The organism is Phenylobacterium sp. (genome assembly GCF_004299445.1).
Taxonomy (GTDB): Bacteria; Pseudomonadota; Alphaproteobacteria; order Caulobacterales; family Caulobacteraceae; genus Phenylobacterium.
This window is the reverse complement of sequence record NZ_SCTC01000047.1, coordinates 1-49,907: the sequence shown is the minus strand read 5'-3', so window position 1 is coordinate 49,907 and position 49,907 is coordinate 1. Positions and strand designations below refer to the sequence as shown.

Genomic DNA, 49,907 nt, shown 5'->3' with positions numbered 1-49,907 from the left:
TCTACCAGAAGATCGACGTGGACGGTTTCAACCGCGTCGACATCTACAACATCCTGGGCAACCAGTTCTCGACCACGCGTCCGCGCGTGCAGCTGGGCGGGCTGAAGCAGTACACCCAGCTCAAGGAGAAGTTCGAGGACGAGTTCTTCCTGGCCGACCTGTCGCTGAACTACGACCTGGACGGCGTGCGCGTCACTTCGATCTCGTCGTTCACCGACCGCGAGGTGCTCGTGCTGCGTGACGCGACGGCCCTGACCGCGTCGATCACGGGCGGCTCCATCGGCCTGCCGCCGGCGGTCTACAACATCGACTCGCCGCTGGCCGACACGACCGACCTGCAGACCTTCACCCAGGAGCTGCGCCTCACGTCGACGGGCGAAGGCCCGCTGCAGTGGGTGGCCGGCGCGTTCTACTCGCACATCGACCGCGACTACGCTCAGGACCTGTTCGTGAACGGCTTCTCGCGCCTCTCGGGCATTCCCTCGAAGAGCGACGTGGCCCCGACCGACCACCTGTACTTCTCGACGGTGCCCTACAAGCAGAAGCAGTTCGCGGTGTTCGGCGAGGCGACCTACTCGGTCACCGATCGTCTGGACGTCACGGCCGGCCTGCGCTGGGCCGACTACAAGGAGACCCGGACCCTGACGTTCGACGGGATCTTCGCCGACAAGACCATCGCGGTCCCCGGCAAGACCAAGGCCGATGCGTGGGCGCCGCGGGTGATCGTGGCTTATGAGGCCACCGACAACATCACCCTGAACGCTCAGGTGTCGAAGGGCTTCCGTCTCGGCGGCATCAACGACCCGCTGAACCGCCCGCTCTGCACGCCGGCCGACTTCGCGACCTTCAACGCGCTGTCGCAGCCCAGCTTCAAGAACGAGACGGTCTGGAACTACGAAGCGGGCGCCAAGGCCCGGTTCGCCGGCGGCGCGGGTTCGCTGACGGTGGCCGGCTTCTACGCCGACATCAAGAATCTGCAGGCCACGATCGACGCAGGCAGCTGCTCGTCGCGGATCATCGCCAACGTGGATTCGGCCAAGTCGGCCGGCTTCGACGCCGAGCTGTCCTACCGCCTGACCGAGAACTTCGACATCTCGGCGGCCGCTTCGTACAATGACGCCAAGCTCACCTCGAGCCTGGTGGACGCCCGCGGCGTGCCGATCCAGGGGCTGCGTGACGGCAACCGCCTGCCCACCGTGCCCAAGTTCCAGGGCTCGATCAGCGTGGGTTACGAGCGTGAGATGGAAAACGGTCTGGAGGCGTTCGCCAACCTGACCGCCCAGCACGTCGGCAAGCGCTACACGCAGGTCTCCGACCAGGAGAACAACCCGCGCACCGTGGCTACCTTCCCGAACCTGGGCGGGCAGACGGCGGCGTCGCTGATCTTCCCGCTTGAGCTGCCGTCGTACGAGATCGTCAACCTGCGCCTCGGCGTCCGGGGTGACGGCTTCGAGGTTGCGGCGTTCGTCAACAACCTCGGCGACGAGCGCGCCAAGCTCGCCATCGACCGCGAGCGCGGCCTGCGCGCCCGCTACGGGTTCCTGACCAACGCGCCGCGCACCTACGGCGCGACGTTCCGGAAGGAATTCTAGAACTCGGGATAGGGCGCGGCGGCCCGCCGTCGCGCCTCGCCACGCGTTCAAAGCCGCGGTATGCCGGACCCATGGGGAACGGCGTATCGCGGCTTTCGTGTTTCGGGCTGCCGGCTCTGGTCCTGGCGTTGGCCTGGGCCGGCGCGGCGCTGGCGCACAACATCGGCGGGACCGACGCGGCCTTCGTGGCGGCGGCCCGGGGCCCCGACCCGATCCCCTTCGCCTACCTCGGCGCCAAGCACATGGTCACCGGTTACGACCACCTGCTGTTCCTGGTTGGGGTGATCTTCTTCCTGTTCCGGCTGCGCCAGATCGCGCTGTACGTCTCGCTGTTCTCGCTGGGCCACTCGATCACCCTCCTGGCCGGCGTGTTTTTCGACCTGCATGTCGATCCGCACCTGGTCGACGCGGTGATCGGCCTGTCGGTGGCCTACAAGGCCTTCGAAAACCTGGGCGGGTTCCGGACGCTGTTCGGCGTTCAGCCCGATCCGCGCATCGCGGTCCTCGGCTTCGGCCTCATCCACGGCTTCGGGCTCGCCACCAAGCTTCAGGCGCTCAACCTGAACCCGGAGGGGCTGCTGGTGAATCTGGTGTCGTTCAACGTCGGCGTCGAGATCGGGCAGGTGTTGGCGCTGAGCCTGATCCTGGCGGCCATGACGGTCTGGCGGCGGACGCCGGCCTTCGAGCGCACGGCGGCGGGGGCGAACATCCTCTTGATGCTGGCCGGCTTTGTCCTCGCGGGCGAACAGCTGGCCGGCTACCTCTTCGGCGGAGCGGTCTCATGAGCGCGAACGAGCAACCCACCCGTCCTATGGCCAGAGGGCGCCTGATCCTGGCCGCCCTGGGCGCGCTGTTGCTGGCCGTGTTGATCGTGCTGGGCGCCATCCTGCCAGCCGAGTTCAACCGTGACCCGCTGGGCGTCGGCAAGCTCTCGGGACTGTCGCGGCTGTGGGCCCCGGAGGACCAGACGGTCGACACGACCGCCGGCGCGGCGAGGGCCCGGGAATACGACACGCCGTTCCGCACCGACGTGATCGAGATCCCGCTGGGTGACTTCATGGCCGGCGCCGACAGGTCAGAGCTCGAGTACAAGGTCCGGATGAAGAAGGACGCCACCCTGATCTATGCCTGGGAGGTCATCGGGACGTCCGAGCCGCGCGACTTCCGTTTCGATCAGCACGGCCACACGACCCCGAAGCCCGGCGAAGCGATGGCCGTCTCGACCTGGAAGCAGGCGTTCGGGCTGAAGCAGCAGGGGGCGCTCACCTCGCCGTTCGACGGCATCCAGGGCTGGCAGTTCTCCAACTCCAGTGAGAAGCCGGTGGTGGTGAGGCTGCGGCTGGCGGGATTCTACGAGTTGATCCCATCAGGCCAGCCCGGCAACGAGGCCGGCATCGTCGCCAACGTGCCGGCCGCCCAGGCGCGCCCGGCGCCTTAAGCCTGCAATACGTTCGCCGCATTTGCCGCGTGTGATGGCGGGACAAGGAGTTCCGCATGCGCGTCGCTTTCGCCCCCTGCCTGATCTTGGGCGCCGCCCTGATCGCCTCGCCGGCGCTCGCTGACGAAGAACCTGTGGCGACCGCGTCTGCGACGGCAGCGCCCGTCTCCACGTCGGACCAGATCGACGCCTTCATCCGCAGCTCGCCGGCCGCCTCGGTGGCCGAGCCTGGCGAGGTGAGCGGTGTGGTGGCGCGCGACGACCGGAAGGTGCACGGGGAGGTGTCGGTGGGCGTCGGCACGGGCGGCTACCGCAGCGTCTATGTGCGCACCGACATGCCTTTGGGTGAGACGGGACGTCTCAGCCTGGCGTTCGAGGACACCCGATATGGCCGGAGCGGCGGGCCGTATGGCCACTACCCCTACGGCGCGGGCGCGTTTGCCGGCCCGATCGATCGCCAGCGCTGCGACCTGGAGGAGATGAGCGCCGGCCGTCCCCTGGACAGGATCGGCGGACCCCACGGCCACTGCGTCGGCCGCGGGCGCTAGGGTCGACTATTTCTTCCCCTGAACCTCGGGCAGCGGATCGCCCTTCGCGGGACCGTTCGCCTTGATGTCGGGCTGGATGACGAACTGCTCGTGGCAGGCCACGCAGACCTCGTAGACCTTGGCCCCCTCCTCGAAGACGGCGGCCTTGTCGTGCTTCTCGGCCGCGGCGCGGGCGATCATCGCGCGCTCGCTCAGCATCTGGGCGTACTTGTTCCAGTCGGCCTCGGGCGCGCGGACGCGACCCGGCAGCTGCAACACGTTCCCAGCTTCCACCAGCATGGTCGCGCCCGTGACCAGGACGTCCCAGCCCTCGTCGGTGGTGGGCGTCAGGTCGTGCTCGCCCTTCTCGTCGACCACGGTCCCCGAGTTCTTCCAGTACATGAAGGCCGCGGGGTCGACGAAATGCCCCATGAATTCGCTCATGGGCAGGTCGCTGTTGAATTTGGCGTCGGCGAGCGCCTTGGCGCCCGGCTTCTGCTGCTGGCAACCGACGAGGGCGACCGCGCAGGCGGCCAGGACGAGGTACTGTTTCAAGGGCCGGACTCCGAACCACTGACGAAGAGCGGCGCCATACTAGCCGCGCGAAAGCCGGAGGCTACGTACGGAACGGTTACAGAGAGACTTCCGGCCCATGGCGCCCACCGCCACGGGCTGGGCGGCGCAACGCGTCGGCTCCCGGCGGCGTTTCATGGGAGCGTGCCGCCAGAAGCTTCAAAGACCGCCCCCGGCGCTCCGCAGGGGACGCGGCAAGGCTCCTCCGGCGCTGGACTGATCTTGCCCCATGGGAGGGAGAATTGGGTTGTCCGTTTCCCTTTGGGTCGACAACGCGCAATATGCATCCCATCTGAATCAGGAAGATCGCTTGACCAAGCTGCCCCTGCCGCCGCCGGCGGACACCACCCTGGACCTGATCGGCCGCACGCCGATGGTTGAACTGACCGGTTTCGACACTGGCCCCTGCCGCCTGTTCGTGAAGCTGGAGAGCGCCAACCCCGGCGGATCGATCAAGGATCGCATCGCGCTGTCGATGATCGAAGCGGCCGAGAAGGACGGATCCCTGAAGCCGGGCGGCACCATCGTCGAGGCCACCGCCGGAAACACCGGCCTGGGCTTGGCGCAGGTGGGCGTCCTGAAGGGCTACAAGCTGTTGCTGGTGGTGCCCGACAAGATGGCGCGGGAGAAGATCCAGCACCTGCGCGCCATGGGCGTCGATGTGCGCATCACCCGCAGCGACGTCGGCAAGGGCCATCCCGAGTACTACCAGGACATGGCCGCAGCCATTGCGGCCAAGCTGAACAACGCGGTGTACATCAACCAGTTCTCGAACCCCGCGAACCCGCTCGCGCACGAGACGACGACGGGCCCCGAGATCCTCGAGCAGATGGTCGGCGACCTCGACGCCGTGGTTGTGGGCGTGGGATCGGGCGGCACGCTGACGGGGCTGGGCCGGTTCTTCGCCAAGGCCTCCCCGAAGACGAAGATGGTTCTCGCCGACCCCGTTGGCTCGATCCTGGCCCCCCTGGTGGAGCGGGGAGAGAAGATTGAACCCGGCTCGTGGGTCGTGGAAGGCATCGGCGAGGACTTCATTCCCGACAACTGCGACCTGGCGCTGGTGGCGAAGGCCTACGAGATCCCCGACAGCGAGAGCATCGCCAGCGCGCGGATGCTGCTGACCAAGGCCGGCATCCTTGGGGGCTCGTCATCGGGCACCTTGCTGGCCGCGGCGCTGCGGTATTGCCGCGACCAGACCGAGCCCAAGCGCGTGGTGACCCTCGTCTGCGACACCGGCAGCCGCTACCTGTCGAAGGTCTACAACGACAGCTGGGTCGTCGAGCAGGGGCTGGTCGACCGCAAGCTGCACGGCGACCTGCGCGACCTGATCGCGCGCGCCGGCGACACGGTGACGGTCGGGCCCGGCGATGCGTTGCTCACCGCCTACAATCGCATGCGCGCCGCTGACGTCAGCCAGCTTCCGGTGCTGGACGACGGCCGCCTGATCGGCCTGATCGACGAGAGCGACCTGCTGGAGGCCGTCGAGGACCGCAACCAGAACCAGCGGTTCAAGCAGCCGGTCTCCACCGCCATGACCGCGAAGCTGCATACCCTGCAGGTCGGCGAGCAGTTGGACGCCCTGATCCCCATATTCGAGCGGGACGAGGTCGCGATCGTGATGGAGGGCAAGGAGTTCCTGGGCCTGATCACCCGCATCGACCTGATCAATTATCTGAGGCGCGCGGCGTGAAAGACGAAAACTCCCACGGGAAGAACCGCCTGGAGTTCGCCACCCGAGCGATCCATGGCGGCCAGGAGCACGACCCCACCACCGGCGCGGTGATGGTGCCGATCTATGCGACGTCCACCTACGCGCAGACCTCGCCGGGCGTGCACAGCGGCTTCGAGTACTCGCGCAGCCAGAACCCGACCCGCTTCGCGCTGGAACGCGGTATCGCCGACCTGGAGAGCGGAACGAAGGGCTATGCCTTCGCCTCGGGTCTGGCGGCGATCGCCACGCTTCTGGAGGTGTTGGACGCGGGCGACCACATCATCGCCAGCGAAGACCTCTACGGCGGCTCGTTCCGGCTGTTCGACAAGGTGCGCACCCGGACCCAGAACCTGCAGGTGACCTATGTCGACCTGTCGGACCTGGCGGCTGTCGAGGCGGCGATTCAGCCCCGGACGAAGATGGTCTGGGTGGAGACGCCCACCAACCCGATGCTGCGGCTGGCCGATCTGGAAGCCATCGCGGCGCTCTGCCGCAAGCGCGGCCTGATCGCGGCGGCCGACAACACCTTCGCCAGCCCCTACGTGCAGCGCCCGCTCGAGCTGGGCTTCGACGTGGTGATGCACTCGACCACCAAGTACATCGGCGGCCACTCCGATGTGGTTGGCGGCGCACTGGTGGTGGGCGACAACGCGGGCCTGCGCGACCAGCTCACGTTCCTGCAGAACGCCATCGGCTCGGTGGCCTCCCCGTTCGACAGCTACCTGACGCTCCGGGGCATGAAGACGCTGGCGCTCCGGATGGAGCGCCACTGCGAGAACGCCCAGGTGATCGCGGAATGGCTTGAGGCGCGCAAGGACGTGGCCCGGGTGATCTACCCGGGGCTCAAGAGCCACCCGCAGCATGCGCTGGCCAGGAAGCAGATGGCGGCGCCCGGCGGCATGATCACCGCCGTCCTCGACCGCGACCTGTCCGGGACGCGCGAGATGCTGGAACGGACGCAGCTGTTCACCCTGGCCGAGAGCCTGGGCGGCGTGGAAAGCCTCATTGAACACCCGGCGATCATGACCCACGCGTCGATCCCGGCCGAAACCCGCGCCCGCATCGGCATCGCCGACGGTCTGATCCGCCTATCGGTGGGCGTGGAGAACGTCGACGACCTGATCGCGGATCTGGACCGGGCGCTGGGGTAGTCCCAACGCCGCCGGCGGCTCTACAGAAACAACTCCGCGCAGGCGTCGACGATGGCGTCCACGTCCAGGCCGTAGTGGCGGTAGAGGTCCGGCAGGTCGCCGACCTGGCCGAAGCTGTCGAGTCCGAGAGACGACACGCGCTGGCCCCTCACCCCGCCCAGCCACGACAGCGTCGCGGGCGAGCCGTCGACCACGGTGACGAAGCCGGCGCCGGGGGCGAGCCGGCCCAGCAGGGCTTCGGCGTGACTTTCGCGGCGGCCCTGGCCGTTCCAGCGGCTGCGGCGGCTGGCCATCCAGTCGCGGTGGAGAAGGCCGGGCGAGACCACGTTCAGGACGCCCAGGCCGGGTATGTCGTCGGCCAGCGCTTCGGCGGCGGCCAGCACCTCGGGGGCGACGGCGCCGCAGAAGGCGATGGCGGCGTCAGCGCCCGCGCCTGGCGCCTTCAGCCAGTAGCCGCCCTTCAGCGCGTCCTCGCGCCAGTCGTCACTGGTCCGCTCGACCTGCGCCAGGGTGCGCGTGGTGAGCCGCAGGTAGACCGAGCCGCCGTCATCGGCCTGCATGTGCTGGAAGGACCAACGCATGACCTCGCTGAGCTCGTCCACGAAGGCTGGCTCGAAGTAGGTCAGGCCGGGCTGGCCGATGCCGATCAGCGGCGTGTAGATCGACTGGTGCGCGCCACCCTCGGGGCCCAGCGTCAGACCCGATGGCGTCGCCACCAGCATGAAGCGGGCGTCTTGGTAGCAGGCGTAGTTCAGGGCATCGAGGCCGCGGCTGATGAAGGGGTCGTAGACCGTCCCGATCGGCAGCAGGCGTTCACCGTACAGCGGGGCAGAGAGACCGAAGGCCGCGAGGTTCAGGAAAAGGTTGTGCTCGGCGATGCCCAGCTCGACGTGCTGGCCCGCCGCCTTGCCCGCCCAGCGCTGCGGCGAGGGGATCTTGGCGTCGCGGAACACGTCGGCCGTCTCGCGGCGGCGGAACAGGCCGCGCTGGTTCACGAAGCCACCCAGGTTGGTGGAGACCGTGACGTCGGGGCTGGTGGTGACGATGCGGTCGGCGATCGGATGGCCGCTCTTGGCGAGGTCCAGCAGGATGCGGCCGAAGGCAGCTTGCGTGGATTGCTCGGCGCCGTCGGGGCTGGGGAACTCGACGCGGGACGGTACGGGCACGGCCGGCGCGGTGTGTCTGCGCTGTGCGGGCCGGGCGAATGGCGCCGCTTCGACGAAGGCGCGGACCTCGGCGGCTTCGTCGGAGGACAATCCGGCCAGCGGCTCCCACTCCCGGCCCTCTGGCACGCCCATCGCGACGCGCAGGGTCTCCACCTGGGTGGGGGTCATCAGGCCGGCGTGGTTGTCCTTGTGACCCTGCAGCGGCAGGCCGAAGCCCTTGACGGTGTAGGCGATGAAGAGGGTGGGCGTGTCGTCCTGCGCAGCGTCGAACGCTTCGGTCAGCGTCTCGATGCAGTGGCCGCCCAGGCCGATCATCAGCTGGTGCAGGTCGTCGTCAGAGAAGCTTTCCAGCAGCGCCCGCACGCCCGCGCCGCGACCGATGTCGGCCATCAGCCGCTCGCGCCAGGCCGCGCCGCCCCGATAGGTGAGCGCGGCGAAGTCGGCGTTGGGACAGGCTTCGATCCAGTCCCGCAGCGCCTTGCCGCCGGGACGGGCGAAGGCGCGCATCTGGGCCTTGCCCCACTTCAGCGTCACGACCCGCCAGCCCGCGGTCTCGAAGATGTCGTCGAAGCGATCGAACATCCTGTCGGCGGTGGTCGCGTCCAGGCTTTGCCGGTTGTAGTCTACGATCCACCAGCAGTTCCGGATGTCGTGCTTGTAGGCCTCGATCAGGCACTCGTAGATGTTGCCCTCGTCGAGCTCGGCGTCGCCCAGCGTGGCCACGAACCGACCGCGCCGGTCATCCGCCAGCCAGCCGTGACCCGACAGGTAGTCCTGCATCAGCGAGGCGAAGGCGGTGATCGCCACGCCCAGGCCGACCGAGCCGGTGGAGAAGTCGACGTCGTCCTTGTCCTTGGTCCGCGACGGATACGACTGGGCGCCCCCGAAGCTGCGGAAGGCCTCCAGCTGCTCGCGGGTCTGGCGGCCCATCAGGTATTGGGCGGCGTGGAAGACGGGGCTGGCGTGCGGCTTCACGGCCACCCGGTCTTCCGGCTTCAGCGCATGGAAGTAGAGCGCGGTCATGATCGAGGTCATCGAGGCGCACGACGCCTGGTGGCCGCCGACCTTCAGACCGTCGCGGCTTTCACGGTTGTGGTTGGCGTTATGAATGGTCCACGTCGCCAGCCAGCGCAGGCGCGCGTCGATAAGGTCGAGGATCTCGATCTCGCGCTGGGCGCCGCGATTGTGACCGGGAAGCGCGGCGGACTGAATCGGAGGCATGGAAATCGCGGCTGTCCGGGAAATGGAGGGATGACCTTGCGCCGGATCGACGGCATCGGGTGCGTTGATCCCACATCTAGCAGGGTTTGGGGTTAAACGTCAGGTGGGAGACAGGACGCCCGGGATCCTGTCTCGATCTCGAAGATTCGGTACGCCGCGATTGACGGGTCGAAAGTCCTGGGTTCAGTCTGATCCCTTGAGCGCGCCCCCGAGAGCGCGCCGGGAGGATACCGTAGATGAGCCAAACCGCGCCCGGCGCGGCGGACCGTCTTCCGCTTCGTACGAAACTGGCCTTCGGGATCGGCAGCGCCGCCGAGATCATCGCGCTCTATGCGGTCTCGAGCTTCGCGCTCATCTACTACAACCAGATCCTGGGCGTGCCGGCGCACTGGATCGGGATCGCCATCTCGATCAGCCTGGTTCTGGACGGCCTCACCGAGCCCCTGGTGGGGTCGTGGTCCGACCGCACCCGGAACTCCAAGTTGGGCCGCCGACACCCGTGGATGTACGCGGCGCCCATCCCGATCGCGCTCAGTTTCTATGGCATCTTCAACCCCCCCGAGGGTCTGAGCCCGCTGGCCCTCACGGTATGGTGCGGGATCTTCGTGTCGCTGCTTCGCCAGGTGATGACGTTCTTCCACACGCCGCACCTGGCGTTGGGCGCCGAGCTGTCGCCGAACTACATCGAGCGCTCCAAGGTGATGGCCTACAACAGCTTCTTCACCTGGGCCGGCGGTTCGGCCATGTCATGGGTCGCCTACAGCTACTTCTTCCCCTCGACGCCGGCGTATCCGCGCGGCCTGCTCAATCCTGAGCCCTGGCCCCTCTTCGCTCTGACCATGGCGGTGACCATCGTCGTGGTGCTGTTCGCGTCGGCCTGGTTCACCCGCGACCGCATTCCGTTCCTGCCGCAGCCGGGGCCGGACGTGAAAAAGTTCAGCGCCGGCGCGTTCTTCTCCGACATCTGGAAGGCGCTGCGGAACCGGAACTACGTCTGGCTGCTGGTCGGGATCTTCTTCCTGTCGATGATGCTGGGGCTGAAGGAAGGGCTGCGGCTCTACACGGCCACCTTCTATTGGGGCCTGAGCAGCGAGCAGCTCCGCTGGTTCGTGATCGGAAGCTTCGTCGGATACGCCACGGCCTTCGCCTTCGCGGCCAAGATGCACGGCAAGTTCGACAAGCGCGGGACCATGGTCTGGGGCGCCGTCGCCTATTCCATTACGACCGCAGCGCCCCTGGTGGCCGGCATGATGGGCGTCCTCACGCCCCAGACGCCCAACCTGCTGATGATGCTGATCGCCTGGTCGGCCCTGTCGTACGGCGCCCTCAGCGTGCTGCAGATCGGCGCCATGTCGGCGCTGGCGGACATCGCCGACGAGAACGAGCTGCGGTTCGGCGTCCGCCAGGAGGGTATCCTGTATTCCACCCGCGCCCTGGCCGCGAAGATCGACCAGGCCATCGGTTCGCTCCTGGCCGGCTTCGTCCTGCTGGTGGTGGCCTTCCCCGAGAAGGCGACGCCGGGCGCGGTCGCCGGCGACGTCCTCTTCAAGCTGGTGCTCTGGGACGGCGTGCTCGCGGCGGTTCCCGGCCTGATCGCGGCCATCTGCTACGCCCGCTACAACATCAGCCGCGACAGCTACGAGGTCACGCGCGCGGCGCTGATGGCGCGACGCGCGGCCACCGGCTCGGCGCCCGCGTCCGCGCCCGTCAAGGATCCGCCCGGCGTGATCGCCGCCACTCCCGCCGAGTAGCGGATCAGGCGTTGACGGCGGGCGGCGGCGGCATGCCTGCGATCAACGCCTCCATGAGGCTGCCGGTGTAGGCGGCGTGGCCCACGTGGGTCAGGCGCGCCTCGAAATCGGCCCAGATCTCGCCGCCCAGGTCCCGCCAGCGGCGGCAGAAGGCGTAGTCTTCCGACAGGTATTGGCCCGTCTCGGGCTCGACCATGGTGTCGAACACCATCACCGCCTCGGGCGCCAGCTTGTCGCCCATGTCGCCCATCTTGGCGCGCAGCTCAGGATGGGCGTCGCAGATCCGCTGCATCGCCGCCCGCTCAATCATCAGGAACCCAGTGCCGCCGTAGGCCACCTTCGCGAAGCCGTTCTCGACCTGCACGCTCTTGTCGGCCGTGGGCAGGAAGCGGACGACATAGCCGATCGAGGCGGCCTGCAGGTCGGCCACGCCGCGCTGGACGGCGGCGCGGGTCTTCTCCCAGTCGATGCTCTTGAGCGGACAGACAGCGGCGATCACCTCCTTCTTCGCCTCGAGCAGGCGGAAGACGTTCTGCGGCAGGAAGCCGATGTCGGCGTCGATGAACAGCAGGTGCGTCGCCTCGCCGTGCGCCAGGAACTGGGCGGCCAAGCGGGAGCGCGCGCGGGTGATCAGGGCGTCGCCGCCCATCAGGTCGATGTGGAGGCCGATGCCCTTCTCGCGGCAGGCCTCCTGCAGCGCCAGCATCGAGCGGACGAAGAAGAGGTTCAGGTTTCCGCCATAGCAGGGCACGGCGAGGTAGAGGTAAGGCTTCGGCGCTTCGGACATGGCGCGGACCATAATCGGCTGCCTAGACGGCGTCGATGACCCTCGCCGAGAGCCTACGGACCAGCGGGAAGACGAGCACGGCCAGCGCCACGCCTAGCGCGTCGGCGACGAAGTCCTGCCACTCGCCATGGCGGCCTGTGGGGGTCAGCCGCTGGACCACCTCGATCAGGACGCCATAGGCCAGGGCGAAGGCCGGGATGGCGATCCGGCGGTTGGGCGCCAGGACGTAGCCGGTCAGGGTCAGCACGAACCAGGCGACCAGGTGATGCACGCGGTCGCCGGCGGGCGCATCGGGGAGGTCCTGCTGCGGCACGACGCACAGCACCATCAATATGGCGGCGGCGAGGGCGAACAGGGCGAGGCGCGCCGGGCGCGGAAACCGGTAGGGCATCATCGGCCTTACTTGCACGTCCGATTGCGTCTCTCTAGCGTCCGGCGGCTCAAGAACATGTGCAGGAGCGGCGTAGTGGGCATCGAGGCGGTGATCTGGGATTTCGGCGGGGTCTTCACCTCCTCGCCCTTCGAGGCCTTCAACCGGCTGGAGGCGGAACGCGGCGTGCCGAAAGACCTGATCCGGACGGTGAACGCCACCAATCCCGACACCAACGCGTGGGCGCTGTTCGAGCGCAACGAGATCGGCGCGGCCGAGTTCGACCGGCTGTTCCTCGAGGAATCCACGGCGCTGGGCCACCCGATCCGCGGCGCCGATGTGCTGCCGCGCCTGTCGGGCGAGCTGCGGCCGCGGATGGTGACGGCGCTGAAAGCGTGCAAGGCGGCCGGGTTCAAGGTGGGCTGCATCACCAACAACGTGGTCTCGGAGCACTCGCCCGGCCAGGACGGGGCCCAGAAGGCCGCCGGCGCCATGGGCCAGGTGATGCCCCTGTTCGACGCCATCATCGAGAGCAGCAAGGCCGGCGTGCGCAAGCCCGATCCGCGCATCTACCTGATGATGTGCGATATTCTGGCCGTGCAACCGGACGTGTGCGTCTACCTCGACGACCTCGGCATCAACTGCAAGCCGGCGGCGGGCCTGGGCATGAAGGCGATCAAGGTGATCGGCGTCGACCAGACTCTGGGCGAGCTGGCCGCGATCACGGGCCTGACATTCGACGTGGAGGCGTCCGCGTGACCCGGCCGACGCGGATCGGGGCCGAGGCGGCGCTGCCCCGGCTGTCAGGCTGGAGCCGTCCCGAAGGGGACCGCGACGCCATCCAGAAGACGTTCCGCTTCAAGGACTTCAACGAGGCGTTCGGCTTCATGACCCGGGTCGCCATTCGGGCCGAACAGCTGGACCACCATCCGGAGTGGTTCAACGTCTACAACCGAGTCGAAGTCCTGTTGGCCACGCACGACGCCGACGGCGTCACCGAGCTGGACGTAACCCTTGCGGACTTCATGGACGCGGTCGCGGGCGCCTAGCTCGCGTTCTTCGTCGGGAACGGGACGACGGTGGCCGCTTCCTCGGCGAGGCGCAGGCGGCCGCGTTCCTCGGTCTGGCGGACCACCTGCTGGATGTGGGGCGCCATGAAGTCGATGAAGGCGCGCACCCGCGGAGTGTCCTTCAGGTCGCGGCGGGTGACGATCCACGAACTGGCCCGCGCTTCTTCGATGCAGTCCGAGCAGCGCAGCAGGTCCCGATCGGGATCGGCGATCGTGCACGGCAGCGCCCCGATGCCCAGGCCCGCCTTCACCGCGTGCACCAGGCTGCCCATGCTGTTGGACCGGGTGATCGGCGGCTTGCCGCCCGAGTGCCGCATCATCCACGTCGCGCCTGGAATCTCGCCCATCTCCATCGAGACGTCGATGAGGTCGTGGTCGGCCAGATCATCGGGCGAAGAAGGCACGCCGCGGCGGGCGGCATAGTCGCGGCTGCAGTACAGGGCCATGTCGTGGTCGGCGACCTTGCGGGCCACCAGGTCGGACTCGGCCAGCGCCTTGCCGGTGCGGATCGCCAGGTCGGCTTCGCCGCTCTGCAGGTCGAGCGCGCGGTCGGTGATCACCAGATCCACCTGGACGTCCGGATGCACCTTGCGGAACTCGACGAGGGCCGGGATGACCATGGTGTTGGCCACCAGCTCGTTGGTGGTGAGCCGCAGCGCGCCCGAAACGCCGCGCATCTGGATCGCGGCCTGGTTGGCGAAGCGGATCGCCGCCCGCTCGACGTTCTCGGCCTCGGAAATCAGCCCCTCGCCGGCCTCGGTCAGGCGGCTGCCGGTCTGGCCACGCTCGAACAGCTTGAAGCCCAGATCGTGCTCCAGGCTCTCGATCCGTCGCGCCACCGTGGTCTGGTTGACGCCCAGCGCCTTGGACGCCGCGAGCGTCGAGCCGCCGCGCGCCACCGCCAGGAACGCCTTCAGGTCATTCCAATCGAACATGGTCTCATTCTGCGGTTGCGCAGAGCCAACCTGCAAGAGCGCTGATGACCCAGCGGCGCCTTTCGCCCGTATCTCCGCCGTCCCCCGAGGAAGAGGGCCGCCCCAACGGCTCCGAACTGCAAAAAAGGTGTGTGTCTATGAAGCTTTACTGCGACCCGATCTCGACGACGTCCCGGCCCGTGCTGATGTTCATCGCCGACCAGGGCCTCGACGTGGAGATCGTGAAGGTCGACCTGATGGCCGGCGGCCACCAGGACCCTGAGTATCTGGCGCTGAATCCGAACGGCATCGTGCCCTTCCTGGTCGACGGCGACTTCAGGCTGGGTGAGTCGATCGCGATCCTGAAGTACCTCGCCATCCGCGCCCACTCGACGGCCTACCCCGAGAGCCTGAAGGGCCAGATGAAGGTGGACGAGGCGTTGTCGTGGTTCGCAACCCAGTTCCACGAGACCTTCTGCGTGATGGTCTGCTATCCGCACATCGGCGTGCCACACGACATGACGCCGGGCCAGTACGCCGACCTGATGGCCTATGGTCGCGAGCACTGCCCGCGCTGGCTGACGGTGCTGGACCGCTCGATGCTGGCCGGCCAGCCCTATGTCTGCGGCGACCAGGTGACTCTCGCCGACTATCTCGGCCTGTCGTTCGTCCTGTTGGGCGGCCTCGCGAACTACGACTTCTCGCCCTATCCGAACATCCAGGCGTGGATCGCCCGGATGCAGGCGCGGCCATCGTACGTCCCCACCTACGCCGCCTTCGACACCATGTTGGCCTACATGCGCCAGCAGAAGGCCGCCTGAAGCGCCCCCCAGCTTACGGGGTTCCCCAGATGACAGCCTCGTAAGCTTCCTGCGTCCCGGTTGGGTGCTATGGACTCCCCCACCTAGCCCCAATCGGGATGCCCCATGCTTCGTACCGTTCGCGCCGCCGGCCTGGCGCTGCTTCTTGCGACCTCCGCCCTCGCCCCGGCCGTCGTTGCGCTGCCTGCGGCCGCCGCCGAGGTTCCGCCCATCAAGTTCACCCAGCGCACGCTGCCCAACGGCCTGAAGGTGTTCGCCTCGGTCGATCGGTCGACGCCGAACGTCTCGGTGCAGGTCTGGTACGGCGTGGGTTCGAAGGATGACCCCGAGGGCCGCTCCGGATTCGCGCACCTGTTCGAACACCTGATGTTCAAGGCCACGCGGAACATGCCGGCCGAGACCTTCGACCGGATGACCGAGGACGTGGGCGGCTTCAACAACGCCTCAACGGCCGACGATTTCACCGACTACTACGAGGTCGTGCCCGCCAATCATCTCGAGCGGCTGATCTGGGCCGAGGCCGACCGGATGAGCACGCTGGTGGTCGACGAAGCCGTCTTCAAGTCCGAGCGCGACGTGGTCAAGGAGGAGCTGCGCCAGCGTGTCCTGGCCTCGCCGTATGGACGGCTGATGGCGCTGTACCTGCCCCAGGCCAGTTATACGGTCCACCCCTACAAGCGCCCCGGCATCGGCTCGATCGAGGAGCTGGACGCCGCCACCGTCGACGACGTGCGCGCTTTCCACCGCACCTACTACCGCCCCGACAACGCCGCGCTGGTGGTCGTGGGCAACTTCGACGAGGCCCAGCTGAACGCCTGGGTCGACAGGTATTTCGGGCCGCTCAAGAAGCCTGACCAACCGCTGCCCCGGGTGACGGTGAAGGAGCCGCCGCGCACGAAACCCGGCGTCTTCGAGGGTTATGGCCCCAACGTCCCGCTGCCGGCCGTCGTGCTGTCGTGGCAGGGGGCGGCGGCCTCGGACCCCGATGCGCCGGCGCTGAAGGTGCTGGACGCCATCCTGTCGGCCGGCAAGTCGTCGCGCCTCTACAACAGCCTCGTCTACGACAAGCAGATCGCGGTGGAGGCCTTCAGCCAGGCCGACCTGCCGCAGGATCCGGGCATGGTGCTGGTGGGCGCCATCATGTCGAACGGCAAGACCCTGGCCGAGGGTGAAGCCGCCTTGCTGGCCGAGGTGAAGCGCCTTCGCGACGCCCCGCCGTCGGACGCCGAACTCAGCGAGGCCAAGAACGAGCTGCTGGCTTCAGCGCTGCGCGAGCGCGAGACCATCGAGGGCCGCGGCAGCGCCCTGGGCTATGCCTTGATCGTCGACGGCGATGCGGCCGCGGTGAACACCGAGCTGGCCGAACTGCAGGCGGTGACGGCCGCCGATGTCCAGCGGGTGGCGAGGAAGTACCTGGCCGAGCACCGGCGGATGACCATCCGCTACCGGCCCGAGAGCGAGCGGCCCAAGGGCGAGGCCCAGGCCGCCCAGCCCGCCCCTCCAAAACAGGTAGCCACCTACGACGGTCCGGTCTTCACCCTGGCCCCCGAGGCCGAACGGGTGAAGCCGCCGGGCATCGCCGAGCCGGTGCAGCCGGTGCTGCCCAAGCCCGCCGAGACGACGCTGCCGAACGGCCTGCGGGTGATCGTGGCGCGCTCGTCCGACCTGCCGCTGGTGACCGCCGACCTGACGGTGAAGGCGGGCGCCTGGGCCGATCCGCAGGGGCTGGCCGGCGCCGCCAACATGATGGCCGGCATGCTGACCGAAGGCACCAAGACCCGTTCAGCCCAGCAGATCGCCAGCCAGATCGAGAGCCTGGGGGGTTCGCTGAGCTCGGGCGGCGGGTTGGAGACCTCGTCGGTGACGCTCAACGTCATGCCCGACAAGCTGAAGGCGGCCATGGCGATCATGGCCGATGTGGCCAGGAACCCCGCCTTTGCCGGCGAAGAACTGGATCGTCAGCGCGAGCAGGCGCTGGACGGCCTGCGGGTGGCCTACCAGCAGCCGGGCTCGGTCGCAGGCTTCGCCGCCGCGCCGGTGGTGTTCGGCGGCACCCCGTTCGGGCACGTGGCGGCGGGCACGCCCGCGTCGCTGGCGCGGCTGAAGCCGGCCGATCTGGCCAAGCTGCACGCCACCTGGTTCCGGCCCGACAATGCGGTGCTGGTGCTGACCGGCGACATCTCGGCCGAGGATGGTTTTGCCCTTGCGCGGCAGGCGTTTGGCGACTGGAAGAAACCCGCGGCCCCGCTCGCCCCGGCGCCCACGATCTCGCCCTCGGGCAAGCCGCGCGCGGTGGCCATCGACATTCCCGGCACCGGCCAGGCGTCGGTCAACGTCATGAAGCCGGCGATCGCCCGCAACGATCCCGACTACTACCCGGGCATCGTGGCGGCGACCGTTCTGGGCGGCGGCTACTCGGCGCGTCTGAATCAGGAGATCCGCATCAAGCGCGGCCTGTCCTACGGCGCCCGCGCCACGCTCTCGACGGCGCGCACCACGGGCTCGTTCCGGGCCAGCGCTCAGACCAAGAACGAGTCGGCGGCCGAGGTGCTGGACCTGATCAACGCCGAGCTGACCAAGCTGGCCGCCGCGCCGGCCGGGCCTGACGAGCTGAAGGCCCGCAAGTCGGTGCTGGTGGGCGACTACGGCCGCGAACTGGCCACCTCGGGCGGCCTGGCCGACATCCTGGGCGACTATGCGCTGTACGGCGTGCCCCTGGACGAGGTGGGCAGGTACACCGCCAAGGTCGAAGCGGTGGACGCCGCTCAGGTGCAGGCCTTCACCAAGCGGGTCTTCGATCCGGCGCAGATGAGCGTGGTGGTCGCCGGCGACGGCAAGACCTTCGCCCCGGCCCTGAAGGCCAGGCTGCCGACACTGGAAGTGATCCCCGCCGACCAGCTCGACTTCGACAGCCCGACGATGAGGAAGTGATCTGCCCTCCCACGACGTGGGAAGGTCAGGTCAGGAGGAACGCATCGTCCAGCGGCTGAGATCACGTTCCCGCGCCATCAGGGCCAGGCCCGCGGCGATGGATTCCAGCTCGGCGCCGGTCTCGATGCGGTCGCTGGCGAAACGGCGATGGAAGATGGCGCGCACCGCCGGCACCAGTGACGAACCGCCGGTGAGGAAGATGCGGTCGATGCCCTCCGCGGGCAGGTTGGCGTCGGCGAGCGCGGCGTCGACGGCGGTCTCGATCTGCGCGAGCTCGGGGGCGATCCAGCCCTCGAAGGTGGCGCGGGGCACGTCGCGGACGATGGAGATCGAGCCGGCCTCGAAGCGGAACTCGGCGGCCTCTTCGCGCGACAGGGCCTCCTTCAGCTTCGAGACGGCGCGGTAGAGGCGATAGCCGTAGTTCTCGTCCAGCACTTCGATCAGGCGTCGGATCTTGTCGGGGTCCTTGGCCTCGCGCTCGAGGGCGCGGATCTCGCGCATGTCCCGGCTGGCGCGCAGCAGGGCCAGCTGATCCCAGCGGGCGAAAGCGGCGTAGTATTTGTAGGGAATGGGCAGGGTCTTGCCGAACGAGCCGTAGTCGCCGCCCTTGCCCAGCTCGGGCGAGACCAGGTTGTCGATGATGCGATAGTCGAAGGCGTCGCCCGCCACGCCCACGCCGGCGCGGCCCAGCGGAATGGCGCGCACTTCGCCCGCATGACGTTCGAAGCGGATGATCGAGAAGTCGGACGTGCCGCCGCCGAAGTCGCCGACCAGAACGGTGGCGTCCTGCGTCAGTTCGCGGGCGAAGAAGAAGGCCGCGCCGACGGGCTCGTAGGCATAGAGCACCTCCTTCACGCCCATCCGGTGGAAGGCGGTCTCGTAGCGCCGCAGCGCCAGGGCCTCATTGGGCGCCGCGCCGACGAACTTCACCGGCCGGCCCACGATCACCCGCTCGGGCAATGTGGCGAGCTCGGCGCCGGCGTAGTCGCGCACCTTCAGCAGGAAGGTCGAGAGCAGGTCCTCGAAGCGGTAGCGGCGACCCAGGATCTGGGTCTCGGAGAAGCTTTCCTGCGCCGAGAAGCTCTTGAAGCTCTGGATGAACCGCGTCTCGGCGGGGTCTTCCACATAGGCCTCGATGGCCCACGGCCCGGCCGCGATCGAGCGCTCCTGCGGAAGATCGGGCGGCGCGTAGAACGACAGGCAAGAGCGGAAGGCGAACAGCTCTCCGTCTTGCGCCGGGAACTTCACCAGGTGGGCTGGACCGGATTCGCCGGCCAGGGAGAGGACCGTGTTGGTGGTCCCGAAGTCGATACCGAGACTGTAACTTCGACCGTTCATGGCCGCTGCGCCTTCTGCCGGGGAGGGACGACGGATCGCCCGCTCCCCGAAAGGCGCGCGACCCTAGTGGCTGAGCGTCACGCCCCGCGTCATTCGGCCAGCTCCACCAGCGGGCGGTCGTAGGCGCAGACGGTGGCCATCTGCAGGATGCGCGAGACCGATGCGCCCAGCGGGCAGATCTGCACCGGCCGGTCGAGGCCCAGCAGGATCGGGCCGATCACCTCGGCGCCGCCCAGGGACTGGATCAGCTGGGTCGAGATCGCGGCGGAGTGGATGGCCGGCATGACCAGCACGTTGGCCGGGCCCGTGAGGCGCATGAAGGGATAGGCGCCGCGCGAGGTGGGGTCCAGCGCCAGCTCGGGCGGCATCTCGCCCTCGTACTCGAAGTCGATGCCGTCCATCTCGTCCAGCATGGCCACGGCCTGGCGAACGCGTTCCGAGCGCTCGCCCATCGGGTTGCCGAAGGTGGAGTAGCTCATGAAGGCCACCTTGGGCTCGTATCCCAGGGTCTTCACCGCGCGGGCCGCCTCGATGGCGATCTCGACCAGCTCCTCGGCCACCGGCATCTCGGTGACGTTGGTGTCGGCGATGAACAGCGTGCGGCCCTTGGCCATCACGATGCTCATGCCGATGACCCGGCCGTCCGGCGCGGGATCGATGACGTTCAACACCTCTTCCAGAACCTGGTCGAAGTTGCGGGTGACCCCGGTGACCATCCCGTCGGCATGGCCGAGGGCGACCATCGCCGAGGCGAACGCGTTGCGGTCCTGGTTGATCAGGCGCTGGACGTCGCGGCGCAGGAAGCCTTCGCGCTGAAGACGGCCATAGAGGTAGTCGACCGCCGCCTCGTTCCAGTGGGAGATCCGCGCGTTCAGCACCTCGATGCCCGCCTCGGCCGGATCGAGGCCGGCGGCGCGCATGTTCTCGTGCACCAGGTCCTCGCGGCCCACCAGCACCGCCTGACCCAGGCCCTGAGTCTGGAAGGCGTAGGCGGCGCGGATGACGCTCTGCTCCTCGCCCTCGGCGAAGACGATCTTCTTTCGCGGGCCCGACAGCACGGCGCCCTGCAGCTTCTGCAGGAAGGCGGCGGTGGGGTCGAGGCGGCGCGCCAGCGAGGCGCGGTAGGCGTCCATGTCCTCGATGGGTTTGCGCGCAACCCCCGTGTCCATGGCCGCCTGGGCGATGAAGGGCGGAACGTAGGACAGGAGGCGCGGATCGAACGGGGTCGGAATGATGTACTTGGGCCCGAACTTCAGCGCGGCGCCGCCATAGGCGGCGATCACCTCGTCCGGCACGTCTTCGCGCGCCAGCGCCGCCAGCGCGCGGGCGCAGGCGATCTTCATCTCCATGTTGATCCGCCGGGCGCGCACATCGAGCGCGCCGCGGAACAGGTAGGGGAAGGCCAGGACGTTGTTGACCTGATTCGGATAGTCCGAGCGCCCGGTGGCCACGATGGCGTCGGGACGGACCTCGTAGACCTCTTCCGGCGTGATTTCAGGGTCGGGGTTGGCCATGGCGAAGATGATGGGCTGAGGCGCCATCGTCTTGATGTGCTCCTGGCTGAGCGCGCCCTTGGCCGACACCCCGATGAACACGTCGGCGCCGTCCAGCGCCTCGGCCAGGGTGCGCTTGTCGGTGTCGATGGCGTGGGCCGACTTCCACTGGTTCATGTCTTCGGGGCGGCCGCGCCACAGGACGCCCTTGCGGTCGACGGCGATGACGTTCTCGTGGCGGACGCCCATGGCCTTCATCAGGCCCAGGGTGGCGATGCCGGCGGCGCCGGGTCCGTTCAGGACGACCTTCACTTCCTCGATCTTGCGGCCGGTCATCTCGCAGGCGTTGATCAGCCCGGCGGTGCAGATGATCGCGGTGCCGTGCTGGTCGTCGTGGAAGACCGGGATGTCGAGCAGCTCCTGCAGCTCGGTCTCGATGCGGAAGCAGTCGGGGCTCTTGATGTCCTCGAGGTTGATGCCGCCGTAGGTGACGCCGATGTTCTTGACGACGGTGATGACCTCGTCGGGGTCGGTGCAGCTCATCTCGACGTCCAGGGCGTCGACGTCGGCGAAGCGCTTGAACAGCACCCCCTTGCCTTCCATCACCGGCTTCGACGCCAGGGCGCCCAGGTTGCCCAGACCCAGGATGGCGGTGCCGTTCGAGATGACGGCCACCAGGTTGCCCTTGGAGGTGTATTCGTAGGCGAGCTCGGGGTCCTTTGCGATCGCCAGGACGGGCACCGCGACGCCCGGCGAATAGGCCAGGCTGAGGTCGCGCTGCGTGCTCATCGGCTTGGTGGCCGTGATCCCGATCTTCCCGGGCGTGGGATACCGGTGGAAGCTCAGCGCCTCCTCGTCCGTGAAGGTGCGTTTCTCGACCTGGTCCATGCGTTCGCCGCCCGTCCCCTAATGCCCAACCCGTATCCGAAGGCGCCAACCTACAGAGACCCACCGGCAGGGACAACGTCCCGCGGTGACACCCTGTCGCAGGGGGACCCAGCGGGGCTGTTGGAACCATGAAAACCGCCGCGGGTTGTCGGATGCCGGGCGTGGGGGCGTCCCTATGGGAGCATGCACCAATGAACCACAAGATCGCCCTCGCCGCCGCAGCGGCCCTCGCCCTTTCGGCCGCGCCGGCTCTGGCTCAGGCGGGCCGGACCGCCGCGGATCCGGCAAGTCCGCCGACCACCTCCGCCACCCCGCCGGCCGGCGCCGCCCCGTCCGAGTCGGCCGACACCCAGGCCAGCGTGAGCGGCGCGGCCAGCGCCACCGCGGCCGGGTCGGACGTCGCCGTGAGGACGGGTATGGCCGTGAAGGACAACACCGGCGCCACGATCGGTCAGATCAGCGAGGTCAAGACCGGCGCCGACGGCAAGACGACGGCCACCATCAAGATGGGCGCCGACACCTTCGCGGTCGACACCGCCAGCCTGGCGGTCTCGGGCGAGGCGGCGACCGTCAACGCCACCCAGGCCGACATCAGGAAGATGCTCAAGAAGTAGGGCGATCGCGAGATCAGGAAACGAAGGGCGGCTCCGCGAGGGCCGCCCTTCTGCTTTGACGCCCATGCCACGCGCCAACGCCATGCGCGGCTTGACATATCGTTAGTGATTGCTTACGGTAAGCTATGACTAACGCACGGGCTTTCGCGGCGCTCTCCGACCCCACGCGCCGCCAGGTGTTCGAGCGCCTGTCGGACGGACCGCGGGCGGTGGGCGAGCTGGCCTATGGGCTGCCGGTCAGCCGGCCGGCGGTAAGCCAGCACCTCAAGGTGCTGAAGGAGGCCGGGTTGGTGACCGACCGGGCTGAGGGAACGCGGCGGGTCTACCAGATCGATCCCCACGGCCTCGGACAGATCCGGGCCTGGTTCGACCGGTTCTGGGACCAGGCGCTGACGGCGTTCGCCGCCGAGGCCGAGCGCGCCGAGCGGGAAGGGCACGACGACCAGTGAGCCAGACCATCAAGCCCGCGCCGGTGAGGAAGACCCTGACCGTGAGGGCCTCGCCCGAAACGGCATTCAAGGTCTTCACCGAAGGCTTCGACCGCTGGTGGCCCCGCAGCCACCACATCGGCAAGGCCGAGCTGAAGGCGGCCTTCATCGAACCCCGCACAGGCGGGCGCTGGTATGAGACCTGCGCCGACGGCTCGGAATGCGAGTGGGGCGACGTGCTGGCCTGGGAGCCGCCGACAAGGCTGCTCTTGGCCTGGCGACTGAACGCGCAATGGCAATACGACCCCGAACTGCTCACTGAGGTGGAGGTTCTGTTCACGGCGCAGGCCGACGGCCAGACGCGGGTCGATTTCGAGCATCGCGGGTTCGAGCGCATGGGCGTCGACGGCGCCGCGGCCCGCGCCGGCGTCGACAGCCCTGGCGGCTGGGGCGCGATCCTCGCGGAATTCAAGCGCGTTGCAGACGCTTAGGGAGGCGACGATGACTATCGTGATCCACACCATTCCCGGCAGCCCTTTCGCCCGCATGGCGCTGCTGGCCTGCGAGGAGAAGGGCGTCGCCTGGCGCATGCAGCCGATGGCGCCCGGCCAGCACAAGCAGCCCGAGCATCTGACGCGCCATCCGTTCGGTCGCGTGCCCGTGATCGAGCACGACGGCTACTGGCTGTATGAGGCCCAGGCCATCGTCCGCTACATAGACGCCGCCTTCGATGGCCCGGCGCTCACGCCCAACGACCCCAAGCAGATCGGGCGGATGAGCCAGGTGATGAACATCATGGACTGGTACGCGATGCCCTCGCTGACGTCAGGCATCGGCTTCAACCGCGTGGTGGCCCCGATTTTCGGGATCCCCGTAAACGAGGAGGCGGTGCAGGCGGCCATCGAGCCGGGCCGCGTCTGCCTGAAGGCGCTGGAGCAGCTGTTGGGCGCCCAGGCCTACTTTACCGGCGACAACGTGAGCCTGGCCGACCTGGTCGCCGTCGCCCACCTGGACATGATCCCCGGCACGCCCGAGGGCGCCCAGCTGATGGCGGGCTCGTCCCTGCTGGGCTGGCTCGAGCGCATGGCCGCGCGGCCCAGCGTCCAGCGCACCGCGATGATGCGCATCATGGCGGAGTACGCGCCGGCGGCCGCCTAGGCCGCGCAGATCATCGTCACCGCGGCGTGGGCGATCGCCTTCAGGTCGGCCTCGCTGGCGCCTGTCCGCGCCCGCACCGCCAGCGTGTGGAACGTGCCGCTGGCCATCGGCGCGGCCCCGGCCGGAGTCACCCCTGGCGCGAGCGACGCGGCGTCCCGCTCGAACCGGGCGCGGAACAGCCCATCGGTTTCGGAGATGAACGCAGCCAGCAGCGCCCGGGCCTGGGGGTCGTCAACCGCCTGCGTCACCGCCGTCCCGACCAGGAAGCAGCCGCGCTGGCCCTCTTCCCCGCGGCGATAGATGTCGACGGTGCGGTCGAAGATCGTCTGCAGCACCGCGCGCAGCGGCGCCTCGGTGGCCAGCGCCGCGCCCAGGGCCGTCGTGGCCTCGGTTCGCGAACGGTCCAGGGCGGCCATGTACAGCGCGTGCTTGTCGCCGAACGCCGCATAGAGGCTGGGGCGGTTCAGTCCGGTCGCCGTCGCCAGGTCGTCCAGGGACGTCGCCGCGTAGCCCAGGTTCCAGAACACGGCGCGGGCCTTGTCGAGCACCTCGTCGGGGTCAAAGGACCGCGGTCTCCCCCGCAGCCTCGTCTCTTTTTGTACCATTTCGCAAGGAATCCTTGACCGCCGCTATTTTGTGCGAAACGGTATGAATATCAACCCAGCCCCCGGGAGGTTCCCATGGATATCTATTTCTCGCCGCTCGCCTGCTCTCTGGCCAGCCGGATCACGCTGTACGAGACTAGCCAGGCGGCCACATTCCACCGCGTCGACACCAAGACCGGCAAGACCGCCTCGGGCGACGACTACCGCGCGATCAATCCGAAGAACCTGGTGCCGGCGCTGCGCACCGATGACGGCGCGGTCCTGACCGAGAACGCCGCCATCCTGCCCTACCTGGCGGACCGTCGACCCGACGCCGGTCTCGCCCCCACCGGCTTCGCCCGCTACCAGCTACAGCAGTGGCTGAGCTTCATCGGCTCGGAGCTGCACAAGTGGGTGTTCACGCCGCTGCTGTCGCCCACCCTTTCGGCCGAGAGCAAGGCGGTGGCTAAGGATGCGGCGGCCTCGCGGCTGGCCTATCTCAACGACCATCTCACCGGCCGGGACTGGCTGCTCGACGACTTCAGCGTCGCCGACGCCTACCTGGCCGCGGTGCTCAACTGGAACCAGGCCGTGAAGCTGGACTTCAGCCCCTACCCCGCCATCCAGGCCTATCAGGCCCGTCTCATGACCCGGCCCGCCGTGCAGAAGGCGATGGGCGAGGAGTTCGCGCTGTACCAGGCGGCCTAGCCTGATCGCGTGCGCCGTCTCCCCCTTTGCGGAAGACGGTGGCCCGCGGAGCGGGGCGGACGGGGGGTTGCGCAAACCTCCCGGCCTGAAACGAGAAAGGGGTCGCCGGACTGCTCCGCGCGACCCCTCATCCGTCAGCCTTCGGCCCTTCCCCGCAAGGAGAGAAGGGCGACCCGACGGCCTTAGCCCAGCATGTCCTTCACGGTGTCGCGCTCGCCGACGAGTTCGTCGTTGGTGATCTTGATCTTCGACTTGGCGAAGTCGTCCATCTCGAACGACGTGAGCACCTCGTAGGCGCCCGGCGCGGTGGTCTTCACTGGCATCCCGGCCCAGACACCGTCGGCGAAGCCGTAGCGGCCTTCGCTGGGAACGGCGACCGAGTGGATCGCGCCCACGGTCGACAGGTCGCGCACGTGATCGATCAGCGCGCCCGCCGCCGAAGCCGCCGAGCTGGCGCCGCGGGCGTCGATGATCGCCGCGCCGCGCTTGCCCACCGCCGGCAGGTACTCGTTGTCGAGCCAGGCGCGGTCGGTGATCACGTCGGTGACCGCCTTGCCGCCGATCTTGGCGTGGGTGAAGTCCGCGAACATCGTCGGGCTGTGGTTGCCGTAGATGAACAGGTCGGTCACGTCGGTCACCGGCACGCCGGCTTTCTTGGCCAGCTGGTTGCGGCCGCGGTTCTCGTCCAGGCGCACCATGGCGGTGAAGCGGTCGGGCGTCAGGCGCTTGGCCTGGCTGGCGGCGATCATGCAGTTGGTGTTGCAGGGGTTGCCCACCACGGCGATGCGCGCGTCGTCGGCGGCCACGCGATCGATCGACTGGCCCTGGGCGATGAAGATCTTGCCGTTGTCCTTCAGCAGGTCGGCGCGCTCCATGCCGGGACCGCGGGGCTTGGAGCCCACCAGAAGGCACCAGTTGGCGTCCTTGAAGGCCACGTCGGCGTCGCCCGTCAGAACCATGTCCTGCAGCAGCGGGAAGGCGCAGTCCTCCAGTTCCATCGCGACGCCCTTGAGCGCCTTCTGCGGACCTTCGACCGGGATCTCCAGCAGTTGCAGGATCACCGGCTGATCCTTGCCCAGCATTTCGCCCGAGGCGATGCGGAACAGGAGCGCGTAGCCGATGTTGCCGGCCGCGCCGGTGACCGCCACGCGGATGGGCTTCTTCGCCATGGGAACTGCTCCGTCGATTGTATGATGTCGCGGGCGCTCTAGCGCGTCGTCAGGCGAAGTGGAAGTCGGTTCGGCGTTCGGACGCCGCCCCAAGTGAAAATCTCGCGCCGTCGACAAGCTGTTGCCGACGGCCCGTTGACGGCCATCCTGCAATGCCGCAGGCGCTAGCGGCGATGTTTCAGTTGCACCCGGCCTTTCCCCCGACCTCCCTGGCGCTCGGCGATCTGGCGCTCTGTCATGCCCGGCTGCAGCTGGATTTCCGCTACGCCTGGATCGTGCTGATCCCCCGGATCGCCGGCGCCGTGGAGCTCGAGGACCTGACGGGCGCCGACCGCGGCGCGCTCATGGCCGAGGTGGTCCAGGCCGGCGTCGCCGTGCGCGCCGTAGGCGCGGCGCTGGGGCGGCCGGTCGCCAAGCTGAATGTCGGCCAGCTGGGCAACATCACCCCGCAGCTGCACGTCCACGTGGTGGGCCGCCGCCCCGACGACGCCGCCTGGCCAGGACCGGTCTGGGGTGTCGGGTCCGCGGAGGCCTACCCTGGAGAAGCGCTGGATCTGGCGGTGGCTGCGGCGCGCAGGGCGTTATCGCTCTAGGGCGCCCGTCGCGCGAGGGTCGCCGCTTCGGTCCGGCCGGCTTCCGTGAGCCGGCCGGTCCAGCGCCCGTCGGCGGCGCGGAGCACGGCCACGATCCCGTCGGCGAAGCGGATGGTGATGTCGCCGCCCGTCCGCTGTACCTCATCGATGTAGCCCGAGCCCTCAAGGGCGCCCGGCCGCCGCAGGTCGCGCCAGGCGCCGTCGATGAAGCCGCCGCGGTCCACGAGCTGCAGCGCATACAGGGCCCGGCCGTCCGCTGAGAGGGTCCAGGCCCCTTCCATCGGCCCCTGGAACCCCCGCACCGCCGCGGCCGACGCTCGCAGGCGTGAGTCGTAGGCCTGGTCGGCCGCGGTGGGCGGACCGTCGGGGCTCTTGCCCGTCTCGTGGATGAAGACCGGCTCGGTCAGCAGCGGACGTTGCGGGACGTAGGGCTGTGGTTGGCCGGGAAGGACCGGGTCGGGGTCGACTCTCGACCCGGTTGCGGCGGTGTCGGGCTCATCCGGGTCGACCGCCTTCTGTCGCAGCAGGGCGTCGATGGCGTCGGCGGGCGGCGAGGGTTGCGCGAGGGCGGGCGCAGCCCCCAGGGCCCACGAAAACGCTACGATGAGCCCGCCCCGCGGCATCAGGCGGGCTCGCGCGCGGCGATGGCCTCGGCGACGCCGATCATGCGTTTGGCCTCGGCATAGTGCAGGCGCTCCACCATCCGTCCATCCACCTTCAGCACCCCCTTGCCGGCGCTCTCGGGCTGCTCGAAGGCGCCCACCACGGTACGCGCCCAGGCTACGGCGGATGCATCGGGGGTAAAGGCGGCGTTGGCGGCGGAGATCTGGCTGGGGTGGATCAGGCTCTTGCCGTCGAAGCCGAACGCGGCGGCCTGGGCGCACTGGCGCGCCAGTCCCGCCTCGTCGCCGATGTCGTTGAACACGCCGTCGATGATCGTCAGCCTGTGCGCGCGGGCCGCCATCAGGCTGAGACTGAGCGCCGTGATCAGCGGCTCGCGGTCGACCGTGAGCTGGCAGCGCATTTCCTTGGCCAGGTCGTTCGAGCCGACCACCCAGGCCTCGACGCCCACGTTGACCGACTCGGCGCCCAGCGCATCCAGCCGGAACATCGCCGCGCACGTCTCGATCATCGCCCAGATCGGCAACTCGGCGCCCAGCGTGGCGCGGATCACCGCCAGATCCTCAGGGTGCGAGACCTTGGGGATCAGCACGGCGTCCGGGCGGACCTTCGCCGCCGCCGCCAGGTCGTCGGCGCCCCAGGGCGTATCCAGGCCATTGGCGCGGATCACCACCTCGCGCTCGCCGAACCCGCCGGCCCTCACGGCCGCGATCGCACCTTCGCGCGCCTCGGCCTTGGCGTCCGGGGCCACGGCGTCCTCGAGGTCGAGGATGACCGTGTCACAGGCCAGTGAACGGGCCTTCTCGAGCGCCCGTGAATTGGACGCCGGCAGGTAGAGCACGCTGCGGCGGGGTCGGGACGCGCGAGACATGTGGACGACGGCTCCTCGGCGCATTGGCCAGGCGCGAGTCTTAGCGTTTAGGATGGGGGCATGGCCACACGTCCGATCCGCTACGACGCCGACGCCCGCAATGTCCTGGGCGAGGAGCTGGTTCCGTGCTCGCTGGACCCTGTCACCGGCTTCTTCCGGAATGGTTGCTGCGAGACCGGCCCGCACGACGTGGGGATGCACACGGTCTGCGCCGTCATGACCGCCGAGTTCCTGAGCTATTCGAAGAGCGTCGGCAACGACCTGTCGACCCCGCGCCCCGACCTGGGCTTCGACGGCCTGAAGCCGGGTGATCGCTGGTGTCTCTGCGCGCCCCGCTGGAAGGAAGCCCTCGACGCCGGCGCCGCGCCGCAGGTGGTGCTGGAGGCCACGCACGAGGAGACCCTGGCCATCGTGCCGCTGGGCGTGCTGAAGGACTACGCCGCACAGGCGTGAGGAACTAAAGAGGGTATTCCGCCTCGAGACGATAGTGGGAACCCTCGCGGCCCATGTGGCTGGAGTAGAGGCCAAAGCGGTCGATGGTGATCGGCGGCGAGCGCAGCAGATTATTGCCCTGGATCCAGGCCGCCACCTCTGCGGGATCTGGGCGGCGCAGGTAGGCAAGCGTCACGTGTGGCCGGTAGTTGCGCTTCTCTGGCTTCAGCCCGACCCGGCGCGCGGCAGTTTCGCACGCCTCCGCCAGACGTCGCAGCTCGGCGTTCTCGGCCACGCCGGCCCAGACGGCGTTGATCTCGTCGCCATCGGCGAATGAGCCGGCGCCGGCCAGCTCGATCTCGAAGGGACGTCCGGTGATGGTCATCAGTTCGGCGTCAAGGTCGCGCGCCACGTCCTGGCGGATTTCCCCGTAGAACCGTAGCGTTACGTGCAGGGCCTCGAGGCTTCGCCAGCGCGCGCCCTCGATGCCCGCCTGGCGAGTCTGCAGCGGGCGGCCGATCTCAGGGGGTATGGCCAGGGCGGCAAAGAGACGAATCATACATGTATCTCGACGCGTTCACCGTATCGTGGCGTGGAAGGCCTTGCTAACGGCACGGTCTGACACGATATTTCTCTAGCGTCCGCATTGCGACGCGCATCTTAGGGTCTAGCTCAAATGAGCGACTACAACCGCGACTACGCGCGAACGATCCCCGTGGATCGCGCCGACATGTCGGTGGACGCGGGCCTGCGGAGCTTCATGCTCGGCGTCTACAACAAGGTGGCGCTCGGCCTCGTGGTCTCCGCCGCGCTCGCCTACATCACCGGCCAGGTCGAGCCTGTGCAGCGACTTCTGTACAGCGTGACGGCGGACGGACGGCTCGCTGGATTCCAGCCGCTGGGCTACGTCGTGGCGTTTGGCCCGCTGGCGCTGATGATGTTCGGCATGTTCGGTCTCCGGAACGCCACCCCGCGCAGCTCCGGCGTCTTCTACTGGGCTATCGTCGCCATGATGGGCGCGAGCCTGGGCGCGATCACGCTCGTCTACACCGGCGCCTCGATCTTCCAGACCTTCCTGATCACCGCGACCGCCTTCGGTGGCCTCAGCCTCTTTGGCTACACCACCAAGAAGGACCTGACGGCGATGGGCAGCTTCCTGCTCGTCGGCCTGATCGGCCTGATCATCGCGTCGATCGTGAACATCTTCCTGCAAAGCTCGATGATGAGTTTCATCGTGAGCGTGCTGGGCGTGCTGATCTTCGCCGGCCTCATCGCCTTCGATACGCAGCGTCTGAAGATGACCTACTACGAACTGGGCGGCAATCAGACCGCCATGGGCGTGGCCACCAACTTCGGCGCGCTCAGCCTCTACATCAACTTCATCAACCTGTTCCAATTCCTGCTCTCGCTGTTCGGCGACCGCCGCTAACCGCACGACAGGTTCAAGAGTCGAGACCCCGGCGGGCGACCGCCGGGGTTTTTCGTATGGGCCGGTTTCGTATCGCGCGGACCCACCCGCGCGCTCGCGGTGCTGACGCCGCGGCGACTTGCGACCTAACGGGAGTTCAACGCTGATACCGGCCGCGGACCTGCGCGACCCTGGGTCTCGGTCCCAGAGCACTCGTCTCCGTCGTCATGGCGGCCCCGTACCGGGCTGCGGCGAGCAGGCGACGCCGCTTCGCCTGAGGAGGTTCCGCGCACGGAGGCCCAGGCGGCGCTGGAGAACTCGATTTGAGGCCTGGCGACCGGCTACTCGACCACCGAGAAGCGGCCCTTGTCGAAGAACCTCAGCACCTGGTCCAGGTCATGGCCGCGCCGCAGGACTTGGCCGGCCTGGCCCAGGATCGCCCAGGCGCCCTGCTTGCGCGCCAGCGCCGGGTTCTTCTCGATGCGGTAGAGCGGAGCCTCGGACGAACGCCGGAACACCGAGAAGACAGCGCGATCATGGAGGCCGTCCATGCCGTAGTCGCGCCACTCGCCGGCGGCGACCATACGGCCATAGAGGCGCAGGAGACGCTCGAGTTCGCGCCGCTCGAAGAACACTCCGGCCTGGCGCGGGGCCGAATAGCTCGGGTCGAATGCCATCGATGGTAAGCGTGTATGAATTTTTTGAGTCACGCCACCCCCTAGAGCCGGTTCGGATTCGTGTCCTTTACTGGAGCACCCTGATCGCCGGCGGGTGGTTCATCCTCGGCGGAGGGCGCTCGTGGGCGCCGCATCTTGTGGGAACGCGCCGCAAAAGGACCTTATTTCGGTCCAGCGCCTGCCTGATAGGGCGCCGATATTGGCAGCGTCGGTTGGTCGAAGACCTCTGGTCCCGGACCCTGTACAGCCCCCCCAGCCCCCCTGGATCGGCGGTTGGCCAACCGACACTCCGATACCCCACCCGAGCGTAGACCCGCGCAGATTCTCTCCAGCTGCGCGGGTTTTCGCATGCCTACTTCGGCGTGGCGCCGCTCGGCTGGGCCACGCCCAGGACGCGGCCCCCGCGCGGGACCTGGACGATCACCGCGGTCCGCAGGCTGTCGTCGGCGGTCGCCGGGACGCGATAGGCCTGTGGCCGGCCGCGCCACACCCCCAGCCGCGCGATCTGGCGCACGACGTTGCGCTGAATCACCGTCTCGCCGCGATTGTCGCCCGCCCGCACGGCCACCTCGACGGCGCGCGGATCATAGCGCACCAGCCAGACCTCGGCCCCGCCGCGCGGCGCCCGTCCCGACCCGACATCCACGCGACGCTGTCCCACGAACCGCATGTCCGGCGGATTGCGCGGCGCGGCGGCGGCGGCGCGCACGAGGCGGTCCACTTCGGACGCTTTCAGTCCCTGCGCCTCCTCCTGACCGTCGACGACGACCTGGGGCGTGTAGGGTTCGCGCAGCTTCAGGCGCGTGACGTACGCCTTCTGGCGCTCGGCGTACTCCGGCCGTGCAAACGTGTCGGTCCAGCCAAGGTAATCCCAGTAGTCGACCGAGAATGTGAGGACCAGCACGCCCGGGCGCTCGGCCAGCCGGTTCAGGTGCTCGTTGGCGTCGGTGCACGAGCGACAGCCCTGCGCCGTGTACAGTTCCACGAGGACGGGGGGCTTGGCCGCCGCCGCGCTCGCCGGCAGGGCGAGCAGGATCAGGCTGATGAGCGCGGCCGTCCGCATCGCCTCCGACTTAAGGGGTGTTCCGAAGGCTGACAATCACAAGAAGGCGTGAGCTACAGTCGAGCGGCCCCGAGGATGGCGCCGCCGTCCCTCCCCTGGACCAGGACGACCGTCCGCAGGCCGGGTCCGGCCGGGGGCGCAATGAACGTCGCAGCCTCGCCGCGCCAATCGCCCAGTCGCCGGAGACTGCGCACGACATTCCGCTGAGGCAGGGTCTTGCCGGTGTTCTCGCCGGCCTTCACCGGCACCTGGATCGTGCGCGGATCGTAGTGGACGAGCCAGACATCTGCGCCTCGTCGCGGCGCGACGCCGGCGGCCACGGTGACCTTGCCGTCCACCGCCGTGACCGAGGTTGTGGGCTGGGCGCGTCCCTTGGCGATCAGCGCGTCCACCCGGCCCGGCGTGTTGGCGACGGCGTCCACCCGGCCGCCGGCGACGACCTCCGGAGTGAAGGGCGCCGCATGGCCCAGCGCCTTGGCGTAGGCGACCTGGCGGGCCGTGAACTCCGGCCGCGAGAACGTGTCCTTCCAGCCCAGGTGGTTCCAGTAGGTGACGTTGAAGCTGAGCGCGATCACGTCAGGCCGGTCGGCGACGGCCGCGACGGCCAGGTCGGCGGGCGGGCAGGACGAACAGCCCTGGCTCGTGAACAGCTCCACCACCACCGGCTGGGCGGGGGCGGGGGCGGGGGCGGGCGCGGCCGCGGCCGCCATGAGCGGCAGGGACAGGGCGACGGCGAGGGGGGCGAGGAGCAGCTGGCGCATGATGAAACTGAAGATGGGGGCGCCTGGCCCGGGTGTCCATACTATCAGTATGATGCCGTTTCGGCATCGTCGCCACGGCGTCGGACTCACCCACGAAAAAGGCCCCCGCTTTCGCGAGGGCCCCTGTCGTCGTCGATGACGCGAAGGCTATTCGGCCGCCATCGCCGCCGGCTTGGCCAGGCTGCGCAGCACGTAGTTCAGCACGCCGCCGTGCTTGAAGTATTCCAGCTCCATCGGCGTATCGATGCGGCAGCGGACCGGGAAGCGGGCGATGCGGCCGTCCGACGGACGGTACATCTCGACGATCAGCTGCTTGCGGGGCGCGAGCTCGGTGAGGCCGCGGATCGTGACGATCTCTTCGCCCGTCAGGCCCAGCTTGTGCCAGCCTTCCTGCAGGAACTGCAGCGGCAGCACGCCCATGCCCACCAGGTTGGAGCGGTGGATCCGCTCGAAGCTCTCGGCCACAACGGCGCGGACGCCCAGCAGCTTCGTGCCCTTGGCGGCCCAGTCACGCGACGAGCCCGTACCGTACTCCTTGCCCGCGAACACGACCAGCGGACGGCCCTCGCCCTGGTAGCGCATGGCCGCGTCGTAGATCGACATCTGCTCGCCGGACGGGAAGTGCTTCGTCACGCCGCCTTCGACTTCGGGGGTGATGCGGTTGCGGATGCGGATGTTGGCGAAGGTGCCGCGCATCATCACCTGGTGGTTGCCGCGGCGCGCGCCATAGCCGTTGAACTCGGACGGCGGCACCTGGCGGTCGACCAGATACTTGCCGGCCGGCGTCGCCGCGCGGAACGAGCCGGCGGGCGAGATATGGTCGGTGGTGATCGAGTCGCCGAAGACGCCCAGGATGCGGGCCTCGACGATGTCGGTGACCGCCTTGGGCTCCATCTCGAGGCCTTCAAAGTAGGGCGGGTTCTGAACGTAGGTCGAGCCCATGTCCCAGTCGTAGGTCTGGCCGCCCTTCACCTTGATGGCCTGCCAGTTCTTGTCGCCCTTGAAGACGTCGCCGTAGCGGCTGGCGAACATCTTGCTGGTCACGTGCTTGCGCTGGAGGTCGGCGACCTCCTTGTTCGTGGGCCAGATGTCCTTGAGGTAGACGGGCTTGCCGTCCTTGCCCTCGCCCAGCGGCTCGGTGGTGATGTCGATCTGCATCGAACCGGCCAGGGCGTAGGCCACCACGAGCGGCGGCGAGGCCAGGTAGTTGGCCCGCACGTCGGGGTTCACGCGGCCTTCGAAGTTGCGGTTGCCCGAGAGCACCGAAGTGGCGACCACGTCGTTCTTCTGGATCGATTCCGAGATCGCCTCGGGCAGCGGGCCCGAGTTGCCGATGCAGGTGGTGCAGCCGTAGCCCACCAGATTGAAGCCCAGCGCGTCGAGGCTCTTATCCAGCTTGGCCGACTTCAGATAGTCGGTGACCACCTGCGATCCGGGGGCGAGCGAAGTCTTCACCCACGGCTTCACCTTGAGACCTTTCTCGACGGCCTTCTTCGCCACCAGACCGGCGGCGATCAGCACGCCGGGGTTCGAGGTGTTGGTGCACGAGGTGATCGCGGCGATCACGACGTCGCCGTTGCCGATATCGAAGTTCTCGCCCTCGACCTTGAAGCGGTCGCCCAGCGTGCCCGGCTTGGCGAAGACGTCGCCTTCCATGGCGGCCTTGAACTCGGCGGCGGCGTTGTTCAACTCGACCCGGTCCTGCGGACGCTTCGGGCCGGCCAGCGAGGGCACCACGGTCGACATGTCGAGGTGGAGCGTGTCGGTGAACACCGGATCCGGATCGGTCGGCTCACGCCACATGCCTTGGGCCTTGGCGTAGGCCTCGACCAGCGCCACGCGCTCAGGGGCGCGGTTGGTGGCGGCCAGATAGTCGATGGTGGCCTGGGTGACCGGGAAGAAGCCGCAGGTGGCGCCGTATTCCGGAGCCATGTTGGCGATCGTCGCCTGGTCTTCCAGGGTCATGTTGGCCAGGCCCGGGCCGTAGAACTCGACGAACTTGCCCACCACGCCCTTCTTGCGCAGCATCTGGGTGACGGTGAGCACCAGGTCGGTGGCCGTCGTGCCTTCGGACAGCGCGCCCTCAAGCTTGAAGCCGATGACCTCGGGGATCAGCATCGGGATCGGCTGGCCCAGCATGGCCGCCTCGGCCTCGATGCCGCCCACGCCCCAGCCCAGAACGGCCAGGCCGTTGATCATGGTGGTGTGGCTGTCGGTGCCGACGACGGTGTCGGGATAGGCCACTTCCGGACCCTCGTCCGAGTTCGTCCAGACGGTCTGGGCGAGGTATTCGAGGTTCACCTGGTGACAGATGCCGGTGCCGGGCGGCACGACGCGGAAGTTGTTGAACGCCGACGAACCCCAGCGAAGGAAGTTGTAGCGCTCGATGTTGCGCTGATACTCGCGCTCGACGTTATCGGCGAACGCCTTGGCGTTACCGAAGTGGTCCACCATCACCGAGTGGTCGATGACCAGGTCGACAGGGTTCAGCGGGTTGATCTTGTCGGGGTTGCCGCCCAGGGCGGTCATGGCGTCACGCATGGCCGCCAGGTCGACGACGGCGGGCACGCCGGTGAAGTCCTGCATCAGCACGCGCGCAGGGCGGAAGCTGATCTCGTGTTCGACTGAGCCGCGGTTCTGGGCCCAGGCCGCAATGGCCTTCAGATCGTCGGGCTGGACGGTGTCGCCGTCCTCGTTCCGCAGCAGGTTCTCCAGAAGCACCTTCATGGAGATCGGCAGCGTCGAAATGCCGGAAAGTCCCGCTTCCTCCGCCGCCGGGAGGCTGTAGTAAGCGTAGGTCTTGTCGCCGACAGTGAGTTGCCGGCGCGTCTTCAGGGTGTCCACGGACGCCATATTCGGGAGATCCTTCTCTGTTCGCCGCCGCCCTGACACCGGAGAAGGTTCGCGCGCTCTATCAGAGACGGACACACAGCGTTCGTCCCCGCGCGGCGTTGCTCCCCCCAAGCGTCGGCGGCCGGGGTTACATAGACCCGACATTTCCCGCCGTCCATGCACTGCACGGTGACGGTTCTGCAAAGCGGCGTTTTGCGGCGTGCTCGTCGGTTGTGACCGGGGCGTTCGGTTGATCTCGCAGCTGGTGATCAAGGATGCGGCGATCCGGCGGGGCGGGCGGCTGCTCTTCGAGGGGGTCTCGCTGGATCTGGCGGCCGGAGAGGCGTGCGCGCTGACGGGGCCGAACGGGTCGGGGAAGACCAGCCTGCTCAGGGCCGTGGCGGGCCTGGTGCGGCTCGAGGCCGGCGAAATCGGCTTCGGCGGCGTCGATCCAGGCGACGCGCGCGGCGGCGCGATCCACCTGCAGGGACACGCCGACGGCCTCAAGGCGGCGCATACCGCCCGCGAGGAACTCACCTTCTGGACCGTGTGGGGCGGCGGGGCTGAGGCTGCGGTGCGTGAAGCGGCCCGGGACCTGGAGCTGACCGGCCTGCTCGACCTGGAAGTTCGCCGGCTCTCGGCAGGTCAGCGGCGGCGACTGGCGCTGGCGCGGCTGGTGGCGGCGCCTCGGGCGCTCTGGCTTCTGGACGAGCCGCTGTCGCCCCTCGACGCCCGCTGGCGCGACGGCTTCGCGGCGATCATGCGCCGCCACCTCGACGGCGGCGGCCTCATCGTGGCGGCCATGCACGACCCTCTTCCGGTCGCGACCCGCAGCCTGGAGCTGACCGCATGAGCCGGATCGGCGCCCTGATCGCGCGGGAGACCACCCTGGCCTGGGGCCGGGGCGGCGGGCCGCTGGTGGCCGTCGGCTTCTATGCCGGCGTGGCCACGTTCCTGCCACTGGCCATCGGCCCCGAGCCCGAGCGCCTGCGCGCTATCGCCCCGGGCGCGGCCTGGGTGGCGCTGGCGCTGGCCTCGCTGCTGTCGCTGGAACGCATGTTCGAGCGCGACTACGAGGATGGGGCGCTGGATCTGCTGGCGCTCTCGCCGACGCCCCTCGAGATCACGTGCCTGATCAAGTGCGTGGGCCAGTGGCTGGCGACGGGGGCTCCGCTGGCGCTCGCGGCGCCTATCGCCGCCATCGCGCTGGGGGCCAGTCCCTCGCTCGCCCCGATGATCTTCGCCTGCGCGCTGATGGGCGGGATCGCGTTCTCGTTCATGGGCGGCATCGGCGCGGCCCTCAGCCTGGGCGCGCGACGCGGCGGATTGCTCACCGCGGTGATCGTGCTGCCACTCTTCGTGCCGCCGGTGATCTTCGGCGGCGGCGCGCTGGACGCTTTCGCCAACGGCCTGCCCTGGACCAGCGGCTTCGCCTTCCTGGGCGCCTACGCCGCCTCGGCCGTGGCGTTGGGGCCCCTGGCGATGGCCGCCGCCTGCCGCAATGCGCTCAGCTAGCTCTTCGGTTTCGGATACCAGAGCGCGTTGACGATCACCCAGCGGTCGCCGAAGCGGCCGAGGTGGAAATAGTCGACGAACCAGGGGGTCTCGACGCGCGCCACGGCGGCGCTGCCGGCGATGTCCAGCACCCGGACTGAACGGCTCCACTGATCCTTCGGGGTCTTGAGCGCGCCTTCCCGGGTCAGCTGGACCAGCTCGGCCTTGGACATGCGGCGCAGCGCCAGCTTCTCGTCCGGGTCGGTCGTGACCGCGCGCTTGGCGAGGTCGGGATGCAGCGAACGGGCGACGCGCGCCGGATCGCCCTCCAACTGGCCGTCGACATAGTCATAGGCCACGGCCTCGATGGCCTTCACCTCGGCGGGATCCAGGGGCGCGGGCGTGGCCGCGAGGGCCGCGGCGGCGAAGAGGGCGGCGAACATCGGGCGGTCTCCCAGGCGCTAAGCGCCGCCGTATGGCGCGATCAACCCGCGGACGCACATGAAGAAAGCTTAATCCCGCCCGCCGCTTTTCCGCCCCAAGCTTTGCCTGAGCTTCCTGTTCGAAGGGAACACCTAAGCGGGAGACAGACGATGTCGAAAACCCTGACCAAACTGCTGGCCGGCGCCGCGGCCCTCACCCTCGTCGCGGGGGCGGGCGCCGCCGTCGCCCAGGCCCCTCAGGACGCGGCCCGCCAGGCCGCAGAGGACGCCAGCGCCGCGGCCGCGCATGCACGAGAGACCCATCGCGAGGCGCGCGACACGGCTCGGGATGCGCGGGACGGCGCCCGTGAGGCCCGACGCACTGCAGACGAGGTTCGCCGCGAGGTCCGCATCTATCGCGGCGGCGACAATGACAAGCAGGTGTTCGTCTTCCGAGGCGGAGACCGCGAGGACCACCTGCGGACGATGCTGCAGCTGCGCGCCGACCAGGAACCGGCATTGAAGGCGTATCTCGAAGCCGTCGGTCGCGGCGGGCCGCGCGGCGATCATATGGTGCGCTTCGACCGTCGCGGGGACAGCCCGCTGACCACGCCCGAGCGACTGGTTGCGATGGAAGCGAGGATGGCCGAGCAGCAGACCGCCATGCGTCAGCGCATAGAGGCCACCAAGACCTTCTACGGCCAGCTCGACGACAAGCAGAAGAAGGTCTTCGACAGCATGCCGATTCTGATGTTCGCCGGCCCCGGCTTCGGCCCGACGCTCCTGCCCGTCGACCACAGGCCGCCAACCCCGCCCGCCCCGCCCAAGCCGCCGATGCTCTAGTCTTGCCGCGCGGGCGCTCGGACTCTATGCCGACGTTATGAGCTGGGCGCCCGCCTTCCTGTCGAATCCCGAACGCTTCATGGCGTTCTCCCGCTGGGCCGCGCCGATGTTCGGCGTCATCGCCGGTCTCCTGGCCGTGGCGGGTCTCTACCTCGGCTTCACCGCGCCCGAGGATTATCAGCAGGGCCAGACGGTTCGGATAATGTTCATCCACGTGCCGGCGGCGCAGATGAGCATGTTCGCCTATCTCTGCCTGGCGATCGCCAGCTTCCTGGCGCTGATCTTCCGCCACACCCTCGCCGACGCGGCGGCACAGGCCGCGGCGCCGATCGGGGCGGCCTTCACCTTCCTGGCCCTGGTCACGGGCTCGTTCTGGGGCCGGCCCATGTGGGGCACCTGGTGGGAGTGGGACGGCCGACTGACCTCGGTGCTGGTGATGTTCCTGCTCTACATCGCCTACATCGCGCTGCGGGCCTCGATGGACGACGAGCAGAAGGCGGCCCGCGCCGCCGCGATCCTCGCCCTGGTCGGCTCCATCAACCTGCCGATCATCCACTTCAGCGTCGAATGGTGGAACTCGATCCACCAGGGCACGTCGCTGTTCCGCAAGGACGGGCCGTCGATGCCGCCGGTGTTCTGGGTGCCGCTGCTGCTGATGGCGCTGGCCTACATGTCGGCCTTCGGCTCGCTGTGGCTGGTGGGCATCCGGGGCGAGCTCTGGCGTCGCCGGGCCGAGGCCGCGGCGCTTCGTGTGGCGAGAGGCTGATGTTCGACTTCAAGTACGCCGAGTACATCATCCCGGCCTTCGTCATCACGGGGCTCGTGTTCGCCGGCTTGATCTGGTTCTCGCTCAGCCGCGCCCGCTACTGGAAGAAGCGCTTCGAGGAACTGTCGGGCCAGGGGTCCAAGTGAACCGCGGATTGGCCTTCCTGCCGCTGATCGCGCTCGCCGCGCTGGGCGGCCTCTTCTACTTCTATGCCCTGCGCCGAGATCCTCAGGTCCAGCCCCAGGCGATGGTGGGCAAGCCGATGCCCGACCTCATCTTGCCCACGCTGCGCGGCGGCCAGCCCGTGCGCCTGCGGGCGATCGCCGCCGAAGGGCCGATGGTGGTGAATTTCTTCGCGTCGTGGTGCGCGCCCTGCGAGATCGAGCATCCGGTGCTGATGGGCCTGAAGGGGCGCGGGGTCCGGGTGATCGGCGTGGCCTACAAGGATGCGCCGTCCAACACCGAAGCGTTCCTCACCCGGATGGGCGATCCGTTCGTCAACGCCGTGGTCGATCGCGACGGGGCCGCGGGGGTTGAGTTCGGCGTCACCGGCGTGCCCGAGACCTATGTGGTGAGCCGGGACGGCCAGATCCTCGCCAAGCACACGGGGCCGCTGGGCGACGCCGACGCGGAACGGCTGGTCAAGGCGCTGCGTTAACCGCTCATTGACGACCAGCAGGCAGTTTGGATCGGTCCGTTAACCATATTCGGCCCGCACCCTTGTCGACCATCCGCCCGACCCCCTTCCCGCAACAGGCGCCCCTGGGCGGCCAACGCGACGACGCGGGCCGCGCCGCGGCGCAGCGGGCCTTCTTCAACGCCGCCATGGGCCAGGCTCAGGCGCCGCAGACAACGCCGGCCCCGACAGCGACCGCAGCGCCTCAGTCGATCAACCGCGTCGCCGAGGCCCGACCCGCCGACACCCCTCAGAAGATCCTGCGCCCCGGATCGTTGCTGGACATTCGCGTCTGATCACTTCGGCGCGCGCGCCTAAATCGCCGGATTAACTATGGTTTATCGGGGAACGTAGTACCGGGCCCATGGGTTCTGGCGGTGAAGGACAGCGCCATGCAGGGTCGGGACGACAGGATCTACGAGGAGGCCGCCGCGCTCTGGCGCGAGCTCTACGACGAGCCGCCGCCTGCGGTGGCGGACGGCAAGGTCATCCTCGATCTGATTTTCGACAGTCAGTCGCCGACGGACTACGACCGCCTGGCGACGCCGCACCTGCGGCGCACCAACATCACGTTCCCGAAGTACTAGATCGCGTTGCGGAAACATGGTCGCCGGCATTCTGCGCCGAACCGCGATCAAGGCTTTACGCGCCGTCCGTCCTGGGCGGCGGCGGGACTTCGGGGTCCTTCAGGTGCTTCATCAGGAGCGGCATCTGGGCCACGCCGAAGGCGGCGCTCAAGACCCGGATGCCGATCGTATCCCAGGTCACCCATGTGGCTTCGGTCTGGGTCATCCAGATGATGAGGTTCAGCGTGCCCAGAACCACCGAGAAGATAGCGTAGCGCAGCTCCAGGGTGCGCCACGCTTCGACGGGTAAAGTGAACGCCCAGCCCAGCACCGCCTTGATCGGGTTCTTCTTCAGGATCAGGCCGCCGAAGAAGATCAGCGCGAAGGCGTAGTTCACGAAGGTGGGCCGCAGCTTCAGGATCCAGTCGGCCTGGAAGATCAGGGTCAGCCCGCCGAACACGATCCCCAGGACGCCCACGATCAACGGCATCCAGGCCAGCCGCCGCTCGACCAGGAAGCCGAACGCCAGCGCAATGATCGCCACGACCACCGACACGCCGGTCGCCAGCATGAAGTCGCGGCCGAAGAAGAAGTAGCTGATCAGCAGCGAGAGCGGCGCCGAGAAGTCGATGACATACCGGACCCAGCCGCGACGGTTCTGTTCGTTCACGCTGCCGACTCCTCGAGCCCCACCAGGGTGCGGGCGAAGGCCCGCGCATTGAAGGGCTGGAGATCGTCCACGCCTTCTCCGACACCGATCAGCTTGATCGGGCTGTCCGACGCCTGGGCCACGGGCACCAGGACGCCGCCGCGGGCGGTGCCGTCCAGCTTGGTCATCACGATCCCGGACACGCCGATCTGGTTGCCGAAGATGTTCTCCTGGGCCAGCGCATTGCGGCCCACGGTGGCGTCCAGCACCAGCAGGGTCTCGTGCGGCGCGTCGGGGTCGATCTTCTTCACCACGCGGATGATCTTCAGCAGTTCGTCCATCAGGCCCTGCTTGTTCTGCAGGCGGCCGGCGGTGTCGACCAGGACCACGTCGTACCCTTCGGACTTCGCCTTTTGAACGGCGTCGAATGTCAGGCCCGCGGCGTCGGATCCGGTCGGGCGGCCCATGAAGTCGGCGCCGGCCCGCTCGGCCCAGATCTTCAGTTGCTCGACGGCGGCGGCGCGGAAGGTGTCGCCGGCCACCACCAGCACCTTGGCGCCCTGGCGCGTCAGGTCTGTGGCGATCTTCCCCAGGGTGGTGGTCTTGCCAGAGCCGTTCACGCCGATGAACAGCACAATGTAGGGCTTTGGTCCCGACAGCGGGTCGAACACGCCGGCGCGGGTCGCCAGTTCGTCGCCGATCGCCACGCTGAGCGCTTCGCGGATCTCTCGCTCGTCGACGTCCTTGCCGAACTTCTCGGAGGCGAAGCGCTCGGTGATGCGCGCAGCCGAATGCGGGCCGAGGTCGGCCTCGATCAGCATCTCTTCAAGCTCGTCGAGCTTGGCCTGGGTGAGCGGCTCCTTGGCGACGAAGACCTGGGCGATCTGCTCGCCCATCTGCTTCGAAGACTTGGTGAGCCCCTCGGTGAGGCGGGCGAACCAGCCGCGTTTGGGTTCTGACATGAAGCCCGCTTCTAGCCGGAGGCTTGCGGCGCGTCACGCCCCACCGCATCAAGGGGACGATGCCGCCCATTGAAACCGCCCTCACCGTGCTGGACTACGCCGCCGTGGCGGTATTCGGCGCGTCGGGGGCGCTGGCGGCGGCCCGGGCCAAGCACGACATCATCACCTTCGGCTTCTTCGCGGCGGTGACGGGGGTTGGCGGCGGCACGCTGCGCGACCTCCTGATCGACGCGCCGGTCTTCTGGGTGGCGCGGCCGCAGTACATCGTCGTCTGCGTGGCCGCGGCGGTGGCGGTCTGGATGCTGGGGTGGGGGCGCAGCCGCGACCGCCTGCTCCTCTGGTCGGACGCCCTGGGCATGGCCGCCTACGCCAGCGTGGGCGCGCTCAAGGCCACGTCGCTGGGCGTGCCGCCGGTCTCGGCGGTCATCATGGGCGTGCTGACGGCCACCTTCGGCGGCGTGATCCGCGATGTGCTGGCCAACCAGCCCTCGGTGCTGCTTCGTCGCGAGCTCTACGTGACCCCGGCGCTGCTGGGCGCGGCCGTGTTCGTGGGGCTGCACGGCATGAGCCTGCCCCTGGCGGTCAGCGGCGGCCTAGGGTTCCTGGCGGCGTTCAGCGTGCGCGCCGGGGCGATCCTGTTCGGCTGGCAGATGCCGGGGTTCCCCGGGCGGGCCTAGGTGTCGTGATCGGGATGCTGCAGGCTCTCGATGCTGGCCAGATGCGCGGCGGCCCGCGGCTCGGTCGGCTCATGGACAGGCAGGCCCGGCAGGTCGTCGACCCACGGCAGCTTGCTGGCGCTGCCCAGCTGTTCGGTCACCCGCACGGCGGCCGGATCGTCCAGCACGCCGATCGCCACCGCCACCGGCCCGGCCACGTGCTCCCACGTCAGCGGCGTGCCGCACGCCTCGCAGAACCCGCGCCAGACCTTGTTTGAACTCTGGAAGCGCCGACGCTCGCCGCGGGTCCAAGTCAGCCCCTCGACGCCCACATAGGGGCCGAAGAGCCCGCCGGTGGCCTTCTGGCACATGCGGCAATGGCAGATGCTGGCCTCGCCCAGCGTCTCGGCCCGGAACCGGATCGCCCCGCACTGGCAGCCGCCGGTGATGCTCATGCCGCTTCCGCCTCCAGCACTGTCGCCAGGACGCGCCGGCCGTCGTGGCCCGTGACGCGCAGGGCCGTTACGTCGCCCACCGCCGCCTCGCCCGAGAACGCGATCTCGGTGAAATCCTCCGCGCGGGCCACGCCGGGCCGCTCGACCAGCCCGTTCAGGGTGCGGCCGACCTGGGCGGCCAGATGCCGGACCAGGGCCGCGTCGCCGGCGGCGCGCAGGCGCGCGGCGCGGGCCTTCACGGCGTCGCCCTTCACCTTGGGCATCCGCGCCGCCGGCGTCCCGGGACGGGCGCTGAACGGAAAGACGTGCAGGAACGCCAGTCCCGCCTCCTCGACGAGCTTCAGCGTGTTCTCGAACATCGCGTCGGTCTCGGTGGGGAAGCCCGCGATCAGGTCGGCGCCGAAGGCGGTGTCCGGCCGCACCGCGCGCACCTCGGCCACCAGCTTCAGCGCGTCCGCGCGCAAGTGGCGGCGCTTCATGCGCTTCAGGATCATGTCGTCGCCCGCCTGCAGCGACAGGTGCAGGTAGGGCATCAGCCGCGGCTCTTCGGCCAGGCAGCGTAGCAGGTCGGCGTCGATCTCGGCCGCATCGATGGACGACAGGCGCAGGCGCGGCAGGCCGGGAACCAGCTTCAGGATTCGCGCCACCAGCTGGCCCAGGGTGGGCTGGCCCGGCAGGTCGGCGCCCCAGCTGGTCACGTCCACGCCGGTCAGCACGACCTCGCGGTAGCCCTCGGCGGCCAGCCGGCGCACCTGTTCCACCACCTCGCCCGCCGGCGCCGAGCGCGAGTTGCCGCGGCCGTAGGGGATGATGCAGAAGGTGCAGCGGTGGTCGCAGCCGTTCTGGACCTCGACGTAGGCCCGCGCCCGATCCTTGAGGCCGTCGATAAGGTGCCCGGCCGTCTCGCGCACGCTCATGATGTCGTTGACGCGGACCCGCATGGGTTCCGCCCCTGGCGGCACAACCTGAGGCGCGTAGGAACCCGCCTGGCTCTTCTCGGCATTGCCCAGGACCAGGTCCACCTCGGGCATGGCGGCGAAGGCGGCGGGGTCGATCTGGGCGGCGCAGCCGGTGACGATCAGCTTGGCGCCCGGCCGCTCGCGCCGCGCCTTGCGGATCGCCTGTCGCGCCTGGCGCACGGCCTCGTTGGTGACCGCGCAGGTGTTGAATACGACCGCGTCGCTGAGCCCGTCCTCGGCCGCGCGCTTGCGGATGACCTCGCTCTCGTAGGCGTTCAGGCGGCAGCCGAAGGTGACGATGCGCACGTCCCCGCCAGTTGAGGCGTCGCCGGCCGGGGCGTCGGCGGCGAAGTCGGGATCGAGGGCGTCGGGCGTCACGTCCTTCATGGCTGGCGGCTCAGGTCCTGGCCGACGGGCGCGGGCGCGCTGGCGGCGGCCGGATGCGGGCCATAGGTGCGCACCAACATGTTGAACATCGTGAGCAGGATCCACGGCACGATGTAGACGATCGCCCGCGAGGCTCCCGTGCGCGGTGGGGCCTTGGTCGCCAGCCAGGCGGCGTGCGCGCCGACAGCCAGGGCCAGGACGACCGCGCCGATCAGCAGTCCATTCTTGCCGAGGGCGTCGGCGGCGGCCGGCCACTGGTGGAGCGCCTCGGGCAGGGCGAACGCGCCCACAGCCATGAGGCCGCAGAAGACAGCCAGGGTCCGCCACGCCCCGACGTAGGCGTAGCCGGTGGGCGCGAAGACCATATTCAGGATCATCGCCAGCCACCAGCGCCGCGGCCGTCCCTCCGCCGGGGTCTGGTTCATGGCAGCTCGCCTGCGAAGTCCACGGCCGCGGGACCGGTCATGATGACGTGTCCATCCTCGCGCCACTCGATGAACAGTTCGCCGCCGTCCAGCACCATCGTCGCATGCCGGCCGACGAGGTCACGGCGCGAGGCGGCCACGAGGGCTGCGCAGGCCCCGGTGCCACAGGCCTTCGTGAGGCCGGCGCCGCGTTCCCAGACGCGCAGGCGGATGCGGTCGCGCTCCAGGATCTGGGCGAAGCCGACGTTCACATGCTCGGGGAAGAGAGGGTGCGTCTCGACGGCCGGCCCGGCCAGCTCGACCGGCGCCTGCGCCACGTCGGGCACAAAGAAGACCACATGCGGGTTGCCCATGGAGACACACCCTGGGGGCGCCATCAGGTCGGCGTGGTGGAAGAGCGCCACGTCGAGGGCCGCAGTGTCGTGCGCCGAGGCCAGAGGAATCTCCTGCCAGTCCAGCCGCGGCGGACCCATGTCGACGCTGACCAGCCGTTCTCCCGCGCGAGTGGCCACCAGCCGGCCCGCCTGGGTGTCAATGACGGCCTCGTCCTTGCCCGTCGACTGCATCAGCAGCCAGCCGACGCAGCGGGTCCCGTTCCCACACGCGCTGACCTCTTCGCCGTCTGCGTTCCAGAAGCGCACGCGCGCATCGGCGTCGGCCTCGGACTTCCCGATCACGATCAGCTGGTCGCAGCCGACGCCGGTCTTGCGGTCGGCGATCGCCCGCACCTCGTCCGCCGTGGGATCGAAGGGACCGGACCGGGTCTCGATCACGACGAAGTCGTTGCCGAGGCCATTCATCTTGAGAAACGGGCGCGTCATGGGCCGCGGTATATAGGCGAAACCGAGCGACGCCGCACCTGAGGCGCGGGGCGGCGCCTCGCGCGCCTAAAAAAGAAAGGCCCCCGCGCGAACGCGGAGGCCCAGGGACAAGAGCGTCGGGGAGGATCAGCTCTTTTCGATTTCGGCGGCGGTGTCGTCGATCATCTGGACGATGCGGTCGAGCTGTTCGGCGGACACCGGGCGCTGCATGCGGTTCTTGAGCGCCATGCCCAGGTTCATCATCGCGCGACCCACGCGGGGGCGGCCGGGCCCGGCGTGGCGGGCGGCCTCCTCCATCTGGGCGAACAGGCCCTCGACGGCGGTGCGGTGCTTGTCGAGTTCGGCCTTACCCGCGTCGTTGATCTGGTAGAGCTTGCGGCCGGTCTCGCCGCCGGCCTGAAGAACGAAGCCTTCGTCCTCCAGCAGCGACAGGGTGGGATAGACCACGCCGGGCGACGGGCGGTACGCGCCGCCGGTGCGCTCCTCCAGCTCCTTGATCAGCTCGTAGCCGTGGCGCGGCTGCTCCTCGAGCAGCGCCAGCACCACGAAGCGCAGGTCTCCGTGCTCGAAGAACCGGCCGAACCGGCGATGGCGACGCTCACCACGCTCGCCGCGCCCCTCGCCGTGGTGGCCCATGCGGCCGCCCCAGCCATGCCGGCTGCGATGAAGTCCGCGATCGTGGAAGAGGTGTCGGTGCATATGTATTTTAGACTCCTTTAGATATGTCTAAACATTAGATACATCGAAATCGTTTCGAGCTGCAAGCGGTTTTTAGATACAGTCGAAATTATATCGGAAACGCGCTGCTCAGCCGGTGCGCATCGACAGTTCGACGTCCGCGCCGAAGGGGATCGACAGGTAGCCGTTCGCCGGCGAGCGCACGCGCGCCAGGTACTCCGGGCAGTGGTCGGCGTTGTCGGCCACGATCAGCGCGCCGGGTCGCAGACAGCTCTCCAGCAGGCTGAGGATATCGCCGTAGAGCGCCTTCGCCCCGTCCAGCAGGACGAGGTCGATGGTCCCGGGCAAGTCGACGGCCAGGGTCTGCAGGGCGTCGCCCTCGCGGATCTCCACCAGGTCGGCCACCCCGCCTTCCGCCAGGTTCCGGCGCGCCCGCGCGGCCTTCGATGGTTCGAACTCGGTGGTGATCAACCGCCCGCCGCCGTTGTCGCGCAGCGCCGCGGCCAGGTGCAGGGTCGACAGTCCGAACGACGTCCCGAACTCGACGATGGATCGTGCGCCGCTGCTGCGGGCCAGCATGTAGAGCAGGGTTCCGGTCTCCCGCGAGACGGGCAACGGGTAGTCCTTCAGGGCCGCGTAAAGGAAGGCGTAGTCGGACCTGCTCTGCATCAGGCGGGCGCGCTCCTCGGCCGGCACGGAAACGAAGGCGGGGCTGTCGGCGGGCGAGGCGGCGTCGGCCTCTTCGAACAGTCGCGCCAGCAGCGGCGCGACCGGGGCGGTGGTCAGGGTGTTCATGGGGAGGAGCTCCGGTTCGGGCGCGTCCTTGCGCCCATCGGAAAAATGCGACTAATTCGTCGCGTTCGATATTCGCATTGCCCGAAAGCGCCATGACCGGTCGCCCAAGTCCCCGGATTTCCTCACGAAAGACGCCGAAGCAGGCGCGCTCGACAGAGCTGGTCGCGGCGATCCTGGAGGCGGCGGCTCAGGTTCTGGCGAAGGAGGGCGCCCAGCGCTTCACCACCGCGCGGGTGGCGGAGAAGGCCGGCGTCAGCGTGGGATCGGTCTACCAGTACTTCCCGAACAAGGCCGCGATCCTGTTCCGGCTGCAGACCGACGAATGGCGCGAGACCACCGACCTGCTGCGCGAGATCCTGGGCGACCGCAGCCGACCGCCGCCCGAGCGCCTGCGTGCGCTGGTCCGCGCCTTCATCCGTTCGGAATGCGAGGAGGCCGGGATGCGCGTGGCGCTCAACGACGCGGCCCCACTCTATCGCGACGCCCCCGAGGCGCGGTGGGCGCGGCTGTCGGGCCATGACGCGGCCCAGGCGTTCATGGACGAGGCCCTGCCCCATGCCAGCGACGCCACGCGCGCGCTGGCCGGCGACCTCGTCACCACGACGCTCAGGACGGTGGGCAAGGATTTCTCCGAGAGCCCGCGGACGCCCGACGAGATCACCGCCTATGCCGACGCCATGGCCGACATGTTCTGCGCCTACCTCGAGCGCCTCGGGCGGGCCTGAGCCGGGGCTCACACCTCTTTCAGCACCTCGGCCAGCAGGCGCCCTTCGGCCCGGCGATTGGAACCGGAGCGCCAGGCCACCACGATCTCCCGTGACGGATGCTCGGCGTCGATGGGGCGGATCGCGACGTCGGCGGCCTTGTCGAGGCCCGCGCTCACCGCCATCCGCGGCAGGAAGGTCACGCCCAGGCCCGAGCCCACCATCTGCACCAGCGTAGGGAGCGAGGTGGCGGTGAACGGCTCTTCCCCGTTGCTGGTCTTGGGCGGCCCCAGCTTGCAGGCCGACAGCGCGTGCTCGCGCAGGCAGTGGCCGTCTTCCAGCAGGATCAGGTTCTCGCGCTCCATCGCCTCGGGCGAGGCCGACGCCAGCTTGGCCAAGGGATGATCGGCTGGCAGCGCGGCCAACAGCTCGTCGTCGGCCACGTGCGCCCACTCCAGCCCGCCCATGTCGAACGGCAGCGCGATCAAGGCCGCATCCAGGCGACCGGCCTTCAACTGGGCGATCAGGCGCTGCGTCAGGTCCTCGCGCAGGAACAGCTTCAGCTTGGGAAACCTCTGCCTTAGCAGCGGCAGGGCGCCCGGCAACAGGAACGGCGCGATGGTGGGGATGACGCCCAGCCGGAAACGGCCGGTCAGGGGCTGGCCTGCGTTCTTGGCCGCCTCCACCAGTTCCTCAGCCTCGTTGAGGATCACGGTCGCGCGGCGCAGCGCCTCTTCGCCCACCGGCGTCAGGATCACGCCGGTCCGGGCCCGGTCCACCACCGGCGCGCCCAGCGTCCGCTCCAGCTCCTGGATGCCGGCCGACAGGGTGGGCTGAGTGACGTGCGCGGCCTCGGCCGCCTTGCCGAACGCCCCGTGCTCGGCGAGCAGCTTGAGGTACTGGAGCTGGCGGATGGTCGGCAGCATTCGGTCTGATCCGTCATTCCGGCGAGCACAATGCGAGCGCCAGGATGGCCATGCCCGCACGAGCCATAGGCCCTCTCTATCTCAATCGCAAAAACTATCAATTGGAACTGTCGACGCCCACGGCCTATCTCCGCGCCTCGGCAGTCACTCCTCCCCGACCCGCCGTCCACCAAATCACTAGGAGAGTTTCAGTATGCTGGGTGTTGGCCAGACGCTTCCCGACTTCAAGATCGTGGGCGTGAAGCCCAAGTTCATGCGCCACGAAGAGAACGGCGAGAGCGCGTTCGAGACCCTCACCAAGGACAGCTTCAAGGGTCAGTGGAAGGTCATCTTCTTCTACCCGAAGGACTTCACCTTCGTGTGCCCCACCGAGATCGCCGAGTTCGCCCGCCTGAACCGCGAATTCGCCGACCGTGACGCCGTCGTCCTGGGCGGCTCGACCGACAACGAGCATTCCAAGCTGGGCTGGCGCCGGGAACACCCGGACCTGCACAACCTGGCCATCTGGAACTTTGCCGACAACGGCGGCCAGTTCGCCCGCGACCTGGGCGTCCTCAACCTCGAAGAAGGCGTCGCCCAGCGCGCCACCTTCATCGTCGACCCCGACAACGTGGTGCAGCACGTCTACGTCACGAACCTGAACGTCGGCCGCAACCCGCAGGACACCCTGCGCGTGCTCGACGCGCTGCAGACCGACGAGCTCTGCCCGTGCAACCGCTCGGTCGGCGGCGAGACGCTGAAGGCCGCCTAGGTCGACCGGATAACCGCACGCGGCCGCCGAACGTAACCGTCGGCGGCCGTTTCGCCTGAAGGCCGCGTCCCACACACCCCGCGGACCTTCAGCCTTGCCCAGGGGCGCGCACGCATCTCCCTCCCCGCTGCGTCCCTGGGCATCTTCTTTTCCCTTCCCGGAGACGGACATGTCCCTCGACACCCTTCGCGATGCGCTGCCCGCCTATGCCAAGGACATCAGCCTGAACCTCGGCAGCCTGGCCTCCGAGACCGTGCTCAACGACCAGCAGAAGTGGGGCGCCTTCGTCGCCTCGGCCCACGCGCTGGGCG

55 protein-coding genes and 1 pseudogene are annotated in these 49,907 nt (G+C 68.7%); 30 read left to right on the top strand and 26 right to left on the bottom strand.

The genetic code is table 11. From position 1 onward, the window contains the following. The 4 genes from EPN98_RS12675 to EPN98_RS12660 form a co-directional block, all read left to right on the top strand. On the top strand, positions 1–1,592 hold a 1,592-nt coding region (locus tag EPN98_RS12675), incomplete at its 5' end, for a TonB-dependent receptor (RefSeq protein ID WP_293363089.1). 71 nt (positions 1,593–1,663) lie between these two features. Beyond that, positions 1,664–2,377 carry a HupE/UreJ family protein gene (locus EPN98_RS12670; protein WP_293363088.1) on the top strand — a complete coding sequence of 238 codons (714 nt, stop codon included), beginning with the start codon at positions 1,664–1,666 and terminating at the stop codon, positions 2,375–2,377. Beyond that, positions 2,374–3,030 carry a hypothetical protein gene (locus EPN98_RS12665; RefSeq protein WP_293363086.1) on the top strand — a complete coding sequence of 219 codons (657 nt, stop codon included), beginning with the start codon at positions 2,374–2,376 and terminating at the stop codon, positions 3,028–3,030. The genes EPN98_RS12670 and EPN98_RS12665 overlap by 4 nt, the downstream gene beginning before the upstream one ends. 56 nt (positions 3,031–3,086) lie before the next feature. After that, a complete protein-coding gene (locus EPN98_RS12660; protein ID WP_293363085.1) occupies positions 3,087–3,578 on the top strand; it encodes a hypothetical protein in 492 nt (163 codons plus the stop codon). 6 nt (positions 3,579–3,584) lie between these two features. Here EPN98_RS12660 and EPN98_RS12655 read toward each other — a convergent pair whose 3' ends face one another. Then, positions 3,585–4,112 carry a hypothetical protein gene (locus tag EPN98_RS12655; RefSeq protein WP_293363084.1) on the bottom strand — a complete coding sequence of 176 codons (528 nt, stop codon included), beginning with the start codon at positions 4,110–4,112 and terminating at the stop codon, positions 3,585–3,587. A 328-nt stretch (positions 4,113–4,440) separates the two neighbouring features. Between EPN98_RS12655 and EPN98_RS12650 the strand changes: the two genes are divergently transcribed. Continuing rightward, positions 4,441–5,820, top strand: coding sequence for a cystathionine beta-synthase (locus tag EPN98_RS12650; RefSeq protein ID WP_293363083.1), 1,380 nt, complete (start codon positions 4,441–4,443; stop codon positions 5,818–5,820). Beyond that, positions 5,817–6,992, top strand: a complete 1,176-nt coding sequence (locus EPN98_RS12645) for a cystathionine gamma-synthase (RefSeq protein WP_293363082.1) — start codon at positions 5,817–5,819, stop codon at positions 6,990–6,992. Before EPN98_RS12650 ends, EPN98_RS12645 begins: the two co-directional genes overlap by 4 nt. Positions 6,993–7,012: 20 nt before the next feature. Here the strand turns inward: EPN98_RS12645 and EPN98_RS12640 are convergent, their stop codons facing one another. After that, positions 7,013–9,379 (bottom strand): transketolase, encoded by a 2,367-nt coding sequence (locus EPN98_RS12640; protein ID WP_293363081.1) that lies wholly within the window; start codon positions 9,377–9,379, stop codon positions 7,013–7,015. Between the two features lie 236 nt (positions 9,380–9,615). Between EPN98_RS12640 and EPN98_RS12635 the strand changes: the two genes are divergently transcribed. Then, positions 9,616–11,130 carry an MFS transporter gene (locus EPN98_RS12635; RefSeq protein ID WP_293363080.1) on the top strand — a complete coding sequence of 505 codons (1,515 nt, stop codon included), beginning with the start codon at positions 9,616–9,618 and terminating at the stop codon, positions 11,128–11,130. A 4-nt stretch (positions 11,131–11,134) separates the two neighbouring features. Here the strand turns inward: EPN98_RS12635 and EPN98_RS12630 are convergent, their stop codons facing one another. Both EPN98_RS12630 and EPN98_RS12625 read right to left on the bottom strand, forming a co-directional pair. Beyond that, complete coding sequence (locus EPN98_RS12630) at positions 11,135–11,917, bottom strand: hypothetical protein (RefSeq protein ID WP_293363078.1); 783 nt, start codon at positions 11,915–11,917, stop codon at positions 11,135–11,137. A gap of 22 nt (positions 11,918–11,939) precedes the next feature. Further along, a complete protein-coding gene (locus EPN98_RS12625) occupies positions 11,940–12,326 on the bottom strand; it encodes a VanZ family protein (protein WP_293363077.1) in 387 nt (128 codons plus the stop codon). Between the two features lie 57 nt (positions 12,327–12,383). Here EPN98_RS12625 and EPN98_RS12620 point away from each other — a divergent pair, with 57 nt between their 5' ends. Then, entirely contained in the window at positions 12,384–13,046 is a 663-nt protein-coding gene (locus EPN98_RS12620; RefSeq protein WP_293363076.1) for an HAD-IA family hydrolase, read from the top strand. Then, positions 13,043–13,336 carry a 4a-hydroxytetrahydrobiopterin dehydratase gene (locus tag EPN98_RS12615; protein ID WP_293363074.1) on the top strand — a complete coding sequence of 98 codons (294 nt, stop codon included), beginning with the start codon at positions 13,043–13,045 and terminating at the stop codon, positions 13,334–13,336. The genes EPN98_RS12620 and EPN98_RS12615 overlap by 4 nt, the downstream gene beginning before the upstream one ends. On the opposite strand, the gene EPN98_RS12610 is transcribed toward EPN98_RS12615, so the two are convergent. After that, positions 13,333–14,292 carry a LysR family transcriptional regulator gene (locus EPN98_RS12610; RefSeq protein WP_293363073.1) on the bottom strand — a complete coding sequence of 320 codons (960 nt, stop codon included), beginning with the start codon at positions 14,290–14,292 and terminating at the stop codon, positions 13,333–13,335. The genes EPN98_RS12615 and EPN98_RS12610 overlap by 4 nt on opposite strands. A gap of 137 nt (positions 14,293–14,429) precedes the next feature. On the opposite strand from EPN98_RS12610, the gene EPN98_RS12605 reads away from it, so the two are divergent. Together EPN98_RS12605 and EPN98_RS12600 are read left to right on the top strand one after the other, a co-directional pair. Further along, positions 14,430–15,092 (top strand): glutathione S-transferase family protein, encoded by a 663-nt coding sequence (locus tag EPN98_RS12605; protein ID WP_293363072.1) that lies wholly within the window; start codon positions 14,430–14,432, stop codon positions 15,090–15,092. A gap of 105 nt (positions 15,093–15,197) precedes the next feature. Continuing rightward, positions 15,198–18,023 carry a pitrilysin family protein gene (locus tag EPN98_RS12600; protein ID WP_293363071.1) on the top strand — a complete coding sequence of 942 codons (2,826 nt, stop codon included), beginning with the start codon at positions 15,198–15,200 and terminating at the stop codon, positions 18,021–18,023. A 30-nt stretch (positions 18,024–18,053) separates the two neighbouring features. Here EPN98_RS12600 and EPN98_RS12595 read toward each other — a convergent pair whose 3' ends face one another. Further along, positions 18,054–19,361: an Hsp70 family protein gene (locus EPN98_RS12595; RefSeq protein WP_293363070.1), complete on the bottom strand. Its 1,308-nt coding sequence runs from the start codon at positions 19,359–19,361 to the stop codon at positions 18,054–18,056. An 89-nt stretch (positions 19,362–19,450) separates the two neighbouring features. Further along, positions 19,451–21,742, bottom strand: coding sequence for an NADP-dependent malic enzyme (locus EPN98_RS12590; protein ID WP_293363068.1), 2,292 nt, complete (start codon positions 21,740–21,742; stop codon positions 19,451–19,453). Between the two features lie 191 nt (positions 21,743–21,933). Between EPN98_RS12590 and EPN98_RS12585 the strand changes: the two genes are divergently transcribed. From EPN98_RS12585 to EPN98_RS12570, 4 genes are all read left to right on the top strand, one after another. After that, a complete protein-coding gene (locus tag EPN98_RS12585; protein WP_293363067.1) occupies positions 21,934–22,356 on the top strand; it encodes a hypothetical protein in 423 nt (140 codons plus the stop codon). Between the two features lie 125 nt (positions 22,357–22,481). Further along, positions 22,482–22,805 carry a metalloregulator ArsR/SmtB family transcription factor gene (locus EPN98_RS12580; protein ID WP_293363066.1) on the top strand — a complete coding sequence of 108 codons (324 nt, stop codon included), beginning with the start codon at positions 22,482–22,484 and terminating at the stop codon, positions 22,803–22,805. After that, entirely contained in the window at positions 22,802–23,275 is a 474-nt protein-coding gene (locus tag EPN98_RS12575) for an SRPBCC family protein (RefSeq protein ID WP_293363064.1), read from the top strand. The genes EPN98_RS12580 and EPN98_RS12575 overlap by 4 nt, the downstream gene beginning before the upstream one ends. Positions 23,276–23,285: 10 nt before the next feature. Continuing rightward, positions 23,286–23,942, top strand: coding sequence for a glutathione S-transferase family protein (locus tag EPN98_RS12570; RefSeq protein ID WP_293363063.1), 657 nt, complete (start codon positions 23,286–23,288; stop codon positions 23,940–23,942). Here EPN98_RS12570 and EPN98_RS12565 read toward each other — a convergent pair. Beyond that, complete coding sequence (locus EPN98_RS12565) at positions 23,939–24,490, bottom strand: TetR/AcrR family transcriptional regulator (RefSeq protein WP_293363062.1); 552 nt, start codon at positions 24,488–24,490, stop codon at positions 23,939–23,941. The genes EPN98_RS12570 and EPN98_RS12565 overlap by 4 nt on opposite strands. A gap of 132 nt (positions 24,491–24,622) precedes the next feature. On the opposite strand from EPN98_RS12565, the gene EPN98_RS12560 reads away from it, so the two are divergent. After that, entirely contained in the window at positions 24,623–25,234 is a 612-nt protein-coding gene (locus EPN98_RS12560) for a glutathione binding-like protein (RefSeq protein ID WP_293363060.1), read from the top strand. Between the two features lie 182 nt (positions 25,235–25,416). Here the strand turns inward: EPN98_RS12560 and EPN98_RS12555 are convergent, their stop codons facing one another. Next, positions 25,417–26,403 (bottom strand): malate dehydrogenase, encoded by a 987-nt coding sequence (locus EPN98_RS12555; RefSeq protein ID WP_293363059.1) that lies wholly within the window; start codon positions 26,401–26,403, stop codon positions 25,417–25,419. A 173-nt stretch (positions 26,404–26,576) separates the two neighbouring features. On the opposite strand from EPN98_RS12555, the gene EPN98_RS12550 reads away from it, so the two are divergent. After that, on the top strand, positions 26,577–26,996 hold the full coding sequence (locus EPN98_RS12550) for an HIT domain-containing protein (RefSeq protein ID WP_293363058.1): 420 nt from the start codon (positions 26,577–26,579) through the stop codon (positions 26,994–26,996). Here EPN98_RS12550 and EPN98_RS12545 read toward each other — a convergent pair. Together EPN98_RS12545 and EPN98_RS12540 are read right to left on the bottom strand one after the other, a co-directional pair. Further along, positions 26,993–27,619 carry a hypothetical protein gene (locus tag EPN98_RS12545; RefSeq protein WP_293363057.1) on the bottom strand — a complete coding sequence of 209 codons (627 nt, stop codon included), beginning with the start codon at positions 27,617–27,619 and terminating at the stop codon, positions 26,993–26,995. The genes EPN98_RS12550 and EPN98_RS12545 overlap by 4 nt on opposite strands. Further along, the gene (locus EPN98_RS12540; RefSeq protein ID WP_293363056.1) at positions 27,619–28,488 is read right to left on the bottom strand and encodes a CoA ester lyase; all 870 of its coding nucleotides are present in this window, start codon (positions 28,486–28,488) and stop codon (positions 27,619–27,621) included. Before EPN98_RS12540 ends, EPN98_RS12545 begins: the two co-directional genes overlap by 1 nt. A gap of 60 nt (positions 28,489–28,548) precedes the next feature. Here EPN98_RS12540 and EPN98_RS12535 point away from each other — a divergent pair, with 60 nt between their 5' ends. After that, the gene (locus EPN98_RS12535; RefSeq protein ID WP_293363055.1) at positions 28,549–28,941 is read left to right on the top strand and encodes a DUF2237 domain-containing protein; all 393 of its coding nucleotides are present in this window, start codon (positions 28,549–28,551) and stop codon (positions 28,939–28,941) included. A 4-nt stretch (positions 28,942–28,945) separates the two neighbouring features. Here EPN98_RS12535 and thpR read toward each other — a convergent pair whose 3' ends face one another. Beyond that, positions 28,946–29,479, bottom strand: a complete 534-nt coding sequence (gene thpR / locus EPN98_RS12530) for an RNA 2',3'-cyclic phosphodiesterase (RefSeq protein ID WP_293363053.1) — start codon at positions 29,477–29,479, stop codon at positions 28,946–28,948. A 117-nt stretch (positions 29,480–29,596) separates the two neighbouring features. On the opposite strand from thpR, the gene EPN98_RS12525 reads away from it, so the two are divergent. Further along, positions 29,597–30,349 (top strand): Bax inhibitor-1/YccA family protein, encoded by a 753-nt coding sequence (locus tag EPN98_RS12525; RefSeq protein WP_293363051.1) that lies wholly within the window; start codon positions 29,597–29,599, stop codon positions 30,347–30,349. Positions 30,350–30,669: 320 nt separating this feature from the next. Here EPN98_RS12525 and EPN98_RS12520 read toward each other — a convergent pair whose 3' ends face one another. From EPN98_RS12520 to acnA, 4 genes are all read right to left on the bottom strand, one after another. After that, entirely contained in the window at positions 30,670–31,005 is a 336-nt protein-coding gene (locus EPN98_RS12520; protein WP_293363050.1) for a DUF2794 domain-containing protein, read from the bottom strand. A 352-nt stretch (positions 31,006–31,357) separates the two neighbouring features. Beyond that, entirely contained in the window at positions 31,358–32,068 is a 711-nt protein-coding gene (locus EPN98_RS12515; RefSeq protein ID WP_293363049.1) for a thioredoxin family protein, read from the bottom strand. A gap of 53 nt (positions 32,069–32,121) precedes the next feature. Beyond that, positions 32,122–32,829, bottom strand: a complete 708-nt coding sequence (locus tag EPN98_RS12510; RefSeq protein ID WP_293363047.1) for a thioredoxin family protein — start codon at positions 32,827–32,829, stop codon at positions 32,122–32,124. Positions 32,830–32,976: 147 nt separating this feature from the next. Beyond that, complete coding sequence (gene acnA / locus EPN98_RS12505; RefSeq protein WP_293363046.1) at positions 32,977–35,682, bottom strand: aconitate hydratase AcnA; 2,706 nt, start codon at positions 35,680–35,682, stop codon at positions 32,977–32,979. A gap of 229 nt (positions 35,683–35,911) precedes the next feature. Here acnA and ccmA point away from each other — a divergent pair, with 229 nt between their 5' ends. Both ccmA and ccmB read left to right on the top strand, forming a co-directional pair. After that, positions 35,912–36,514 carry a heme ABC exporter ATP-binding protein CcmA gene (gene ccmA / locus EPN98_RS12500; RefSeq protein ID WP_293363044.1) on the top strand — a complete coding sequence of 201 codons (603 nt, stop codon included), beginning with the start codon at positions 35,912–35,914 and terminating at the stop codon, positions 36,512–36,514. After that, positions 36,511–37,176, top strand: coding sequence for a heme exporter protein CcmB (gene ccmB, locus EPN98_RS12495; RefSeq protein WP_293363043.1), 666 nt, complete (start codon positions 36,511–36,513; stop codon positions 37,174–37,176). The genes ccmA and ccmB overlap by 4 nt, the downstream gene beginning before the upstream one ends. Here the strand turns inward: ccmB and EPN98_RS12490 are convergent. Beyond that, positions 37,173–37,598: a nuclear transport factor 2 family protein gene (locus EPN98_RS12490; protein WP_293363041.1), complete on the bottom strand. Its 426-nt coding sequence runs from the start codon at positions 37,596–37,598 to the stop codon at positions 37,173–37,175. The two genes, ccmB and EPN98_RS12490, sit on opposite strands and share 4 nt — an antisense overlap. Positions 37,599–37,748: 150 nt before the next feature. Between EPN98_RS12490 and EPN98_RS12485 the strand changes: the two genes are divergently transcribed. The 6 genes and pseudogenes from EPN98_RS12485 (at position 37,749) to EPN98_RS12460 (ending at position 40,449) form a co-directional block, all read left to right on the top strand. Continuing rightward, positions 37,749–38,420: a Spy/CpxP family protein refolding chaperone gene (locus tag EPN98_RS12485; RefSeq protein WP_293363039.1), complete on the top strand. Its 672-nt coding sequence runs from the start codon at positions 37,749–37,751 to the stop codon at positions 38,418–38,420. 22 nt (positions 38,421–38,442) lie between these two features. Further along, a pseudogene (gene ccmC / locus EPN98_RS12480) lies at positions 38,443–39,186 on the top strand (heme ABC transporter permease CcmC); the annotation flags it as partial. Next, positions 39,186–39,332: a heme exporter protein CcmD gene (gene ccmD / locus EPN98_RS12475; RefSeq protein ID WP_293363038.1), complete on the top strand. Its 147-nt coding sequence runs from the start codon at positions 39,186–39,188 to the stop codon at positions 39,330–39,332. The pseudogene ccmC and the gene ccmD, both read left to right, overlap by 1 nt. Continuing rightward, positions 39,329–39,844: a DsbE family thiol:disulfide interchange protein gene (locus EPN98_RS12470; protein WP_293363036.1), complete on the top strand. Its 516-nt coding sequence runs from the start codon at positions 39,329–39,331 to the stop codon at positions 39,842–39,844. Before ccmD ends, EPN98_RS12470 begins: the two co-directional genes overlap by 4 nt. 62 nt (positions 39,845–39,906) lie before the next feature. Beyond that, positions 39,907–40,158 carry a hypothetical protein gene (locus EPN98_RS12465; RefSeq protein WP_293363035.1) on the top strand — a complete coding sequence of 84 codons (252 nt, stop codon included), beginning with the start codon at positions 39,907–39,909 and terminating at the stop codon, positions 40,156–40,158. 96 nt (positions 40,159–40,254) lie between these two features. Continuing rightward, positions 40,255–40,449, top strand: coding sequence for a hypothetical protein (locus EPN98_RS12460; protein ID WP_293363034.1), 195 nt, complete (start codon positions 40,255–40,257; stop codon positions 40,447–40,449). 55 nt (positions 40,450–40,504) lie between these two features. Here EPN98_RS12460 and EPN98_RS12455 read toward each other — a convergent pair whose 3' ends face one another. Continuing rightward, entirely contained in the window at positions 40,505–41,098 is a 594-nt protein-coding gene (locus EPN98_RS12455; protein WP_293363033.1) for a septation protein IspZ, read from the bottom strand. Continuing rightward, a complete protein-coding gene (gene ftsY / locus EPN98_RS12450; RefSeq protein WP_293363032.1) occupies positions 41,095–42,039 on the bottom strand; it encodes a signal recognition particle-docking protein FtsY in 945 nt (314 codons plus the stop codon). Before ftsY ends, EPN98_RS12455 begins: the two co-directional genes overlap by 4 nt. A 59-nt stretch (positions 42,040–42,098) precedes the next feature. On the opposite strand from ftsY, the gene EPN98_RS12445 reads away from it, so the two are divergent. Further along, complete coding sequence (locus EPN98_RS12445; protein ID WP_293363031.1) at positions 42,099–42,716, top strand: trimeric intracellular cation channel family protein; 618 nt, start codon at positions 42,099–42,101, stop codon at positions 42,714–42,716. Here EPN98_RS12445 and EPN98_RS12440 read toward each other — a convergent pair. From EPN98_RS12440 to EPN98_RS12415, 6 genes are all read right to left on the bottom strand, one after another. Further along, a complete protein-coding gene (locus EPN98_RS12440; protein WP_293363030.1) occupies positions 42,713–43,150 on the bottom strand; it encodes a GFA family protein in 438 nt (145 codons plus the stop codon). The genes EPN98_RS12445 and EPN98_RS12440 overlap by 4 nt on opposite strands. Continuing rightward, positions 43,147–44,496, bottom strand: coding sequence for a tRNA (N(6)-L-threonylcarbamoyladenosine(37)-C(2))-methylthiotransferase MtaB (mtaB, locus tag EPN98_RS12435; RefSeq protein ID WP_293363028.1), 1,350 nt, complete (start codon positions 44,494–44,496; stop codon positions 43,147–43,149). Before mtaB ends, EPN98_RS12440 begins: the two co-directional genes overlap by 4 nt. After that, a complete protein-coding gene (locus EPN98_RS12430; RefSeq protein ID WP_293363027.1) occupies positions 44,493–44,921 on the bottom strand; it encodes a hypothetical protein in 429 nt (142 codons plus the stop codon). The genes mtaB and EPN98_RS12430 overlap by 4 nt, the downstream gene beginning before the upstream one ends. Continuing rightward, positions 44,918–45,742: a diaminopimelate epimerase gene (dapF, locus tag EPN98_RS12425; protein WP_293363025.1), complete on the bottom strand. Its 825-nt coding sequence runs from the start codon at positions 45,740–45,742 to the stop codon at positions 44,918–44,920. The genes EPN98_RS12430 and dapF overlap by 4 nt, the downstream gene beginning before the upstream one ends. A gap of 126 nt (positions 45,743–45,868) precedes the next feature. Continuing rightward, the gene (locus EPN98_RS12420) at positions 45,869–46,441 is read right to left on the bottom strand and encodes a PadR family transcriptional regulator (RefSeq protein WP_293363024.1); all 573 of its coding nucleotides are present in this window, start codon (positions 46,439–46,441) and stop codon (positions 45,869–45,871) included. Between the two features lie 108 nt (positions 46,442–46,549). After that, on the bottom strand, positions 46,550–47,215 hold the full coding sequence (locus EPN98_RS12415) for an O-methyltransferase (RefSeq protein WP_293363022.1): 666 nt from the start codon (positions 47,213–47,215) through the stop codon (positions 46,550–46,552). A gap of 92 nt (positions 47,216–47,307) precedes the next feature. On the opposite strand from EPN98_RS12415, the gene EPN98_RS12410 reads away from it, so the two are divergent. Beyond that, a complete protein-coding gene (locus EPN98_RS12410) occupies positions 47,308–47,940 on the top strand; it encodes a TetR family transcriptional regulator (protein ID WP_293363021.1) in 633 nt (210 codons plus the stop codon). An 8-nt stretch (positions 47,941–47,948) separates the two neighbouring features. Here the strand turns inward: EPN98_RS12410 and EPN98_RS12405 are convergent, their stop codons facing one another. Next, positions 47,949–48,845 carry a hydrogen peroxide-inducible genes activator gene (locus EPN98_RS12405; protein WP_293363020.1) on the bottom strand — a complete coding sequence of 299 codons (897 nt, stop codon included), beginning with the start codon at positions 48,843–48,845 and terminating at the stop codon, positions 47,949–47,951. 193 nt (positions 48,846–49,038) lie between these two features. Here EPN98_RS12405 and EPN98_RS12400 point away from each other — a divergent pair, with 193 nt between their 5' ends. Next, on the top strand, positions 49,039–49,596 hold the full coding sequence (locus EPN98_RS12400; RefSeq protein WP_293363019.1) for a peroxiredoxin: 558 nt from the start codon (positions 49,039–49,041) through the stop codon (positions 49,594–49,596). The last annotated feature ends 311 nt before the right edge of the window (positions 49,597–49,907 follow it).

Coding starts and splice junctions, on each gene's coding strand:
- EPN98_RS12515 (WP_293363049.1), bottom strand. CDS start 32,068: ATGCGGACGGCCGCGCTCATCAGCCTGATCCTGCTCGCCCTGCCGGCG.
- acnA (WP_293363046.1), bottom strand. CDS start 35,682: ATGGCGTCCGTGGACACCCTGAAGACGCGCCGGCAACTCACTGTCGGC.
- EPN98_RS12415 (WP_293363022.1), bottom strand. CDS start 47,215: ATGAACACCCTGACCACCGCCCCGGTCGCGCCGCTGCTGGCGCGACTG.
- EPN98_RS12540 (WP_293363056.1), bottom strand. CDS start 28,488: ATGTCTCGCGCGTCCCGACCCCGCCGCAGCGTGCTCTACCTGCCGGCG.
- EPN98_RS12545 (WP_293363057.1), bottom strand. CDS start 27,619: ATGCCGCGGGGCGGGCTCATCGTAGCGTTTTCGTGGGCCCTGGGGGCT.
- dapF (WP_293363025.1), bottom strand. CDS start 45,742: ATGACGCGCCCGTTTCTCAAGATGAATGGCCTCGGCAACGACTTCGTC.
- EPN98_RS12440 (WP_293363030.1), bottom strand. CDS start 43,150: ATGAGCATCACCGGCGGCTGCCAGTGCGGGGCGATCCGGTTCCGGGCC.
- EPN98_RS12485 (WP_293363039.1), top strand. CDS start 37,749: ATGTCGAAAACCCTGACCAAACTGCTGGCCGGCGCCGCGGCCCTCACC.
- EPN98_RS12510 (WP_293363047.1), bottom strand. CDS start 32,829: ATGCGCCAGCTGCTCCTCGCCCCCCTCGCCGTCGCCCTGTCCCTGCCG.
- ccmD (WP_293363038.1), top strand. CDS start 39,186: ATGTTCGACTTCAAGTACGCCGAGTACATCATCCCGGCCTTCGTCATC.
- EPN98_RS12420 (WP_293363024.1), bottom strand. CDS start 46,441: ATGCACCGACACCTCTTCCACGATCGCGGACTTCATCGCAGCCGGCAT.
- EPN98_RS12600 (WP_293363071.1), top strand. CDS start 15,198: ATGCTTCGTACCGTTCGCGCCGCCGGCCTGGCGCTGCTTCTTGCGACC.
- EPN98_RS12665 (WP_293363086.1), top strand. CDS start 2,374: ATGAGCGCGAACGAGCAACCCACCCGTCCTATGGCCAGAGGGCGCCTG.
- EPN98_RS12590 (WP_293363068.1), bottom strand. CDS start 21,742: ATGGACCAGGTCGAGAAACGCACCTTCACGGACGAGGAGGCGCTGAGC.
- EPN98_RS12430 (WP_293363027.1), bottom strand. CDS start 44,921: ATGAACCAGACCCCGGCGGAGGGACGGCCGCGGCGCTGGTGGCTGGCG.
- EPN98_RS12630 (WP_293363078.1), bottom strand. CDS start 11,917: ATGTCCGAAGCGCCGAAGCCTTACCTCTACCTCGCCGTGCCCTGCTAT.
- EPN98_RS12550 (WP_293363058.1), top strand. CDS start 26,577: ATGTTTCAGTTGCACCCGGCCTTTCCCCCGACCTCCCTGGCGCTCGGC.
- ccmB (WP_293363043.1), top strand. CDS start 36,511: ATGAGCCGGATCGGCGCCCTGATCGCGCGGGAGACCACCCTGGCCTGG.
- EPN98_RS12635 (WP_293363080.1), top strand. CDS start 9,616: ATGAGCCAAACCGCGCCCGGCGCGGCGGACCGTCTTCCGCTTCGTACG.
- EPN98_RS12660 (WP_293363085.1), top strand. CDS start 3,087: ATGCGCGTCGCTTTCGCCCCCTGCCTGATCTTGGGCGCCGCCCTGATC.
- EPN98_RS12445 (WP_293363031.1), top strand. CDS start 42,099: ATGCCGCCCATTGAAACCGCCCTCACCGTGCTGGACTACGCCGCCGTG.
- EPN98_RS12610 (WP_293363073.1), bottom strand. CDS start 14,292: ATGTTCGATTGGAATGACCTGAAGGCGTTCCTGGCGGTGGCGCGCGGC.
- EPN98_RS12670 (WP_293363088.1), top strand. CDS start 1,664: ATGGGGAACGGCGTATCGCGGCTTTCGTGTTTCGGGCTGCCGGCTCTG.
- EPN98_RS12580 (WP_293363066.1), top strand. CDS start 22,482: ATGACTAACGCACGGGCTTTCGCGGCGCTCTCCGACCCCACGCGCCGC.
- EPN98_RS12535 (WP_293363055.1), top strand. CDS start 28,549: ATGGCCACACGTCCGATCCGCTACGACGCCGACGCCCGCAATGTCCTG.
- EPN98_RS12585 (WP_293363067.1), top strand. CDS start 21,934: ATGAACCACAAGATCGCCCTCGCCGCCGCAGCGGCCCTCGCCCTTTCG.
- EPN98_RS12525 (WP_293363051.1), top strand. CDS start 29,597: ATGAGCGACTACAACCGCGACTACGCGCGAACGATCCCCGTGGATCGC.
- EPN98_RS12595 (WP_293363070.1), bottom strand. CDS start 19,361: ATGAACGGTCGAAGTTACAGTCTCGGTATCGACTTCGGGACCACCAAC.
- EPN98_RS12560 (WP_293363060.1), top strand. CDS start 24,623: ATGGATATCTATTTCTCGCCGCTCGCCTGCTCTCTGGCCAGCCGGATC.
- mtaB (WP_293363028.1), bottom strand. CDS start 44,496: ATGAAGGACGTGACGCCCGACGCCCTCGATCCCGACTTCGCCGCCGAC.
- ftsY (WP_293363032.1), bottom strand. CDS start 42,039: ATGTCAGAACCCAAACGCGGCTGGTTCGCCCGCCTCACCGAGGGGCTC.
- EPN98_RS12400 (WP_293363019.1), top strand. CDS start 49,039: ATGCTGGGTGTTGGCCAGACGCTTCCCGACTTCAAGATCGTGGGCGTG.
- EPN98_RS12640 (WP_293363081.1), bottom strand. CDS start 9,379: ATGCCTCCGATTCAGTCCGCCGCGCTTCCCGGTCACAATCGCGGCGCC.
- EPN98_RS12490 (WP_293363041.1), bottom strand. CDS start 37,598: ATGTTCGCCGCCCTCTTCGCCGCCGCGGCCCTCGCGGCCACGCCCGCG.
- EPN98_RS12405 (WP_293363020.1), bottom strand. CDS start 48,845: ATGCTGCCGACCATCCGCCAGCTCCAGTACCTCAAGCTGCTCGCCGAG.
- EPN98_RS12410 (WP_293363021.1), top strand. CDS start 47,308: ATGACCGGTCGCCCAAGTCCCCGGATTTCCTCACGAAAGACGCCGAAG.
- EPN98_RS12520 (WP_293363050.1), bottom strand. CDS start 31,005: ATGGCATTCGACCCGAGCTATTCGGCCCCGCGCCAGGCCGGAGTGTTC.
- EPN98_RS12460 (WP_293363034.1), top strand. CDS start 40,255: ATGCAGGGTCGGGACGACAGGATCTACGAGGAGGCCGCCGCGCTCTGG.
- thpR (WP_293363053.1), bottom strand. CDS start 29,479: ATGATTCGTCTCTTTGCCGCCCTGGCCATACCCCCTGAGATCGGCCGC.
- EPN98_RS12570 (WP_293363063.1), top strand. CDS start 23,286: ATGACTATCGTGATCCACACCATTCCCGGCAGCCCTTTCGCCCGCATG.
- EPN98_RS12555 (WP_293363059.1), bottom strand. CDS start 26,403: ATGGCGAAGAAGCCCATCCGCGTGGCGGTCACCGGCGCGGCCGGCAAC.
- EPN98_RS12605 (WP_293363072.1), top strand. CDS start 14,430: ATGAAGCTTTACTGCGACCCGATCTCGACGACGTCCCGGCCCGTGCTG.